Source organism: Streptomyces blattellae, assembly GCF_009709555.1.
Classification (GTDB): Bacteria; Actinomycetota; Actinomycetes; order Streptomycetales; family Streptomycetaceae; genus Streptomyces; species Streptomyces blattellae.
This window is the reverse complement of sequence record NZ_WJBG01000130.1, coordinates 56,918-112,900: the sequence shown is the minus strand read 5'-3', so window position 1 is coordinate 112,900 and position 55,983 is coordinate 56,918. Positions and strand designations below refer to the sequence as shown.

At 72.4% G+C, this 55,983-nt stretch carries 54 protein-coding genes and 3 pseudogenes (2 of these 57 only partly in view); 32 read left to right on the top strand and 25 right to left on the bottom strand.

Features of this window, described 5'->3' with window-relative positions:
* Window positions 1-247: the end of an NAD(P)(+) transhydrogenase (Re/Si-specific) subunit beta gene (locus GFH49_RS13285; protein ID WP_155056061.1), read on the top strand. Its footprint begins 1,169 nt before the window's first position; only the last 247 of its 1,416 coding nucleotides appear in the window; its start codon lies off the left edge, out of view; it ends in the stop codon at window positions 245-247.
* Between the two features lie 70 nt (window positions 248-317).
* Here the strand turns inward: GFH49_RS13285 and GFH49_RS13280 are convergent, their stop codons facing one another.
* Complete coding sequence (locus GFH49_RS13280; RefSeq protein ID WP_155056060.1) at window positions 318-998, bottom strand: ferritin-like domain-containing protein; 681 nt, start codon at window positions 996-998, stop codon at window positions 318-320.
* Window positions 999-1,173: 175 nt separating this feature from the next.
* On the opposite strand from GFH49_RS13280, the gene GFH49_RS13275 reads away from it, so the two are divergent.
* From GFH49_RS13275 to GFH49_RS13230, 10 genes and pseudogenes are all read left to right on the top strand, one after another.
* On the top strand, window positions 1,174-1,869 hold the full coding sequence (locus tag GFH49_RS13275; RefSeq protein ID WP_155056059.1) for a response regulator transcription factor: 696 nt from the start codon (window positions 1,174-1,176) through the stop codon (window positions 1,867-1,869).
* Window positions 1,870-2,017: 148 nt separating this feature from the next.
* Window positions 2,018-3,442 (top strand): sensor histidine kinase, encoded by a 1,425-nt coding sequence (locus tag GFH49_RS13270; RefSeq protein ID WP_230396270.1) that lies wholly within the window; start codon window positions 2,018-2,020, stop codon window positions 3,440-3,442.
* A 68-nt stretch (window positions 3,443-3,510) separates the two neighbouring features.
* Window positions 3,511-3,843, top strand: a complete 333-nt coding sequence (locus GFH49_RS13265; RefSeq protein WP_155056058.1) for a rhodanese-like domain-containing protein — start codon at window positions 3,511-3,513, stop codon at window positions 3,841-3,843.
* A gap of 53 nt (window positions 3,844-3,896) precedes the next feature.
* A complete protein-coding gene (locus tag GFH49_RS13260) occupies window positions 3,897-5,126 on the top strand; it encodes an NAD(P)/FAD-dependent oxidoreductase (protein WP_155056057.1) in 1,230 nt (409 codons plus the stop codon).
* Window positions 5,127-5,252: 126 nt separating this feature from the next.
* Window positions 5,253-6,638, top strand: a complete 1,386-nt coding sequence (locus tag GFH49_RS13255; protein WP_155056056.1) for an MBL fold metallo-hydrolase — start codon at window positions 5,253-5,255, stop codon at window positions 6,636-6,638.
* Between the two features lie 113 nt (window positions 6,639-6,751).
* Window positions 6,752-7,333, top strand: a complete 582-nt coding sequence (locus GFH49_RS13250; protein WP_155056055.1) for a rhodanese-like domain-containing protein — start codon at window positions 6,752-6,754, stop codon at window positions 7,331-7,333.
* Window positions 7,330-8,226 (top strand): annotated as a pseudogene (locus tag GFH49_RS13245) (sulfite exporter TauE/SafE family protein); the annotation flags it as partial. The gene GFH49_RS13250 and the pseudogene GFH49_RS13245, both read left to right, overlap by 4 nt.
* 235 nt (window positions 8,227-8,461) lie before the next feature.
* Window positions 8,462-8,593 carry a hypothetical protein gene (locus tag GFH49_RS40980; protein ID WP_268867495.1) on the top strand — a complete coding sequence of 44 codons (132 nt, stop codon included), beginning with the start codon at window positions 8,462-8,464 and terminating at the stop codon, window positions 8,591-8,593.
* A 121-nt stretch (window positions 8,594-8,714) separates the two neighbouring features.
* A complete protein-coding gene (locus tag GFH49_RS13235) occupies window positions 8,715-9,002 on the top strand; it encodes a metal-sensitive transcriptional regulator (RefSeq protein ID WP_155056054.1) in 288 nt (95 codons plus the stop codon).
* A 53-nt stretch (window positions 9,003-9,055) separates the two neighbouring features.
* Complete coding sequence (locus GFH49_RS13230) at window positions 9,056-9,451, top strand: DUF302 domain-containing protein (RefSeq protein WP_155056053.1); 396 nt, start codon at window positions 9,056-9,058, stop codon at window positions 9,449-9,451.
* Between the two features lie 9 nt (window positions 9,452-9,460).
* On the opposite strand, the gene GFH49_RS13225 is transcribed toward GFH49_RS13230, so the two are convergent.
* The 7 genes and pseudogenes from GFH49_RS13225 to GFH49_RS13195 all read right to left on the bottom strand — a co-directional run bounded on the left by GFH49_RS13225 (window position 9,461) and on the right by GFH49_RS13195 (window position 16,712).
* Window positions 9,461-11,086: an NAD(P)-binding protein gene (locus GFH49_RS13225; RefSeq protein ID WP_155056052.1), complete on the bottom strand. Its 1,626-nt coding sequence runs from the start codon at window positions 11,084-11,086 to the stop codon at window positions 9,461-9,463.
* A complete protein-coding gene (locus GFH49_RS13220) occupies window positions 11,083-12,090 on the bottom strand; it encodes a thiamine pyrophosphate-dependent enzyme (protein WP_155056051.1) in 1,008 nt (335 codons plus the stop codon). The genes GFH49_RS13225 and GFH49_RS13220 overlap by 4 nt, the downstream gene beginning before the upstream one ends.
* Window positions 12,087-13,328: a transketolase C-terminal domain-containing protein gene (locus GFH49_RS13215; protein WP_155056050.1), complete on the bottom strand. Its 1,242-nt coding sequence runs from the start codon at window positions 13,326-13,328 to the stop codon at window positions 12,087-12,089. The genes GFH49_RS13220 and GFH49_RS13215 overlap by 4 nt, the downstream gene beginning before the upstream one ends.
* Window positions 13,312-13,887: a 2-oxoacid:acceptor oxidoreductase family protein gene (locus GFH49_RS13210; protein ID WP_155056049.1), complete on the bottom strand. Its 576-nt coding sequence runs from the start codon at window positions 13,885-13,887 to the stop codon at window positions 13,312-13,314. The genes GFH49_RS13215 and GFH49_RS13210 overlap by 17 nt, the downstream gene beginning before the upstream one ends.
* A 155-nt stretch (window positions 13,888-14,042) precedes the next feature.
* Complete coding sequence (locus GFH49_RS13205) at window positions 14,043-14,936, bottom strand: universal stress protein (protein WP_155056048.1); 894 nt, start codon at window positions 14,934-14,936, stop codon at window positions 14,043-14,045.
* 336 nt (window positions 14,937-15,272) lie between these two features.
* Window positions 15,273-15,515 (bottom strand): annotated as a pseudogene (locus GFH49_RS13200) (ATP-binding cassette domain-containing protein); the annotation flags it as partial.
* A 78-nt stretch (window positions 15,516-15,593) separates the two neighbouring features.
* Window positions 15,594-16,712 carry an ABC transporter ATP-binding protein gene (locus GFH49_RS13195; protein WP_155056046.1) on the bottom strand — a complete coding sequence of 373 codons (1,119 nt, stop codon included), beginning with the start codon at window positions 16,710-16,712 and terminating at the stop codon, window positions 15,594-15,596.
* A 370-nt stretch (window positions 16,713-17,082) separates the two neighbouring features.
* Between GFH49_RS13195 and GFH49_RS13190 the strand changes: the two genes are divergently transcribed.
* Entirely contained in the window at window positions 17,083-18,087 is a 1,005-nt protein-coding gene (locus GFH49_RS13190) for a GerMN domain-containing protein (protein ID WP_196217964.1), read from the top strand.
* Between the two features lie 133 nt (window positions 18,088-18,220).
* Window positions 18,221-18,640: an Hsp20/alpha crystallin family protein gene (locus GFH49_RS13185; protein WP_155056045.1), complete on the top strand. Its 420-nt coding sequence runs from the start codon at window positions 18,221-18,223 to the stop codon at window positions 18,638-18,640.
* Window positions 18,641-18,876: 236 nt separating this feature from the next.
* On the opposite strand, the gene GFH49_RS13180 is transcribed toward GFH49_RS13185, so the two are convergent.
* Window positions 18,877-19,329 (bottom strand): OsmC family protein, encoded by a 453-nt coding sequence (locus tag GFH49_RS13180; protein ID WP_155056044.1) that lies wholly within the window; start codon window positions 19,327-19,329, stop codon window positions 18,877-18,879.
* A 983-nt stretch (window positions 19,330-20,312) separates the two neighbouring features.
* Here GFH49_RS13180 and GFH49_RS13175 point away from each other — a divergent pair.
* Window positions 20,313-20,531: a hypothetical protein gene (locus GFH49_RS13175; protein WP_155056043.1), complete on the top strand. Its 219-nt coding sequence runs from the start codon at window positions 20,313-20,315 to the stop codon at window positions 20,529-20,531.
* A gap of 28 nt (window positions 20,532-20,559) precedes the next feature.
* Here GFH49_RS13175 and GFH49_RS13170 read toward each other — a convergent pair whose 3' ends face one another.
* Window positions 20,560-21,216 carry a DUF4389 domain-containing protein gene (locus GFH49_RS13170; RefSeq protein WP_155056042.1) on the bottom strand — a complete coding sequence of 219 codons (657 nt, stop codon included), beginning with the start codon at window positions 21,214-21,216 and terminating at the stop codon, window positions 20,560-20,562.
* 28 nt (window positions 21,217-21,244) lie between these two features.
* On the bottom strand, window positions 21,245-21,424 hold the full coding sequence (locus GFH49_RS13165; RefSeq protein ID WP_230396268.1) for a hypothetical protein: 180 nt from the start codon (window positions 21,422-21,424) through the stop codon (window positions 21,245-21,247).
* 233 nt (window positions 21,425-21,657) lie between these two features.
* On the opposite strand from GFH49_RS13165, the gene GFH49_RS13160 reads away from it, so the two are divergent.
* From GFH49_RS13160 to GFH49_RS13135, 6 genes are all read left to right on the top strand, one after another.
* The gene (locus GFH49_RS13160; protein WP_155056041.1) at window positions 21,658-22,533 is read left to right on the top strand and encodes a universal stress protein; all 876 of its coding nucleotides are present in this window, start codon (window positions 21,658-21,660) and stop codon (window positions 22,531-22,533) included.
* 52 nt (window positions 22,534-22,585) lie between these two features.
* The gene (locus tag GFH49_RS13155; RefSeq protein WP_155056040.1) at window positions 22,586-23,344 is read left to right on the top strand and encodes an HAD family hydrolase; all 759 of its coding nucleotides are present in this window, start codon (window positions 22,586-22,588) and stop codon (window positions 23,342-23,344) included.
* Window positions 23,341-25,740, top strand: a complete 2,400-nt coding sequence (locus GFH49_RS13150; RefSeq protein ID WP_230396267.1) for a glycoside hydrolase family 65 protein — start codon at window positions 23,341-23,343, stop codon at window positions 25,738-25,740. Before GFH49_RS13155 ends, GFH49_RS13150 begins: the two co-directional genes overlap by 4 nt.
* 173 nt (window positions 25,741-25,913) lie before the next feature.
* Complete coding sequence (locus GFH49_RS13145; RefSeq protein ID WP_155056039.1) at window positions 25,914-26,810, top strand: universal stress protein; 897 nt, start codon at window positions 25,914-25,916, stop codon at window positions 26,808-26,810.
* An 18-nt stretch (window positions 26,811-26,828) separates the two neighbouring features.
* Window positions 26,829-27,095: an SHOCT domain-containing protein gene (locus GFH49_RS13140; protein ID WP_155056038.1), complete on the top strand. Its 267-nt coding sequence runs from the start codon at window positions 26,829-26,831 to the stop codon at window positions 27,093-27,095.
* Between the two features lie 42 nt (window positions 27,096-27,137).
* Window positions 27,138-28,127 carry an Acg family FMN-binding oxidoreductase gene (locus tag GFH49_RS13135; protein WP_155056037.1) on the top strand — a complete coding sequence of 330 codons (990 nt, stop codon included), beginning with the start codon at window positions 27,138-27,140 and terminating at the stop codon, window positions 28,125-28,127.
* Here GFH49_RS13135 and GFH49_RS13130 read toward each other — a convergent pair.
* A pseudogene (locus GFH49_RS13130) lies at window positions 28,085-28,963 on the bottom strand (P-type ATPase actuator domain-containing protein); the annotation flags it as partial. The gene GFH49_RS13135 and the pseudogene GFH49_RS13130 sit on opposite strands and share 43 nt — an antisense overlap.
* A gap of 30 nt (window positions 28,964-28,993) precedes the next feature.
* A complete protein-coding gene (locus GFH49_RS13125) occupies window positions 28,994-29,860 on the bottom strand; it encodes a universal stress protein (protein ID WP_155056036.1) in 867 nt (288 codons plus the stop codon).
* Window positions 29,861-30,147: 287 nt separating this feature from the next.
* On the opposite strand from GFH49_RS13125, the gene GFH49_RS13120 reads away from it, so the two are divergent.
* The 7 genes from GFH49_RS13120 to GFH49_RS13090 all read left to right on the top strand — a co-directional run bounded on the left by GFH49_RS13120 (window position 30,148) and on the right by GFH49_RS13090 (window position 39,845).
* Complete coding sequence (locus GFH49_RS13120) at window positions 30,148-31,029, top strand: universal stress protein (RefSeq protein ID WP_155056035.1); 882 nt, start codon at window positions 30,148-30,150, stop codon at window positions 31,027-31,029.
* Between the two features lie 2 nt (window positions 31,030-31,031).
* A complete protein-coding gene (locus GFH49_RS13115; RefSeq protein WP_155056034.1) occupies window positions 31,032-33,710 on the top strand; it encodes a cation-translocating P-type ATPase in 2,679 nt (892 codons plus the stop codon).
* Between the two features lie 556 nt (window positions 33,711-34,266).
* Entirely contained in the window at window positions 34,267-36,960 is a 2,694-nt protein-coding gene (locus tag GFH49_RS13110; RefSeq protein ID WP_155056033.1) for a bifunctional acetate--CoA ligase family protein/GNAT family N-acetyltransferase, read from the top strand.
* 12 nt (window positions 36,961-36,972) lie between these two features.
* The gene (locus tag GFH49_RS13105) at window positions 36,973-37,704 is read left to right on the top strand and encodes a CBS domain-containing protein (protein ID WP_155056032.1); all 732 of its coding nucleotides are present in this window, start codon (window positions 36,973-36,975) and stop codon (window positions 37,702-37,704) included.
* Window positions 37,705-37,725: 21 nt separating this feature from the next.
* Window positions 37,726-38,229 (top strand): flavodoxin domain-containing protein, encoded by a 504-nt coding sequence (locus tag GFH49_RS13100; RefSeq protein WP_155056031.1) that lies wholly within the window; start codon window positions 37,726-37,728, stop codon window positions 38,227-38,229.
* Between the two features lie 127 nt (window positions 38,230-38,356).
* Entirely contained in the window at window positions 38,357-39,370 is a 1,014-nt protein-coding gene (locus GFH49_RS13095) for an Acg family FMN-binding oxidoreductase (RefSeq protein WP_155056030.1), read from the top strand.
* Between the two features lie 70 nt (window positions 39,371-39,440).
* Complete coding sequence (locus tag GFH49_RS13090; protein ID WP_155056029.1) at window positions 39,441-39,845, top strand: hypothetical protein; 405 nt, start codon at window positions 39,441-39,443, stop codon at window positions 39,843-39,845.
* Between the two features lie 49 nt (window positions 39,846-39,894).
* Here GFH49_RS13090 and hypE read toward each other — a convergent pair whose 3' ends face one another.
* From hypE to GFH49_RS13030, 12 genes are all read right to left on the bottom strand, one after another.
* Entirely contained in the window at window positions 39,895-40,929 is a 1,035-nt protein-coding gene (gene hypE, locus GFH49_RS13085) for a hydrogenase expression/formation protein HypE (RefSeq protein WP_155056028.1), read from the bottom strand.
* Complete coding sequence (gene hypD, locus GFH49_RS13080; RefSeq protein WP_155056027.1) at window positions 40,926-42,029, bottom strand: hydrogenase formation protein HypD; 1,104 nt, start codon at window positions 42,027-42,029, stop codon at window positions 40,926-40,928. The genes hypE and hypD overlap by 4 nt, the downstream gene beginning before the upstream one ends.
* Window positions 42,030-42,045: 16 nt before the next feature.
* Window positions 42,046-42,672 carry a CBS domain-containing protein gene (locus GFH49_RS13075; protein WP_155056026.1) on the bottom strand — a complete coding sequence of 209 codons (627 nt, stop codon included), beginning with the start codon at window positions 42,670-42,672 and terminating at the stop codon, window positions 42,046-42,048.
* A 23-nt stretch (window positions 42,673-42,695) separates the two neighbouring features.
* Window positions 42,696-44,027 carry a Ni/Fe hydrogenase subunit alpha gene (locus GFH49_RS13070; protein WP_155056025.1) on the bottom strand — a complete coding sequence of 444 codons (1,332 nt, stop codon included), beginning with the start codon at window positions 44,025-44,027 and terminating at the stop codon, window positions 42,696-42,698.
* Entirely contained in the window at window positions 44,024-44,803 is a 780-nt protein-coding gene (locus GFH49_RS13065; RefSeq protein WP_155056024.1) for an NADH-quinone oxidoreductase subunit B family protein, read from the bottom strand. The genes GFH49_RS13070 and GFH49_RS13065 overlap by 4 nt, the downstream gene beginning before the upstream one ends.
* Before the next feature lies 1 nt (window position 44,804).
* On the bottom strand, window positions 44,805-45,611 hold the full coding sequence (locus tag GFH49_RS13060) for an FAD/NAD(P)-binding protein (RefSeq protein WP_155056023.1): 807 nt from the start codon (window positions 45,609-45,611) through the stop codon (window positions 44,805-44,807).
* Window positions 45,608-46,072: a Crp/Fnr family transcriptional regulator gene (locus GFH49_RS13055; RefSeq protein ID WP_155056022.1), complete on the bottom strand. Its 465-nt coding sequence runs from the start codon at window positions 46,070-46,072 to the stop codon at window positions 45,608-45,610. The genes GFH49_RS13060 and GFH49_RS13055 overlap by 4 nt, the downstream gene beginning before the upstream one ends.
* Entirely contained in the window at window positions 46,072-47,217 is a 1,146-nt protein-coding gene (locus GFH49_RS13050) for a 4Fe-4S dicluster domain-containing protein (protein ID WP_155056021.1), read from the bottom strand. Before GFH49_RS13050 ends, GFH49_RS13055 begins: the two co-directional genes overlap by 1 nt.
* 149 nt (window positions 47,218-47,366) lie before the next feature.
* Window positions 47,367-47,624, bottom strand: a complete 258-nt coding sequence (locus GFH49_RS13045) for a HypC/HybG/HupF family hydrogenase formation chaperone (protein WP_155056020.1) — start codon at window positions 47,622-47,624, stop codon at window positions 47,367-47,369.
* 6 nt (window positions 47,625-47,630) lie between these two features.
* Complete coding sequence (gene hypF, locus GFH49_RS13040) at window positions 47,631-49,922, bottom strand: carbamoyltransferase HypF (RefSeq protein WP_155056019.1); 2,292 nt, start codon at window positions 49,920-49,922, stop codon at window positions 47,631-47,633.
* Window positions 49,919-50,425 (bottom strand): hydrogenase maturation protease, encoded by a 507-nt coding sequence (locus GFH49_RS13035; protein WP_155056018.1) that lies wholly within the window; start codon window positions 50,423-50,425, stop codon window positions 49,919-49,921. Before GFH49_RS13035 ends, hypF begins: the two co-directional genes overlap by 4 nt.
* 73 nt (window positions 50,426-50,498) lie before the next feature.
* Window positions 50,499-51,320: a universal stress protein gene (locus tag GFH49_RS13030; protein ID WP_155056017.1), complete on the bottom strand. Its 822-nt coding sequence runs from the start codon at window positions 51,318-51,320 to the stop codon at window positions 50,499-50,501.
* 210 nt (window positions 51,321-51,530) lie between these two features.
* Here GFH49_RS13030 and GFH49_RS13025 point away from each other — a divergent pair, with 210 nt between their 5' ends.
* From GFH49_RS13025 to GFH49_RS13005, 5 genes are all read left to right on the top strand, one after another.
* Window positions 51,531-52,430 (top strand): universal stress protein, encoded by a 900-nt coding sequence (locus tag GFH49_RS13025; protein WP_155056016.1) that lies wholly within the window; start codon window positions 51,531-51,533, stop codon window positions 52,428-52,430.
* A gap of 227 nt (window positions 52,431-52,657) precedes the next feature.
* Complete coding sequence (locus tag GFH49_RS13020) at window positions 52,658-52,954, top strand: hypothetical protein (RefSeq protein WP_155056015.1); 297 nt, start codon at window positions 52,658-52,660, stop codon at window positions 52,952-52,954.
* Window positions 52,951-53,187: a hypothetical protein gene (locus GFH49_RS13015; RefSeq protein ID WP_155056014.1), complete on the top strand. Its 237-nt coding sequence runs from the start codon at window positions 52,951-52,953 to the stop codon at window positions 53,185-53,187. The genes GFH49_RS13020 and GFH49_RS13015 overlap by 4 nt, the downstream gene beginning before the upstream one ends.
* 441 nt (window positions 53,188-53,628) lie before the next feature.
* Window positions 53,629-55,677 carry an APC family permease gene (locus GFH49_RS13010; RefSeq protein WP_155056013.1) on the top strand — a complete coding sequence of 683 codons (2,049 nt, stop codon included), beginning with the start codon at window positions 53,629-53,631 and terminating at the stop codon, window positions 55,675-55,677.
* Window positions 55,678-55,768: 91 nt separating this feature from the next.
* Window positions 55,769-55,983, top strand: the 5' portion of a protein-coding gene (locus GFH49_RS13005) for a class I SAM-dependent RNA methyltransferase (RefSeq protein WP_155056012.1). 1,117 nt of this gene lie beyond the right edge of the window; 215 of the gene's 1,332 nt are visible here — the first part of the coding sequence; its start codon is at window positions 55,769-55,771; the stop codon falls past the right edge of the window.

Here is a 55,983-nt window from a genome sequence, read left to right as displayed (position 1 = left end):
GTTGGTGATCGGTGCGAACGATGTGACCAACCCGATCGCCCGACGCCCCGGCAACGCGGTCTCGGGCATGCCGATCCTCGACGTCGACAAGGCGAAGAGCGTCGTCGTCATCAAGCGCTCGATGGGCCACGGCTACGCAGGCATCGACAACGAGCTGTACACCGACCCGAAGACCGGGATGTTCTTCACCGATGCCAAGAAGGGGTTGAGCGAACTGAAGGCGGCGGTGGGGGAGTTCGTCGGCTGACAGCGGCACCGGGGAGCCGGGGGCCGGCACAGTGAGCCGGAGGGCGATCGGCCCTCCGGCTCGGTCGTGCTCACCCCGTGGCGATCCAGCGGTCGAAGGCCGCGAGGTGCCGCTCGGAGGCGGCGAGCAGGTTGTCGTAGACCTGTCGCACGTCCGGTGCGGTGAGGCCGGACAGTGCTTCGGTCAGCGCGTCGATGTCCTTCGACTCGACCGTGCGCCCTGCTTCGAGGGCCGCGTCCAGGCCGTCCTCGCCCTGCTTCAGCAGCCGGTCGTAGGTGGCCTGGACCGTGGGGTCGACGAAGTCGCCGGCCGGCCGGTCCGCGGTCGGGTCCGTGACGGCGTAGCGGTCCAGCAGGGTGCGGACGGCGGTCAGATGGTGGGTCTCCGCCGCCGCGATCCTGTCGAAGACCCGTGCGTCGTAGCGGTCCGCGAACACCGTGTACAGGTCGTGCGCCAGCTGCTCCTCCTCCGCCTGGTCCGCGAGCGCGGCCTTCTGGGAGGCGGTCAGGGTGCCCTGCGGGGCGAGGCGGTACGAGGTGCAGGATCCGTCGTGACGGCCGTCCGTCCCGTGGTCGCCCTGGCGGTGCCCGTGGTGCGGGGCGCCGCCCGTCGTCGGGCGTTCTGCCGTGGTGCGGTCCGGCCTCGGCGAGGGGTCGCCCGAGTCGGCGACAACCGGGCCCGCCGCCAGCACGCCGCCGATGGCGAGGGCGCCCGCGGTGAGTGCGGTGGCGAGCTTGACGTTGCGTTTCATGGCGAGCCTCCTTCAGTGGGCGGGGGACGGGCCTTGTCTCCCGCACCCGTACCGTCGCGCGGGGCGTCGCAGTCGGTGTGCGGTGGCTGTGGAGTCGGGATGGAGACGTTCGGACGCACGGGTGTGGCCTGTCCGGCCCTCCTCGGGGCCGGGGCCGCGCGCGTACGTGTGGGGTATGGCCACGACCGTGCTCGTCGTCGAGGACGAGAAGGAGATCCGAGATCTGCTGCGCCGCTACCTGGAGCGCGCCGGCTACGGGGTGGTGACGACCGGGTCGGGTGCGGAGGCCCTGCGACTGCTGGGCGAGCGGGCCGTCGACCTGACGCTGCTCGACCTCGGCCTGCCGGATGTGGACGGGGACGAGGTGCTGCGCGAGGCGCGGGAGCAGGGCGCCGTGCCGGTGGTGGTGCTGACCGCCCGCACGACCGTCGAGGACCGCATCCACGGGCTGCGGCTGGGCGCCGACGACTATGTCACCAAGCCGTTCAGCCCGACCGAGGTGGTGCTGCGGGTCGGTGCCGTCCTCCAGCGTGCCCGGGGCAGTGGGAAGGGCCCGGCGACGGCAGCCTCGTACGGTGGGGGACGGCTGCGTGTCGACGAGGCGCGGCACGAGGCCCTGCTGGACGGGACGCCGGTGGAGCTCACACCCACCGAGTGGGGGCTGCTGACCAAGCTGGCGTCGGTGCCCGGGCGGGTGTACTCGCGCTACGAGCTGGTCAACCGGGTGCGCGGCTACGAGTTCGCCGGGTACGAGCGGACCGTCGACTCGCACGTGAAGAACCTGCGGCACAAACTGGGCCCGGCCGGACCCGGCATCGTGGAGACGGTGCTGGGGGTGGGCTATCGACTGGGGTGGTCCCGTGACCCCTGAGCACTCCGCGCCGCACCCTGGCGGATCGGCGGCGTCTTCGCCGGACGCCGCGAAGTCGCTGGACACGCCTTCCGCGCAGGCCGTCGGACCGCCCCGGCCCCCGTCTCCGCTCAGTCGGCGGAGCCGGTCGGCAGATGGGCTGGGGCCGTTGGGGCGACGGCTGTTCGCCGCGTTCGCCGTCGTCGCGCTCGCGTCCGTGGCGCTGCTGACCGGTGCGGCGCTGCTCGGAACCGACCGTGGGCTGAGCAGCGCCCACGCGGCGGATCGGCAGCGCACCGCGACCCGCGTGGCGACCGCCGCCGCGGATGCCTATCGGGCGGCAGACGGCTGGACGGCGGCCGACCTCGGCGTGGCCCGTTCCGTGGCAGCCGGGGCCGGAGCCGTGCTGACCGTGCGGAACGCGCACAACGAGGTCGTCCTGTCCAGCACCGGTTCGACGGACGAGCACGGCAGGCAGGCCGGCCGGGAGCACGGCCCACGGGGGCGCGACGGAACCTCGGGGCCGTCGGCGAGCGCGAGCGTTCTGGTGGACGGTGACCAGGTCGGCTCCGTACAGCTGCGCTTCCCGGCCGGCTCCGGCGACGCCGGGCTGTCCGTCGCCTGGGGCTGGGTGACCGCCGCCGCCCTCGGCGCCCTCGCCCTGGCGCTGGCCGTGAGCTGGTTCGTCACCCGGCGTCTGACGGCCCCCGTGGTGCGGGTCGCGGCCACCGCCCGCGCCCTCGCCGCCGGTGACCGCACCGCCCGCGCCCGGATCGACGCCCCCGGGGAACTGGGCGACCTGGCCGGTGCCTTCGACGCCATGGCCGACGACGTCACCCGTGCCGAGCAGGCCCGGCACCGGCTCGCCGCCGATGTCGCGCATGAGCTGCGCACTCCGCTGGCGGCTCTGCAGGCAGGTCTTGAGGAGTTGCGCGACGGCTATGTCGCCCCGTCCCCGGACCGGCTGGCCGCACTGCACGATCAGACGCTGCGGCTGGGCCGCATCGTCGGCGACCTCGGTGAGCTGGCGGAGGCCGAGTCGGCCCGGTTCTCACTCCGCCTCGCCGAGGTGGATCTGATCGCCCTGGTCCGTGCCGCCCTAGCCGGACGCGAGGCCGAACTGCGCACGGCGGGGCTGTCGGTGCACACCCGCCTGGACGTCGGACCCCTGCCCGTCCGGGCCGACGCGGACCGCCTGCACCAGGCCCTCGGCAACCTCCTCAGCAACACCGCCCGGCACTGCCGCCCGGGCGGCACCGTGACCGTCACGGCCTTCGCCACACCCGCGCAAGCCCTGGTCGAGGTGGCCGACACCGGCCCCGGCATCCCCGCCGACGAACTGCCGCACGTCTTCGACCGCCTCTGGCAGGGAACCGGTGCCCGTGCCACCGGCGGCAGCGGGATCGGGCTGGCCGTCGTCAAGGAGCTGGTCACCGCCCATGGCGGCACCGTCGCAGCGGGGCCCGGACCGCACGGCGGAACCCGCATGACCATCAGCCTGCCCCGGGCGGCGTCACCGGGCTCGCCGCCTGCGGCCGGCTCTCGCCCGGAGCCGGACGTTGCCTCGCGGGCAAATACCCCACGGGGTATTTGACGGAGCTCCCGCGACCGCCGTACTCTCGCCGCATGGAAACCCCCGGGGGTATTTGAGGAGGCAATGAAGTGGCCCGTGAAGCAAGACAGGAGGCATTCGCCGCGGCCTGGGCCGAGGGCATCCTGTTGATCGACGTGCGAGAGCCCGACGAGTACGCGGCCGGACATGTGCCGGGCGCGCGGCTGATGCCCCTGCGCACCGTCCCGGCAGGCTGCGGCGAGCTGCCCACCGACCGTCCCGTGTACGTGATCTGCGCCAGCGGCAACCGCAGCAGGACCGCCGCCGACTGGATGGCCTCCCGGGGCATCGACGCCTGGTCCGTGGCCGGCGGCACCCTGGCCTGGGCCGGTGACGGCCGTCCGGTTGCCGTCGGGCACGACGAGCGCGCGGCCCGACCGTAATCCCGCAACCCCACCGACACCCGCACTCAGGTCAGCTGGAGAGGAGTTCCACCTTGGCCGCCACCCCCTCTTTCGCCGGTGAGCCGATATCCGGCCGCCATCGCGTCGCCGTCGTCGGCGGCGGCAGTGCCGGCATCAGCGTCGCAGCCCGTCTGCGCCGAGCCGGTGTCACCGACATCACCCTCGTCGAACCGTCCGACACGCACTGGTACCAGCCGCTGTGGACCCTGGTCGGCGGCGGTCAGGCACCTCTGAGCGACAGCCGCCGCCCCGAGGGGTCGGTCATCCCGGACGGCGTGCGGTGGATCCGCCGCCGGGCCCTGGCCGTCGACCCCGAAGCGCGGACGGTGGCCCTGTCCGGAGGCGACGAACTCACCTACGAGTACCTGGTGCTGGCACCGGGCCTCCAACTCGACTGGGGCGGCGTCTCCGGTCTCGGCGAGGCCGTGGGGCATGACCGGGTGAGCAGCAACTACGCGCCCGAGTACGCCCCGCGCACCTGGGAGCTGATCCGGCAGACGCGCTCGGGTACGGCCGTCTTCACCCACCCGGCGACCCCGCTGAAATGCGGCGGCGCCCCGCAGAAGATCGCCTACCTGGCCGCCGACCACTGGCGCAGGAGAAAGGTCCTGGACCGGATCCGCGTCATCCTGTTGATCCCCGATCCGGCCCTGTTCAAGGTGCCCGCTTGGTCGCGGGTGCTGGAGAAGGTGGCCTCCCGGTACGGCATCGAGGTGCGGCTGCGTTCCGAGATGACCGCCGTCGACGGCGATGCCCGCGAGGTCACCGTCACCGACCACGCGAACGGCTCGAAGGAGACCATCGGCTACGACCTCCTGCACGTCGTACCGCCGCAGAGCGCCCCCGACTGGGTCAAGGCGAGTCCGCTGGCCGCCCCGGCGAGTCCGCAGGGCTTCGTCGCGGCCGACAAGCACACTCTCCAGCACCCGTCCTACGACAACGTCTTCACGCTCGGCGACGTGGCGAACCTGCCCACGTCCAAGACCGGTGCCGCGGTGCGCAAGCAGGCCCCGGTCGTGGCCGGCAACCTGCTGGACGTCATGAACGGCCGTTCCCCGTCGCACCGTTACGACGGCTACACGTCCTGCCCGCTGGTGACGGCCCGCGACCGGATGCTGCTCGCCGAGTTCGACTACGACCTGAACCCGACACCCACGTTCCCGCTGATCGATCCGTTCAAGGAGCGGCGCACGATGTGGGCGTTCAAGCGGTACGGCCTGCCGCCGGTGTACTGGCGCGGCATGCTCACCGGCCGCCTCTGACCGGTCGGCCCGGGCATCCCCCGACCCGGGCCGACCACCACACCCGCCCTTCGGCAAGGGCGGATCAGACCCTTTTTCATACCCCCCGGGGTATTAATCCGATCCGAATTCGGAGGTCACCCGACCATGTTCTTCGCCCAGTACTACCTCGACTGCCTCTCCCAGGCCTCGTACATGATTGCCGACGAGACGACCGGCAAGGCCGTCGTCGTCGATCCGCGCCGCGACATCTCCGAGTACCTCACCGACGCCGAGGCGCACGGGTTCACCATCGAGGCCGTCGTCAACACCCACTTCCACGCCGACTTCCTCGCCGGCCACCTGGAGCTCGCCGACCGCACCGGAGCCTGGATCGGCTACGGGCAGCGCGCCGAGGCCGAGTACCCCATTCGCAAGCTGGCCGACGGCGAACGCATCGCCCTCGGTGACGTCCAGCTCCAGATCCTCGAAACCCCCGGCCACACCCCCGAGTCGATCAGTGTCCTCGTGTACGAGCACGCGGGCGACACCGTCCCCTACGGCGTCCTCACCGGTGACGCGCTGTTCATCGGCGACGTCGGCCGCCCCGACCTGCTCGCATCGATCGGGGTGACCGCCGACGAACTCGGCAGGATGCTCTACGACACGATCCAGCACAAGCTGATGGCCCTCCCCGACGCCGTCCGGGTCTTCCCCGCCCACGGCGCCGGCTCCGCCTGCGGCAAGAACCTCTCCACGCAGCGCCAGTCCACCATCGGCGAGCAGCGCGCCACCAACTACGCCTGCCGGCCGATGAGCGAGGAGAAGTTCGTGGAGCTGGTGACGGCCGGGCAGCCGTCCGCGCCCGCGTACTTCGTCTACGACGCCATCCTCAACCGCAAGGAACACGGCCTGTTCGACGCCTCCGCCACGCCCCGGCCGTTGTCGGTGGAGGAGTTCATGGAGCGGCGCGCGGCCGGGGCGGTCGTGGTCGACGCCCGTTCGCCGCAGGACTTCGGGCCCGGGTATCTGGGCGGCTCGGTCAACGTGCCCGCGGACGGCCGCTTCGCCGAACAGGCGGGCATGGTCGTCGCCCCCGACCAGGAGGTCGTGGTGGTCGCGCCGCAGGACCGGGAGGAGGAGGTCGTCACCCGGCTCGCCCGGATCGGGTTCGACAAGGTCGGCGGGTATCTGCGCGAGCCCGAGGGCGCCTTCCCGGCCCTGGCCGGCGAGATGGAGCGGGCCAGTCGCCTGACCGCCGGCGAACTGCGCCGGCTGCTCGACGGCGGCGAGGCTCCGCTGGTGCTGGACGTGCGCAACACCGCCGAGCGCGAGGAGGGCTTCATCAAGGGCTCGCTGCACATCCCGCTCGCCGAACTCGCCCGCCGGATCGACGAGATCCCGGCCGACCGTCCTCTGGTCGTGCACTGCGCGGGCGGCCACCGCTCCTCCGTCGCCGCCAGCCTGCTGCGCCACAAGGGCCGCACCGACGTCTCCGACCTGCTCGGCGGCTACGGCGCCTGGCTCGCCCTGCCCGCGCACGCCGACGCGTGAAGCCGGACGGGTGGCCGCCGGGAGAACCGGCGGCCACCCGATCCGCCGGCCATCCCCAGTCTCCCCGTATCCCTCGATGTCCTCAGCCGTCCCAGCGGCAGCAAGGAAACCTCATGACCCACCAGGCCAGCGCCCCTCGACTCGACCCCACCGTCCTGCGCGACCTCCACCTGGACGGCGACGGCCCCCGGCTGCTGGACGTGCGCACGCCAGGCGAGTTCCGCACCGCGCACATCCCCGGCTCCTACAACGTCCCCCTCGACACCCTGCGCGAACACCGCGCCGAACTTCTGCACCACCTCGACGACGAGGTCATACTCATCTGTCGTTCCGGCGCCCGCGCCGCCCAGGCCGAACAGGCCCTCGCCGAGGCCGGACTGCCCAACCTGCGCGTCCTCGACGGCGGCATCCTGGCCTGGGAGTCCGCGGGCGGTTTCCTCACCCGCGGCCCCGAGCGCTGGGACCTGGAGCGCCAGGTCCGGCTCGTCGCCGGAACCATCGTGCTGATCACCGGCGTCGCGGGCCTGTTCCTGCCCGGACTGCATCTCATCGGCACGGCGGTCGGGGCCGGGCTGACCGTCGCCGCGCTCACCAACACCTGCGCCCTGGGCATGCTGCTGTCGAAGCTGCCCTACAACCGTGGTCCCCGCACGGACATCGACACGGTCATCGCCGCCCTCAAAGGCACGTCATGATCGCCCTGATCGTCGCCGCGTCGCTGCTCATCGGCGTCAGCCTCGGCGTGCTGGGCGGCGGCGGGTCGATTCTGACCGTGCCCATCCTGGTCTACCTGGCCGGGATGGAGACCAAGGAGGCCATCGCCACCTCGCTGTTCGTCGTCGGCGTCACCAGCGCCGCCGGAGTCGTCTCACACGCCCGCGCCGGACGGGTCCGGTGGCGGACCGGGTCGCTGTTCGGGCTGGCGGGCATGGCCGGCGCCTACGTGGGCGGGCGGCTGGCCGCGTTCGTCCCCGGTACCGTTCTGCTCGTCGCGTTCGCCTTCATGATGATCGCCACCGCAGTCGCCATGATCCGCGGACGCAAAGAGGAGCGGAAGCGGATCCATCACGAACTCCCCGTGTTCCACGTTCTGCTGGACGGCATCGTCGTGGGCCTGGTCACCGGCCTGGTGGGTGCGGGTGGAGGCTTCCTGGTCGTCCCCGCGCTCGCACTGCTCGGCGGGCTGCCCATGGCCGTCGCCGTCGGCACCTCGCTGCTGGTCATCGCCATGAAGTCCTTCGCCGGGCTGGCCGGTTACCTCGCCAGTGTCCACATCGACTGGGGGCTTGCGGCCCTGGTCACGGCGACCGCTGTCGTCGGCGGACTGATCGGCGGCCGAGTCGCCGGGCGCATCCCGCAGGACGCGCTGCGCAAGTCCTTCGGCTGGTTCGTGGCTGTCATGGGCGTCTTCGTCCTCGGTCAGCAGACCGGCGCCGGCCTGGCCCGCACGCTGCTGGCCAGCCCCTGGATCTGGACTGCCGCGGCCACCGGCGCCGGGATCCTGCTCGGCCGGTACTTGCTGCGCCGCCGCGGGATCCGTACGGCGCCCGGTCCCATCGCACCGGGTGACGGGAACAATCCGAGCGCCGCGAGCGCTGTCGCTGATACCCCGCTGGGTATGCGTCATCGTACGGAGGCCCGGTGGGGAGGACGTCGAGGACCTGTCCCCCAGGGAGGGCGTGAGACCGATGACGACGACGGAAGAAGGCCGGTCGCCCACGGCCGGCGACGGGCCCCTGGTGACGGCTTGCGGTCGGCGGATCGCGGTGAGGTGCCTGAGGCTCGCGTCGACGGACCGGCCGATCAGCCGCGTCGCCCTTGATGTGGGCCGGGACCAGGGCGGTGAGCCGGGAGTCTGGGCGTCGCTGACCGCGGACGAGGCACGCGATCTCGCCCGCCGCCTCCTCGCCCACGCCGCGCTGGCGCAGCCCGGCCCCGGGGACGACGCCCGCTGACGGCCGGGGCCACTCAGGGCAGTCGGTCGCCGGCTCTCGCCGGTACGCCTGGGGTGAATTCTGGCCGGTGTCGATGTGAGGGCGTATAATACCCATAGGGGTATTCATCCGGGGAGTGAACGTGGAACTCGAACTCGAAGGCGCGGACCTCAAGGCCGTGCTGAACCGGCTGCGCCGGGCGCAAGGACAGATCTCCGGTGTGATCCGGATGATCGAGGAGGGCCGTGACTGCGAGGAGGTCGTCACCCAACTCGCCGCCGCCTCGCGTGCGCTGGACCGGGCCGGTTTCGCGATCATCGCCACCGGTCTGGAGCAGTGCGTGACCGATATCGAGTCCGGCCGGAAGAACGGCGAGGACGTCGGGCAGATGCGTGCCCGCCTGGAGAAGCTGTTCCTGTCACTGGCCTGACGACAGCGCGACACCCGACCCCGAGCGAACGAATCGACCAGAAAGACCCCGCCATGCGCTACGACCGCACCGTGCACGTCGACACCGACTTCGCCACCGCCGTCGACCGCGTCCGTGACGCCCTCGCCGCCCAGGGCTTCGGCATCCTGACCGAGATCGACGTCACCGCCACGCTCAAGGCCAAGCTCGACCACGACATGGAGGACTACGTCATCCTCGGTGCCTGCAACCCGCCGCTCGCCCACCGGGCCCTGGACACCGACCGCTCCATCGGCCTCCTGCTGCCCTGCAACGTGGTCGTCCGCCGCGACGGCGACCGCACCGCCGTACAGGTCCTGGACCCGAACACGATGGTCGCCCTCACCGAGCTGGACGCCCTGCGCCCGGTCGCCGAGGAGGCCACCCGCCGCCTGGACGCCGCCCTCGCCGCCCTCACGGCGGACGACTGAACCGGCTCGTCACTCCTCCGGCACCATGTCCATCGCCCCGCACGGGCACTCGGCCACGCACAGCCCGCACCCCTTGCAGTAGTCGAGGTCGATGGCGAACCCCTTGCCGGGCCCCAGCTTGGCGATGGCGTTGTCGGGGCAGACGCCGTAGCAGTTGTCGCATTCGAAGCAGTTGCCGCACGACATGCAGCGCCGCGCCTCGAACAGGGCGGTGGACTCGCCGAGCCCCTGCACGACCTCGTCGAACGTCGAGACACGGCGGGCCGGTTCGAGCCGCGGCTGTACGGATGCCGGGGCGTCCGAGTAGTACCAGGTGTTCAGCCGCTCGAAGCCGGCCGGGGCGTGCTTGTCACCCGGCTCGTACGAAGTCCCCCGCAGATACGCGTCGATGTGCCGCGCCGCCTTCTTGCCGTGCCCCACCGCCACGGTGACCGTGCGTTCGGCGGGCACCATGTCACCCCCGGCGAAGATCCCCTGATGCCCCGTCATCAGTCCGTCCGCCACCTGCACCGTCCCGTGGTCCACGGTCAGGTCGGGCACGCCGTCGAGGAGTGACAGGTCGGACTCCTGGCCGAGTGCGAGGACGACGGAGTCGGCGTCCAGCTCCTCGAACTCACCGGTGGGCTGCGGGAATCCGGTGTCGTCGAGCCGCATCCGCTCGATCGTGATGCGGCCGCCGTCGGCATGCTTGATGGTGGAGAGCCACTTGACCCGTACGCCCTCCTCCAGCGCCTCCTCGACCTCCTCGTCGTGCGCGGGCATCCGGTCCCGGGTGCGCCGGTAGACCACCACGGCGTCGGTCGCGCCCAGCCTGCGCGCGGTGCGGGCCGCGTCCAAGGCCGTGTTGCCGCCGCCGTAGACCGCGACCGTACGGCCCAGCAGCGGAGGACCCTCGCCCTCCATGCTGCCGAGCAGCGCCACGGCGTCGAGGATGCGCGCGCTGTCGCCCGCCGGGATGTACGTGCGTCGGCCGATGCCGGCGCCCACGGCGAGGAACACGGCGTCGAAGCCGCCGTCCCGCCGAGCGGCGGGCACGTCGTCGACGCGGGTGCCGCACTCCAGCGTGACGCCCAGCGCCAGAATGCGGTCGATCTCCGCGTCCAGGACCTCCCGGGGCAGGCGGTAGCGCGGGATGCCGTAGCGCATCATGCCGCCGGGCTGCGCTTGCGCCTCGCGGATCGTCACCTCGTGGCCGAGCAGGCGCAGATGGTAGGCCGCCGAGAGCCCGGCGGGGCCCGAGCCGACGACGAGGACGCGCTTTCCGGAGGACACCGAAGGAGCCTTGATCGTCCAGCCGCGCCTGATCGCCTCGTCGCCCAGGAAGCGCTCGACGGCGTTGATCCCGACGGCGTTGTCGACCTGGACACGGTTGCAGGCGGTCTCGCACGGGTGGTAGCAGACCCGGCCCATGACGGCGGGCAGCGGGTTGTCCCGCATCAACTGCCGCCAGGCGGACTCGTAGTCGCCGCTCTCCGCGTGGAACAGCCACTGCTGGATGTTCTCCCCGGCCGGGCACGCCTGGTTGCACGGCGGCAGCCGGTGGACGTACTCGGGACGCTCGGTGCGCCAGGCGCCGGTGCGGTTGGCCAGACTGGATCCCACGTCCAGGGTGATCGCGAACGGCTTCTCCTTCACGACGCCTCCTGATGTTCCAGCAGCCCGAAACGGGCGATGTTGCGGTCGGCGGCCCGCTGGATGCGGGCGACGGCCTTCGGATCCGGCTCCGGCGTGAACAAGTGCGCGTACCGCTTCTGCGGCCGCAGATACTCCTCCACCGGCACCCGCCGCCGGATCGGTGTCACATCGGTGACCTCGCCGTACTCGGCCTCGAACACCGGGAACAGACCACTCTGTTCGGCCAGCCGCGCCATGCGCACCGTGTCGCAGGACGCCGTGCCCCAGCCCAGCGGACAGGGCACCAGCACATGCAGATAGCGGGCGCCTCTCATCCCCATCGCCCGGTGCACCTTGGCCTCCAGATCGCGCAGCCCGGCGACGGTGGCCGTGGCGACGTACGGGATCTCGTGCGCCATCGCGATCAGCGGCAGGCTCTTGCCCTGCCCGAAGGGGGCGCCCGGCTCCTCGCCGACCGCCTGCGTGGTCGCCGTGCGCGCGGCCGGGGGAGTGGCGCCCGAGCGCTGCACGCCGGTGTTCATGTAGGCCTCGTTGTCGTAACAGACGTACAGGACGTCGTCGTTCCGCTCGAACATGCCGGACAGACAGCCGAGGCCGATGTCGACCGAGCCGCCGTCCCCGCCCTGTCCGACCACCCGGATGTCGGTGCGGCCCTTGGCACGCAGCGCGGCGGCGACCCCGGCGGCGACGGCGGGTGCGTTGCCGAACAGGGAGTGCAGCCAGGGGAGTTGCCAGGAGGTCTCCGGGTACGGCGTGGAGAACACCTCCAGGCAGCCCGTCGCGTTGACCGCGATCACCTTGCCGCCGGCCGCCCGCTGTGCCGCGTCCAGGACATAGCGGGCGCCGAGCGCCTCGCCGCAGCCCTGGCAGGCCCGGTGGCCGGAGGTGAGCGCGTTGGAACGGTCCGGGTCGGCCTGGTCGGACTGCGCCTGGGGCCCCAGCAGCCGGTTTCCGGCGGCATGGCTGCCGACCTGGTAGAACTTCACCTGCTGCGCGGCGCTCATCGGTTGCTCCCCACATCACGCAGGATGTTCTCGGCGGACGGCCCGGACCTCCGCGTCCGCTCCATCCGCGCCAACTCCCGTTCCACCAGCTCGGTGTTGAGGTCCAGGAAGGTCAGCTGCCCGAGCCGCCCGCCGATCGCGTCGTCGAACAGCCGGTGCAGCGACGCCTTGGTGATGGCCCGCCCGCCGAGCCCGGCGACCACGGTGTGACCGTCGAGCTGGATCCCGGACAGCGCGGTACGCACGTTCGCCGAGACGATCCCGCCGATCCCGACGGCGAACGCCCGCTCCAGCACGACGACTTGACGCGCCCGTCCCAGCGCGGCCCGCACGGCGTCCAGCGGGAACGGTCGGAAGGACGTGATCCCGAGCGCCCCGATCCGCACCCCGCGCTCCCGCAGTTCGTCGACGACATCGCAGACGGTGCCCAGCACCGAGCCAAGCGCCACGACGATCGTCTCGGCGTCCTCACAGGCGTACGGCTGGACCAGCCCGCCGGAGTCCCGCCCGAAGACGTCCTGGAACTCCTCCGCGATCCGCGGAATCGCCTCCAGCGCCTGCATCTGCTTGGCGTGCGCCAGATAACGCACCTCGGTGAAGGCCTCCGGGCCGACCATCGCGCCGATCGACACCGGCTCGTCCGGATCCATGACCTGGCGTGGCTCGTACGGCGGCAGGAACGCGTCGACCTGCGCCTGCTCGGGCACCTCGATCCGCTCCCAGGCGTGCGTCAGGACGAAGCCGTCCATGCACACCATCACCGGCAGCGACAACTCCTCGGCCAGCCGGAACGCCTGCGGGTGCAGATCGGCGGCCTCCTGGTTGTCGCGCGCGTAGAGCTGGATCCAGCCGGAGTCGCGCTGGGACATCGTGTCGCTGTGGTCGTTCCAGATGTTGATGGGGGCGCCGATCGCCCGGTTGGCGACCGTCATCACGATCGGCAGGCCGAGCCCGGAGGCGTTGTAGAGCGCCTCCACCATGTACAGCAGACCCTGGCTCGCGGTCGCCGTGTAGGCGCGGGCGCCCGCCGCCGAGGCCCCGATGCACATCGACATCGCCGCGAACTCCGACTCGACGTTGACGTACTCGCAACGGTCCAGCGCACCGGACTTCACCCGTCGGCTGAGCTCCTCGACGATGTGCGTCTGCGGGGAGATCGGGTAGGCGGCGATCACCTCGGGGCGGCAGTACGCGACCGTCTCGGCGACCGCGCGCGAGCCCTCAGTCTGCTTGAGCATGGGCGGGTTCCTCCCGCTGGACACGGATGTGGCGGTACGCCTCCCTGGCCGCGGCCGCGTTGGCCGTGCCCAGCTCGCCCGGGAAGCGCTCTTGTACGGCGGCGATGAGCGAGTCGATCGTCACGCAGCCGGTGACGGCGGCGAGGCCGCCGAGCAGAACGATGTTGGGAACCGGGCGGCGGACGTGGCGTAGGGCAATGGTGGTGGCCGGGACGGTGAAGACGGGCCCGGTGAGCGTCGTGAGGCCCAACTCATCCCGGCTGCTCGGCGAGTTGATCAGGACGGAGCCGTCGGCCCTGAGCCCTTCGAAGACGTCCACCTGGTGCAGCAGGGTCGCGTCCTGGATCACGAGTGCGTCGGGCCGGGTGACGGGTTCACGGACGCGGATCGGCCGGTCGTCGATCCGGCAGAACGCCATCACCGGCGCTCCCGTCCGTTCCGAGCCGAAGCTCGGGAACGCCTGTGCGTACCGGCCCTCCAGAAAGGCCGCCACCGACAGCAGCTCCGCCGCCGTGACAGCACCCTGACCTCCGCGGCCGTGGACGCGTACCTGGAACACGGCACCCTCCTCCCTTACGGGGCTCCTCCCGTCGTACCGCTGGGACGGGCCTGGGCCTCAGGGGCCGGACGTCCCCGATGGAGGGCCGATGGGCATGAGCTGATACCGGCCCCTCCCGGTCCGTCCCCCTGCGAGACGGGACCGGGAGGGACGACTCACTCGTGCGGGACGATCGCGACCGGGCACCGGACGTGGTGCATCACCGCGTGCGCGACCGGCCCGGTGTGCGTGCCGATCCTGGCCGGGCGGATCTTGCGGCCGACAGCCAGCAGGCCGGCGTCCTTCGTAGCGTCGAGCAGCTGCTGCGCCGCACGTCCCTCCTCGGCCAGCGGCGTGACCTCGACCGCGGGGTACTTCTCCCGCCACGGCGCGAGTACGGCTGCCAGCGCCTGCTCGGCGGCCGCCCGCACCTCGCCCCGGGCCTTGGCCTCCAGCGCACGGGGAACGTACGGCAGCTGCCACGCGTACACCACCCGCAGCGGAGCGGCCCGCAGCGTCGCGCTCTCGAAGGCGAACGCCAGCAGGTCCTCGCACGACTGCGCCGGGTCCACGCCGACGACGACATCGCGGTACGGGGTACGGGCCGACGGCCGGCCCTCCGGGTCCGGCACATGCTCGTCCTCGACGGTCTGGTCGGCCCGTACGAGCACGACGGGCCGTGCCACATGGGCGACCGTCATGAGCGCCACCGAGCCGGCCATGAACCCACCGAAGCCGCTGAACGCCCGGCTGCCCAGGACCAGCAGCTCGGACTCGTCGCCCGCCGCGACCAGGGCGTCGGAGGCGGGCCGGGAGATCTGCTCGGCGCTCAGATACACCTGCGGATAGCGCTCGTTGAGCCGGTCCAGCGCGCCGCGCAGGATCCGCCGTGCCCAGTAGCGTGGTGCCCCCAGCTCGGGCAGTTCCGACTCGTCGGGCGACATGCCGCCTTCCCAGGCGTGCACCAGGCGCAGCGGCAGGCCGCGCCTCAGGGCCTCCCGGGCCGCCCAGTCGGCGGCGGCGAGGCTCTCACGTGAACCATCCACTCCTACGACTACGGGGCGAAGCACGGCCAACACCTCCCCGGTTGGTGCCCCGGCCTCTGCTACGGGGCCTCCAGTACCAGGATCGCCGCGCAGGCACCCGCCCCGGCAGGGTCGACGGGGCCCACACCCGGGCCGAACGGCCCCTTTGCCGTCCGTCGCAGGCCGGGTGGGGCCGCTTCGGTTCGGCCATGCCGTGCAGGGGCGCGACCGGCCGCGATGTGTCACGGAGGACCGACGGCACATCGTGGCCCTGCGGGCCGCATCGACACGGCCGGCGGAGCGCTCAGCCGACGTCCCGCCGTCGGAACCCCGTCAGGCCCGCCACCGTCAGTGTGGCGGCGGGCGCCGCGAGCAGCAGCGGTGCGGTGACAGGCTGTCGTCACCCGGCCCGTAGGACGGTCGCCGGTGCGGGGTGACGGCATCGCGCCGGGGATCGCCGCCCAGCAGCCGCACCGCACCCGCGTCGGCGCGCGGCAGCCCGAGCAGGACACGGATGGTCGTGGTCCTGCCCGCACCGTCGGGCCCGAGGAAGCCGTGTGCCTCACCCGTGGCCGCGGGCGGGGTCCTCCCGTCCAGGGCGCGGGTCCGGCCGAACGCCTTCACCGCCCCCCGAGTCGGCGCCGAAGGCCCCTGGCGGCCGAGCGGTGGGTCCCGCTCCGAGCGATCGCGCGCGGCGCCGGTTCAGGCCGGTGCCTCCGCCGCAGGCAGGCGAAGACCGGTCGTCGCCGAGAACAGATGGACGCCCTCCGCACGCGGTGCGATGCGCAGGTGCTTGCCCTTGCCGTACGTCCCGCGCCCCGGGGCCCGGACAACGACCTGCGCGAGTTCCTGGCCCACTTTGGCGGTGGTGTGCAGATAGGTCACGGCACCGGTGTCCTCGACGGTGTCGATCACGACCTCCAGCCCCGGCGTCTGCAGGTCTCCGGTGGAGAGGACGCCGAACTGCTCGGGGCGGATACCGACGGTGACCTCCGCGGCGCCTTCGGCGTGGGCCGCCTGCAGGGCCGCTCGGGGCATGGGCAGGACCAGCCCGCCCAGTTCCGTGCCGTCGGCGGTGAGCGCGAGACGGAAGAGGTTCATCGCCGGGGAGCCGATGAACCCGCCGACGAAAGCGTTGGCGGGACGAGCGAACACCTCCTTCGGCGTCCCCACTTGCTGCAGCACACCGTCCTTCATCACGGCCACACGATCGCCCATGGTCAGCGCCTCGACCTGGTCATGGGTGACGTACACCGTGGTCGTGCCGAGACGCCGTTGGAGCGACGCGATCTGGGTACGGGTCTGCACCCGCAGCTTGGCGTCCAGATTCGACAGCGGCTCGTCCATCAGGAACACCTGGGGCTCCCGGACGATGGCGCGTCCCATCGCCACCCGCTGGCGCTGTCCGCCGGAGAGCGACTTGGGCTTGCGGTCGAGGTAGTCGTCCAGCCCGAGGATGCCGGCGGCCTCCGCCACGCGTCGGCGTGCCTCCTCCTTGCGCATCTTGGCGATCTTGAGTGCGAAGCCCATATTGTCCGCCGCCGTCATGTGCGGATAGAGGGCGTAGTTCTGGAACACCATCGCGATGTCGCGGTCCTTGGGCGGCAGATGGGTCACATCCCGGTCGCCGATCCGGATCGTCCCCGAGTCGACGTCCTCCAGACCGGCGAGCATCCGCAGACTGGTCGACTTTCCGCAGCCGGACGGGCCGACCAGGACCATGAACTCGCCGTCCGCGATCTCCAGATCGAGCTCGCAGACGGCCGGGTGGTCCATGTTCGCGAAGCACCGCGTTGCTTTGTCGAAGGTGACCGACGCCATGACTTTTCCCTCCCCGAATGCCCCTCGGGCGTGCGGCGGGCCTGCGGGAGCGCGGCGAAAGGCGGGCGTACCGCGGCCCGAACGTGGTGTTACGGCAGGGCAGTTGCTACGACTCCAGCGTCGAACGGTCCCGCGAAGGCGGGCAGGGACCGGACGTCCCTGCCGCCGGTCCGGTCGGCCCGGGGCGAGCTGCTTCCGGGGCGGCAAGGACGGGTCCGTCGGCACCGGCCGCGTCCAGCGCACCTGACGGAGCGTCATCCACCCTCCGAGCGACCCGAAACGGTGCCGTATGGCCCTCCCCGCAGGGCCGTAAGGCACTTTGGGCCGGCCTTGCCGGAGGTGTGGCCTGGGATCGTCGGAGGAGGCCGCCATGAGTACCGAGATCTCCACCAGTCGTACGTCCCACCGCCTGCGTCCACCGATCGTCCTGGCCACTGCCGTCCTGCTCGTGTCATCCGCGGCTACCGCGTGCGGCAGCGAGGCCGGCAACGGCACCGCCGCCCCGGGCAGCTCACCCGGAACCGCCCGGCCGGGCACGTCGAGCACCGACGGCACCAGCGGCGGCACGGCCGGGAGCCCCGCGGCACCCGGCCGGGACGGGATCACCACACCAGGCACCGCCGCCCCGTCGACGAAGTCGACCACTCCCAGTGGCGGACCACGTCAGGTGCGCGCGTCGGTGTACTTCCTGCACGGGGAGAAGATCTCGCCCGCCCCGCGCACGGTGACCGCGCCCACCACGGCCGCTGGTGCGCTGCGCGCCCTGCTGGCCGGGCCCAGCCGATACGAAGGCGGCCATGGCCGCACCACGGCCATTCCCTCAGGCACGACGCTGAATTCGGTCGTGGTGAACCGCCGCGTGGCCACGGTGGACCTCTCCGGCCGGTACGACGACGGCGGCGGGAGCCTGTCGATGCGGGCCCGGCTCGCCCAGGTGGTGTTCACCGCGACCCGCTTCCCCACCATCGAGAAGGTGCGGTTCGAACTGGACGGCAAGCCGGTGACGGCCTTCGGCGGTGAGGGCATCGTCCTCAACGAGCCCGTGGGCCGGGCCGACTTCGAGGACCTCGCCCCCCTCGTCCTCGTCGAGTCGCCGCTGATCGGCGACACGATCCGCACACCGGTGCGGGTGTGGGGGAGCGCCAACACCTTCGAGGCGACCCTCCGCCTGAAGATCACCGACGCCGCCGGGCGCACCGTGGCCAACCCGTACGTCACGGCGACGTCGGGTACCGGGACGCGCGGCACGTTCGACGTGACGATCCCCTACAAGGCGACCCGCTCGGGTCCCGGCACGCTGACGGCGTACTGGGAGTCTCCCGCGGACGGCCGTGCCGTGATCGAGGACACCGTGCCCCTGAACGTCAGGCGGTGACCCCGATTCACCTCGACGACGAGGCGGCCGGACGGCCAATAGGACGGTCGGGCCCGCCACGGGGCCGGTCGGCCCAGGCTCTCCCTGCCTCGCCGCGCGACGCTGGACGTGGAAGAACGAAGAGGAGGGTGACATGAGCGGCATGATCGAGCGGCTGCCCGGCCGGCCGACGTTCCCCGACCTGTTCGGGTGGGTGGAGGGCGGGTTCCCCGTGCCCCGCACCGCGCCGGGGATCTACGGCATCCGCATCGAGGAGCGTTTGACGGACGGGATGTACGTGCTGCGGGCCGAGCTTCCGGGCATCGACCCGGCCAAGGACGTCGAGGTCACCGTCACGGAGGGGCTGCTGACGCTGCGGGCCGAGCGCACCGAGGAGACCAAGGAGAAGCACCACACGGAGTTCCGCTACGGCACCTTCACCCGGTCCGTCCGGCTGCCGGCCGGGGCCAAGGGGGACGAGGCGGCCGCGGAATACAAGGACGGTGTCCTGACGATCACGGTTCCGGTGCCCGAGAAGGAGGCGGGCAGGACCATCCCCGTGCGGCACGTCTGAGCGCCCTTGCGCGCTGCGCCGCACCACGTGTGCGTGGCCGACCGGTCACCCGGCCACGCACACGCGTCTGTCCGTGTGCTCGTCCGGTCCTGGGGCCTGTGCTGCCCGCGCACTTGTTGATCACCGCGGTCCGTACGGCCTGTGCGAGATCCCCCTGGCCGGTTGAGGCGCCACCGCTGCCGACCAACTGTTGATCAACGCGACGCGGCCCATAGAGCTGCTTCTGGGACTGCGGGTTACGTCTCCAGCTCGATGTCCACCTCGGGTGGCCGGCGCAGAGTGTTGTGGATCGTGCAGTGCGAGGCGACCGCGAGCATCGCCGCGTGGCGCTGGGCGGACAGCGCGGGCGGCGGGGTGATCACGATCCGCACAGTGTCCACGCGTGCCGGGCGGTCAAAGGCCATCGTGAACTCCGTACGGACGCGCAGCCCGGTGCGCGGCAGCTTGTGGCGGTGAAGGTAGCGACCCGCGTAGAACGCGACGCAGGTGGCCAAGGACGCGGCGAACAGCTCGACAGGGGTCGGCGCGGTGTCCCTCCCACCCGCCTCCATGGGCTGGTCGACGAGGACCCGGTGGCCCCTGATATCCACCTCGTAGGCGTCACCGTTGACGTGGGCGACGTCCACCTGATGCACGCCGGCCTGCTGCTGCCGCCCTGCGGTGATCGTCTCTGTCGCTGCGTCCGTCATGGCCGACCTCCTTCGGCGGAGTCTCCTGCTCCCTCTTTCCAGTGGAACGCAGACGACGCGGCGCATCGAGGGCCGACTGGGTGCGAACGGGGCCGTTCGGCCCTCTCCGGCGAGCGGCGGACGGCATCGGGGCTTTGCTCCGGTCCCTGGCGGCCGACGTCGCCGGTGAGGACATCCAGCTCCTTCCGCGGGGCTTCGGCCCATGTCTCGGCGGTCCCAGGCCCCGCAGGGTGCAGGAGCAGGCGGCGGACGAGGAGGCCGTCCGGCGGGGATGCGGCATGAAAGGGCGGAAAGGGCCCTATCCACTTCTCGCGGATCCTGATTGCGCGGTGCGCGGCTCGATGCCGCTTCCCCGCGTCTGGCGTCGGGTCCCTTTCCGTCACCTCCAGCACACCACACGAACCGCGGAGCCACCAGGGCCGATCGGCCCCCACCTCGGGGAGGCCGGCTTCATGACCACGGTGATTGCGCTCCTCGACGCCGTACCAGCCTGTACGACGACCGACGTCGCCGCCCGACCCGGCTCACCCCGGAGAACGGCCGCACCCTGGCCGTCAGCGGCGACCTCGGCCGCCGGGTCATCCGCTGTCGCGCCCGCCGGAGCCGTTCTCCGGGGCGGACGTGCTGCTGATGGAGTCGGCCTACGGCAACCGGTGCGCACCGAGGTCGTTCTGCACGAGTTCGCCGAACTGCGCCGTTTCGGGACGGCTCCCCGCAGCGGTACCGGTGTACGTCGACAGCCCGATGGCGCCGGCCGCCCTCGACGTCCACCGGGACGCCGTCCTGGCTGGGCCGCCCGAACTGCGTCCCGAGGTCACCGTCGCCGGCACCGCCGAGCCGCGTACCTGGTGCGCTGGCGGACGGCGTCCGCGGCAAGGGACGCCCCGGCCCTGCTTTCGGGCCGCATGGCTCATGTGGCCCCGGCCGTAACGGAGTTGGCTGAAAGTGAGAGGGAACGACGCCGGTCCGAGGGGGCGAGGATCGTGGGTACCAGTCTCACACCGGAGTTCTGGGAGCGGTTCGTGCTGCTCCTGTTCGTGGCGATGGGGGTGACGTTCGCCTTGACCATGCTGTTCGACGCGCTCGCGCTGCGTTGGCTCAACCGCCGTGGGCACAGGCCGCCGACGCGGCCGACACCTGCTCCGGACCGTTTCGAGACCAAGGACCACCGGACGTCCGTCCATGGATCAGGCCGTGCATGAACAGCAACGGTGGAGACCGATGCGGTGATCACGGCAGTGACTCCGGCTCCGTGCCGCCCTGGTCGAGCCGGAACGGCGGATAGACATCGGTCAGGAGGGCGGCGTACGCGGCCACGCGCAGGGCCCAGCGGTTGAGCCCGATCACGAGGTCGAAGATGCCGCGCGGGTAGCGGCCGGTGAAGGCCAGCGCGATGCCCGCGAACAGCGTCAGCAGCCCGATCAGGCCGGTGGAGGCCCAGACCACCCGCCAGCCGCCCAGGATGAGGCCCAGCACCAGGTAGTGCGGGATGGCCAGCAGCCACCACTTCACCAGCACCAGCCCCCGGGACAGTTGCTCGGGGTAGGCCACGTCCCAGTGGGCCGGATAGCCGGGGACGTCGGCGAGGGTGAACGGCGGGTAGCGGTCGGTGCCCAGAGCGCCGTACGCGTAGTACGCCACACGCCAGTTCCAGCGCACTACACCGGTATTGAAGTCGAACAGCGCCCGCGGGTAGCGGCCGGTGAAGAGCACGGCGAAGAACGCCACCACGCTCACCAGGACGAACGCCACCCACAGGAAGGCGAGGACGATGTAGTGGGGGAGGGCGAGCAGCCACTTCACCAGCCACAGCCAGCGCGACAGCTGTGGGTCGAGGGTCGCGGTCAGCCGGGCGGGGTGGACCGGGCGGAATGCTTCCGTAGCCATGGATCGATACCTTCGAACCAGTGGGCGATCACGGACGGTGGTACCGGTGGTAGTCGTGATCGCGGATGTAGTGCCTCTCGTCGATGACGACCTCCCGCTCACCGGGCCGGCGGACCATGGCGGGTGTGGCCATGAAGGCGATGAGACCGAGAACGCCGGCGGCCATCAGAACGAAGCCGGCGACGAAGGAGCTGTAGCCGTACACCATGCCGGCGCACAGTACAGCCGCACCGATCAGGATGAGAGGAACGATGGGTTCCCTCCTCAATCATGCCCGGTCCTGCACACCGCCTCACCGCTGCCGTCCGGCGCGCGTCGGCCAACGCCGAACGTCCCACGGAAGGGCCGACCGACCCCTGCTTCCGCACCGCGTTCCGTGCGACGGTGGATGGGAGCCCGCGCTGCACGACGCTGCAGCCCGACGAAAGGCGGTGGGTGCCGATGGAGCTGCCTCTGGTCGTGGGTGTCGACGGATCGGAGCCGAGCCTCCGCGCGGTCGACTGGGCCGTGGACGAGGCGGCCCGCCACGGTCTGTCGCTACGCCTGGTGTACGCGTCCCTGTGGGAGCGCTACGAAGGCGCCGTGCCGTCCGACAGCCCGGGAAGCCCGTCCGAGCAGCAGATCGCGGAGCACGTCGTCACCACCGCGGCCGAGTGCGCCCGACGGCGCAACCCCGATGTGAAGGTCTCCGTCGACGTGCTTGACGAGGAGGCGGCGGACGCGCTCCTGAGCGAGGCCCACCACGCCTTCGCCGTGGTGACGGGATCACGGGGCCGTGGCGAACTCGCGGGCCTGCTTCTCGGCTCGGTCGGCTTGACCGTGGCGGCCCGCGCGCACGGACCGGTCATCGTGGTCCGCGGCGCGACGGCCGGCCTTGCGGGTACCCATGATCGGATCCTGCTCGGCGCGGCCGAACCCGCGATCGCGGGTTCGGCGGTGCGGTTCGCCTTCCGCGAGGCCGAGGCGCGCGGGTGCACGCTCGACGTCGTACGGGCTTGGCGAAGCCCCGCGCACGAGACCACCGCCGCCCCCGCGTCGGCTGACGAGCCGGCGCGCTATTACAAGGAGCGTGCGTCCGCCCTGCTCGACGCCGTGCTTCATGACGCGATGGCGGATCACCCAGCGGTCCGGGCACGCCCTGACGCGGTCGAGGGCCCGGCACACAAGGTGCTGCTGCGCCGCGCTGCCGCCGCCGATCTGGTGATGGTCGGGGCGCGGCGCAGGCAGGGCCACTGGGGGCTGCAGCTCGGCCGGGTGGGCCACACCCTGCTGCACCACGCGCCGTGCCCGGTGGCGATCATTCCGCAGCAGGTCTGATCGACCGCCGGCGGGTTTGATGGAGACCGACTCGCTCACGCAGGGGGAACCCATGTCCGTGCAGTCCCGCACAGCGCTCACACCCGTGCTGCGGGACGTGCGTGCCGTCGTCTTCGACACCGACGGAGTGATCACCGACTCGGCCCGGGTGCACGCCGCAGCCTGGAAAGCGGCCTTCGACGCCTTCCTGCGGGCCCACCCGCCCGCGGACCCCGATCAGCGGCGCCCCTTCGACGTGCGGGACGACTATCTGCGTCACGTGGACGGCAAGTCCCGCCTCGACGGAGCCGCGGCCTTCCTCGCCGCGCGCGGCATCGAGGCGTCGGCCGAGACGGTGCGGGCCGTCGCCGCCGAAAAGGAACGCCTGTTCACGCGGCGGCTGCGGGAGCACGGCGTCGACGCCTACCCGGGGACCGTACGGCTGGTCGAGGCGCTGCGTGCCGCGGGAGTGCCCCGCGCGGCGGCTTCCGCGTCCCGGCACGCCGGCGAGCTGCTCAGCCGGGCCGGGGTGCTCGACCTGTTCGACGTCCTGGTGGACGGGGGTGAGGCGGCACGGCTGGGCCTCGCGGGCAAGCCGGCACCCGACCTGTTCCTGGAGGCCGTGCGCCGGCTCGGGGTGCCCGCCGGCGGGGCCGCCGTCGTCGAGGACGCCCTGGCGGGCGTGGAGGCGGGCCGGCGCGGTGGATTCGCCCTGGTGGTGGGCGTCGACAGGGCCGCCGGAGCGGACACCGGGGCGCGGCTGCTGCGGCACGGCGCCGACATCGTCGTACGCGACCTCGGAGAACTCTGCGCGGGAGGAGCACCGCAGTGACGGAGGACCTGAGCCCGGAGGCCGAGGCGGCGGGCTGGAGCTGGGAGTACGAGGGTTACCGGCCCGCCGACGAGCGGCTCCGGGAGTCGCTGTGCACGCTCGGTAACGGTTACTTCGCCACCCGGGGCGCGCTCCCCGAGTGCACCGCCGACGCGATCCACTACCCGGGGACGTATGTGGCCGGCATCTACAACCGGCTCACCTCTGATATTGCGGGCCGCCGTGTGGAGAACGAGGACATGGTCAACGTTCCCAACTGGCTGCCGCTGCGCTTCCGCCTGCGGGAGGGGGACTGGATCGATCCCGACAGCGCGAAGGTGCTCGACCACCGTATGACCCTGCACCTGGCCTCCGCGATCCTGGAACGACGCACCCGGTACGACCTCGGCGACGACAGGCTGCTGACCGTGCGTCAGCAGCGGATCGTGCACATGGCCGACCAGCATCTGGCCGCGCTGCGCACCGAGTTCACGGCCGAGAACTTCTCCGGCGAACTCCAGGTGGAGGCGCTGCTCGACGGTGGGGTCACCAACGCCGGCGTCCCGCGCTACCGCGACCTGGACGGCCACCACCTCACTCATGTGCACGCGGGCACCGCCGCTGCCGACACGGTCTGGCTGCGCTGCCGCACCAGCACCTCCGACATCCGGATCGGTATGGCCGCCCGGCTGACCGCGGACGTGCCCGTCACGATCCGGAACAAGAGCACGCGCACCACCCAGCACGCCCGCTTCGACCTGGTGCCGGGCCGCACCGTCACCGTCGACAAGACCATCGCACTGCACACCTCCCGGGACCCGGCCATCAGCGACCCGCTCTACGCGGCGATCGACCGGGTCAGCAGTGCCCCCGGCTTCGACGACCTCCTGGAGTCGCACCTCACCGCTTGGGACCAGCTCTGGCGACGGGCTGAACTCGACGTCCCCGGCGAGGCGGGCCGCATTCTGCGGCTGCACCTCTTCCACGTCCTGCAGACGCTGTCGCCGCACACCGCCGGCCTCGACGTCGGTGTGCCCGCGCGAGGACTGCACGGCGAGGCCTACCGCGGCCACGTCTTCTGGGACGAGCTGTTCATCCTGCCCTACCTCAACCTGCACTTTCCCGAGGTCTCCCGCGCCCTGTTGGACTACCGCCACCGCCGCCTCGAACAGGCCTGCACCGCCGCCCGAAAAGCGGGCCGCCGGGGTGCGATGTACCCCTGGCAGAGCGGCAGCGACGGGCGCGAGGAGACCCAGCAGCTGCATCTCAACCCGCGCTCGGGACGCTGGCTGCCCGACCACTCCCGGCACCAGCACCACGTCGGCTCGGCGATCGCCTACAACGTGTGGCGGTACTGCGAGGCGAGCGGCGACATCGAGTTCCTGCACACCAAGGGCGCCGAGATGCTGTTGCAGATCGCCCGCTTCTGGGCTGACTCGGCCACATGGGACGAGGATCTGGGGCGCCACCGTATCCGGGGGGTGGTCGGCCCCGACGAGTACCACGAGGCCTACCCGGACGCGCCCGAGGCCGGCCTCGACGACAACGCGTACACCAATGTCACCGCGGCCTGGGTGCTCACCCGGACCCTGGAACTGCTGAGCGCCCTGCCCGAGCCCCGCCGGCGCGAACTCGTCGAGCGCACCGGCCTGGACGGGGGCGAGGTCGAGCAGTGGGAGGACGTCTCCCGCACCCTTCACGTCCCGTTCCACGACGACGTCATCAGCCAGTTCGCGGGCTACGGCGAGCTCGCCGAGCTGCCTTGGGAGGAGTACCGGCAGCGCTTCAGCGACATCCGCCGCCTGGACCGGATCCTGGAGGCGGAGGGTGACACCGTCAACCGCTACAAGGCCTCCAAACAGGCCGATGTCCTCATGCTCGGCTACCTCTTCTCACCCGCCGAACTCCAGGGCATGTTCGAGCGGTTGGGGCTGCGGATCGACGACGACACCTGGCGGCGCACCGTCGACTACTACCTGCAACGCACCAGCCACGGCTCCACCCTCAGCGGCCTGGTCCACGGCTGGGTGCTGGCCCGCGCCCGGCGGGCGGAGGCGTGGAAGTACTGCCAGGAGGCCCTCCAGGGCGACATCGCGGATGTGCAGGGCGGCACCACCGGCGAGGGTGTCCACCTGGGCGCGATGGCGGGCACCCTCGACCTCGTCCAGCGCGGCCTGACCGGCCTGGAGACCCGGGGCGGCGCGCTGTGGCTCGACCCCGTGCCCCTGCCCGAGTTGTCCTCTTACGGGTTCGCCTTGCGCTACCAGGGACACTGGGGTGTGCGGCTGCGTCTGGAGCGCGGGAGGCTGGAGATCGCGGTCCCGTCGTCGGACGCGTCGCCGATCGACGTACGGCTGCCGGACCGCGCGGTCAGTGTCCGTCCGGGGGAGACGGTGAGGCTGGAGCTCCCGGACTGACCGTCCCCGTGGCGACGGCGAGCGGACACCAGGACCTCCCGGTCCGGCCGACCGGGGGGCCGACCGGGGGGGCCGGATGGCCCCGGCCCATGCCCCAGAGACCCATACCCGGCCTTCGGCTGCGGCGCGAAGCTGGTCATCAGGAGGAGTCCGAGCACTGGAGGTGCTGCGTCATGCTCATGCCTGTGATCGCCGGGGTGGACGGATCGGACGAGAGTCTGGCAGCTGTGGAGTGGGCCGCGCGGGAGGCCGCACGCAGGGGCCGGCCGCTGCGGCTGGTGCATGCCTGGACCCACATCCCTGGCACCCACGACGGGAGCCAGGAGGGCATGAGCGCGGTGCAGCGGCATCTGGCGCGTCGGATGCTGCGCCAGGCCGAGGAGCGCCTTCGAGAGGTGCGGCCGGACATGCGTGTGGACGAGGAACAGGTCGAGGGTGCGGCGACACAGGTGCTGCTGGGAGCCGCTCAGCAGGCCGAGGTGCTGGTCCTGGGCTCCCGCGGGCTGACCGGGTTCACCGGGTTTCTCGTGGGGTCCGTGGCGCTGGGCGTGGTGGCCAAGGCCACGCGGCCCGTCGTTCTCGTGCGGGCAGGTGACGAGGAGGCGGACGAGCACCTTCCGGCCGCGGACGGAAGCGCTTCCACGGGGACCGGCCACCGGGACGTGGTCCTGGGCGTGAACGTGGACGATCCGTGCGACGAGGTGATCGGGTTCGCCTTCGAGGCGGCTCTGCTGCGGCGGGCACGGCTGCGGGTGGTGTACGCCTGGCCGGCGCCGTCCGCGCTCGGCCGGGGACTGGGCGAGGTCGCCCCGGAGCGTGTGGAGGACCGGCAGGACTTCCTGAGCGCCGTACTGCGGGTATGGCGGGAGAAGTACCCCGAGGTCGCGGTCGTGGAGACCGTCGCCGACGGCAGGGCCCAGTCCGTGCTCGTCCGGGCCGCGACCGGCGCCGGGCTGCTCGTCGTGGGCCATCACCTCGCCGAACGGCCGATAGGTCCACGCACCGGCCCCGTCACCCACGCCGTCATCCACCACGTCGGCTGCCCGGTCGCCGTGGTACCGCACGAGTGAGAGGGAGGGCGGACTGCGATGTACTGGAACCGACACGACATGACCGGATGGGACTGGTTCGCGATGTCGGTCGGCTCGGTCTTCCTGTGGGCCCTGCTGATCACCGTCGCCATGCTGCTCTACCGAGCCCTGAGCCGCGCGCCCGAGCCACCGCGCACCCCCGCCGCGGACTTGCCCGAGCAACTGCTTGCTGAACGGTTTGCCCGAGGGGAGATAGACGAGGAGGAGTACCGGCGCCGCCTGGCCGTGCTGCGCGCGGACGGTGCCGGCCTCACCAAAACCTGACCGCACCCGCCCCTGCCCCCGCTCCCCGAGGGGAGGTGCGCCATGTCGGCGCAACCACTCGACACGAGGACCCTCACGACCCTGGTGACCGCCGCCACGGCCGCGCCCTCACTGCACAACGCGCAACCGTGGCGGTTCCGCTGGCTCTCCGCCGACGGCACGTTCGAACTCCACCCCGACCTGAGCCGCGCCATGCCCCGCACGGACCCCGACAACCGGGCACTCCACCTCGGCTGCGGCGCGGCTCTGCTCAACCTCCGGGTGGCTGTCGCCCACGCCGGCTGGGGCACCGATACCGCGCTCCTGCCCGATCCGGAAGACCCTCACGTCCTCGCCACCGTGCGCCTGACCGATGCCGAGGGCCCTCACGACGAGCTGGCCCAGCTGTTCCCCGCGATCGACCGCCGGCACACGAGCCGCTATCCGTTCGAGGACATGCCGGTCCCGGCCGAGATCCAGAGCGTGCTGCGCGACGCCGCGCGCAGGGAGGGCGCTCAGTTGCTGTTTCCCGGTCCGTGGCATGTGAACATCCTGCTGGACGACGTCCTCGATGCCGAAGGGCGCGACACTCTGGCCCCCGAGCGTCTCAAGGACATCCGCCACTGGACCCGCCTGGGGACTGAGAGCGCCGACGTGGCCGTCGACGGGGTCACGGAGTCCGCCTTCGGCCCCCGCAAGCGGGGCGGCCGGGCTCCCGTACGGGACTTCGCCGGACGGCGCCAGGTCCCCGGCCGCACCTCGGCCGTCTTCGAGACCACCCCGAACCTGGCACTCCTGGGCACCACCGACGACCGCCCGGGAGACTGGCTGCGGGCGGGGCAGGCGATGGAGCGGGTGCTGCTCCTCGCCACCCTCAGCGGACTGGCCACGTCCCTCACCTCCCACGCCCTGGAGCACAAGGACCTGCGCGAACTCGCCCGGGATCCCAAGTCGGCGATGGGGTTCGTGCAGATGGTGCTGCGCCTCGGATACGGGCCCGCGGGACCGGGGACACCGCGCCGCCCGGTGTCCGACGTACTGGAGATCGTCTGAGCCCGCCGTGTCAGGACCACGGCCGGGTGGCGGTGGCGAGCCAGGCCACGGACCACCGCCGAGGCGGCCACGGCGAGCGGCGTGAACCAGGCCGCGTACCGGTCGGCCAGCCGCACCACGGGCGCCGACTCCGCCCCCGCCTGCCGGGCCAGCCGCACGATCCCGGCGTAGGTGCTGTCCCGCTCCGTCGCGGACGCGCGCAGCTCGAAGGCGCCGCCCGCGTTGACCGCACCACTGCGTACCGCCTCCCCCTGCGTGTGCCGTACGGCCGACGGCTCACCGGTGAGCACCGACTCGTCCAGCACCGCCGGGTCACCGGCGACGATCCCGTCGACGGGCACCACCTCGCCGGGCCCGACGACGAGCAGGTCGCCGACGGCGACCTCCGACAGCGCCACCACCTTCACGTCGGCGCCGGTGCGGCGCCGGGCGGTGCGGGGCGCGTGCTCCAGCAGGGCACGCAGATCACGCGAGGCCCGCCGTTGAGCGGCAGCCTCCAGGCTGCGGCCGGTGGCGAGCATCAGCGCGATCAGGGAACCGGCCAGGTACTCGCCCACGGCGAGCGTGCCCCCGAGCGCCAGGACCGCGATCAGGTCCACGCCCGCCTGACCGCGCCGCAGCGCGCCCAGCACCCAGCCCACCGCGGGCACGACGGCGACGACGGTACCCAGGGCCCAGCACAGGTCCGCGAGATCGTTGGCGCCCGCCAGCCGGAGGACACCGCCGACCGTCAGGGCGACGACGGTGCCGGCCAGCAGGAGCGATTCGAGTGGCGGTATGCGGGAGAGGGCCGTCAGCACCCGGTGCGGCGGCCTTTCCGGAGGGAAGCGGTCCATGACGGTCCTCGCTGCGGACGCTTGGGCGGCTCAGTCGTGCGGGACGACGGCGACAGGGCACGGCACGTGGTGCAGGGCCGCGTGGGCGACCGGCCCGAGCTTCCAGGTCAGGCGCGACGGGTATCGCCTGCGCCCCACGACGGTCAGGCAGCCGCGGACGGCGGCGGTCAGCAGCACCTGCGCGGCGGGCCCGGCCGCAACGTGCTCCACGACGGGGACGTCGGGGAACTTCTCCCGCCAGGGCGCCAGGCCGCCGGCGAGCCGTGCCCGCTCCTCGGCCTCGACGTCCTCGCCGGGCTGCGCGACGAGCGAGGACAGGGCAAACGCCCGTACCGCCCTCACCCGCCCTCCCCGCGCCGCGGCCGCGGTGAAGGCGAACTCCAGCAGCGGGTCGCCCGTCGGCGCGGGCTCCTGCAGACCGACCACGACCTCGCCGGGGTCCGCTGTGGCCGGGTGCCCGATGCCCGCCTCGACGGTGGGATCCCCGGACCGGACGGCGACGGCGGGGCACGGCGCGAGGCCCAGGACGGGCAGACTGATCGAGCCGAGCAGGAAGCTCGCGACCGAGCCGTGTCCGCGCGAGCCCAGCACGAGCATCGACGCGTTCGCGCCGCGTTCGAGGAGGGCCTGCGTGGCGGGGGCCGCCACCAGCTCCGTGGTGAGGGCCAGATCACCGTGGCGGTGCAGCAGTTCGGCCTCGGTCCGGCGCAGCACGTCCCGGCCGTAATGCTGCTTGGCGTGCGCCTCCTGGGGGATGGGCACGTCCAGCGGCTGTGTGGTCCAGGAGTGGAGCAGCACCAGGGGCAGGTGCTGGTACGCGGCTTCGCGCGCGGCCCAGCACGCGGCCGTCATGCTCGCCGGCGAACCGTCGAGTCCGACGACGACGGGTCCGGTCATGACGTACCTCCGATGTCGGGCGACAGCCGGCACCGCGCAGCCGCGCAGGTGCTCCCTCACGCTTCCAGCATCGAAGCGCCGTGAGGGCCGGGGGGAGGGCCGGATGGGGCGCTCCCAGGGGTCCGTACGGCCCTGTGCGGGATACGGCGGGCCGGGTGAGGCTGGGAGGACAAGGGCGAGGCGAGGGCGGTCAGGCCGGTGTCGCCGTGCCCGCGGCCCGGCCGTGCACGGGTGCCCTCGCCTCGTCGTGTGGAGTGCGGTGGGCCCTGCCCGGAGAGGGGAGCGCGATGAACGGCCCGGTTGTCGTGGGAGTGGACGGCTCGCCGTCGAGTCTGACCGCCGTGGAGGTCGCGGCGCGCGAGGCCGATGTGCGGGGAGTGGGACTCCGGCTGGTGCACGCCTTCAGCTGGCCTTCCGCGCATCTGCCACCGGGCGGCCGGCCGTGGGGACCGAGCGGGGCCGGGCTGCGCGAGCTGGTCGACGACACGCTGGCCAAGGCCGAGCGGCGTGCCCGCGAAGCGGCACCCCGGGTCGAGTGCAGGCGTGAAGTCGTCGTCGGCGAGCCGCTGATGGCGCTGGAGATCGAGTCCCGGACAGCGTCCCTGATGGTGGTCGGCAGCCGCGGGCTGAGCCGGTTCGGCAGCCTGCTGCTCGGTTCCACCTCCGGTCATCTGGCCGCCCACGCCGCCTGCCCCGTACTGGTGGTGCGCGGCAGGCCGGACCCCGCAGGACCCGTGCTGCTCGCCGTCGACGGATCACCCGCCGCCCGGGCAGCCGTCGAGTTCGCCTTCGAGCAGGCCTCGACGCACGGCCGGGACCTGGTCGCGCTGCACGTGTGGAACACCCACACCGAGCGGGCCTACGACGGTCCGGGCGACCCGCCCTTCGTGACGTACGACGAGGACCGGCTGCGCGACGAGGAGCAGCGGGTGCTGGCCGAGGCACTGGGCGGGCTGCACGACAAGTATCCCGACGTCGCCGTGGACCGCAGGCTGGTGCGCGGCCGGGTCCGCCACGCCCTCATCGAGGCCAGCGCCGACGCCGGGCTCCTCGTGGCCGGGGCGCGCGGCCGGGGTGGGTTCAGCGGGTTGCTGCTGGGCTCGGTCAGCCAGGCGGTGCTGCACCATGCGCACTGCCCGGTCGCCGTCGTCCGGTCGGGCGGGCAGTGACCATGGGCGGGACTACACAGGTCGCGCCCGAGCCGGTCGCGGGCGCGGACGTCCACCGACTGGCCCCCGCCCAGGTGGCCTCCCGCCTGGAAGTCGACGCGGCGGCGGGCCTGAGCACCCGCGAGGCCGACGAGCGCGCGACGGCCTTCGGACCCAACCGGCTGGCCGAACCGGCCCGGCGGCCCGAATGGCTGAAGTTCCTGGACCAGTTCCGCAACTGGCTCATCGGCATCCTGCTGATCGCCGCCGTCGTGGCCGGTGCCATCGGGGACGTCAGAGACGCCGTGGTGATCACCGTCGTCCTGCAGATCAACGCGGTCCTCGGCTACCTCCAGGAGCGACGCGCCGAGCGCAGCCTGGACGCGCTGCGCCGGATGCTCGTATCCACCGCCCGGGTCCGCCGCGACGGCGCGGAGCGGGTGGTCGAGGCCCACACCCTCGTACCCGGCGACGTGGTCCTGCTGGAGGCGGGCGACCGCGTCCCGGCCGACGGGCGGCTCACGGTCGCGGAGTCGGTGGAGGTCGCCGAGGCGGCCCTGACCGGCGAGTCCCAGCCCGTCGCCAAGGACATCGCGGCGACCGGTGCGGTGCCGCTCGCCGAGCGCACCAGCATGCTGTTCATGAACACCGCCGTGACCCGGGGCCGCGCCGAGATGATCGTCACGGCAACCGGCATGCGCACCGAACTCGGCGCGATAGCGGAGGCGTTGCGCACCGGCACGGAACCGCCCAGCCCGCTCCAGATCCAGCTCGACAGCCTCGGCCGCCGGCTCGCGCTGCTCAGCGGCGTCGCGGTGGTCGCCTACGCGCTCGTCGCGCTGATCCGCGGCGAGGGGCTCGCGGACATCGCCCTGCGGTCCGTGGCCCTGGCGGTTGCCGCGATCCCCGAGGGACTGCCCGCCGTCCTGGCCCTGACCCTCGCGCTCGGCGTGTACCGCATGGCCCGGCGTGGCGCCATCGTCAAACGGCTGGCCTCGGTGGAGTCGCTCGGCTCGGCGACGGTCGTGTGCAGCGACAAGACCGGCACACTGACCCTCAACGAGATGACCGTACGGGCCCTGTGGACCGCCGGGCGCCTCTACGACGTGACCGGCGAGGGCTACGGCACGCAGGGTGCCGTCTGCGGCGCCGAGGGACACGAGGACCGACTCCTGTCCGCGGTCCTGCCGTTCGCCCTCTGCAACGACGCGCGCCTTACGGACGACGGTTTCGTCGGCGACCCGACGGAGGCCGCGCTGGTCGTCCTGGCCGCCAAGGCCGGCATGAACGCCGACGGACTGCGGGCCGAGCTGCCACGCACCGGCGAGCTGCCCTTCGACGCGGCGACCAAGTACATGGCCACCTTCCACACCGAGCCCGACGGCCGCACCCGCGTCCACGTCAAGGGTGCGGTGGACGTCCTGCTGGACCTGTGCACCGACGTACGGACCGACGAGGGCGTGCGCAGCCTCGACGACGTCCGCCGCGGCGAGATCGAGACCGTCACCGCACGGCTCGGCGGCGCGGGACTGCGCGTCCTCGGCGCCGCCACCGCCGTGCTCGACAGACCGCCGGACCCGTCGACGCTCCCCGGGCTGACCCTCGTCTCGATCGCCGGGATCGCCGACCCGCCACGCCCCCAGGCACGCGACGCGATAGCGCTGTGCCGCTCGGCCGGCGTCGCCGTGAAGATGATCACCGGCGACCACGCCGACACGGCGACGGCGATCGCGCACGAGCTGGACATCGACGGGGACGTGGTGACCGGCTCCGAACTGGACCGGATGACGGACGGCCAACTCGCCGCGCGCATCGACGACATCGCGGTGTTCGCGCGGGTCGCCCCGGAGCACAAGGTCGTCATCGTGCGGGCCCTGTCGAGCCGCGGCCACATCGTCGCGATGACCGGCGACGGCGTGAACGACGCGGCGGCGCTGCGGGCCGCCCACATCGGTGTCGCCATGGGACGCACCGGCACGGACGTGGCCAAGGAGGCCGCCGACGTGGTCCTCACCGACGACGACTTCTCCACGATCGTGCGGGCCGTGCGCGAGGGACGCGCGATCTACGACAACATCGTCAAGTTCGTCCGCTTCCAGCTCGCCACCAATGTCGGCGCCATCCTGACCCTGTTGGGCGCCTCGCTGGCAGGCCTGCCCGCCCCGCTCACCGCCGCCCAGCTCCTCTGGATCAACATCATCATGGACGGCCCGCCCGCCATGGCCCTGGCCGTCGACCCCGCCCGCGACGACGTGATGAGCCACCCGCCGCGAGACCCGGAAGAGCGGATCCTGGACGCCCGCCGCCTGCTGGCCATCACCCGCGCCGACGCGGTCATGGCCCTCGGCACGGTGGCCCTGCTGGCCGCGGCCCGCTCGCGGACCGGCTCGGACACCGCGCTGACCATGGCGTTCACCACGTTCGTCCTGTTCCAGCTGTTCAACTCCCTGGGCGCCCGCGCCGACGACGGGCCCCTGCTCGGCCGCCACCAGCTCCGCAACCGGACGCTGTGGCTGTGCCTGGCCGGTGTACTCGCCGTGCAGATCGTCGCCGTCCACCTGCCGTGGGCGCGCACGGCGTTCGGCACGGTGCCGCTCGACGTGGGCCAGTGGGCCCTGTGCCTGGGCACGGCATCCACGGTGCTGCTGGTCGAGCTGGCGGTGCGCGGGGTGCGGCGGCTCGCTCGGCGGAGGAAGCGGTAGAACGGCAGGTGACGGGCGCGTGGACGCCCTGCTCCCTTGCGGCGAGGGCGAGCTGCCCTCAATGCCGGAGACGGGACAGGGGGTCGTGTCGCCCGTTCAGCGGGGCATCGGCACAGCGCTCTCGGCCAGGGCCTGCGACGCCGTACGGCGCGGTGACGGCCGGCCCTGCGGGCCGCAGCCCAGGCGGATCACCATCTGTGCGTGCGCCCGCCGGTCGCCGTGCGCATCGGACACCAGCCGGTCGCGCAGGGCGAGCCACCGCAGTGGGCATGGGGCCCTTGAAAGCCGGCCACCGTCAGCGGGTCCAGGTGGTTCATGCCCTCGTCGGACTCGTACGCCGCATACGGGATACGGGATACGGGAGCCGGCCACGACGTGCCGAGGCCGGCGGGCGTGCCGCAGCCCGAGGCCGGGGGGAACGGGCTGGAACGCCTGACACCCGGCCTTCCTTTCAGGGCCGACCGGCCCACCGGCCCCGCCCGAACAGCCCATGGGGCCGACCCCTCTCCCGCTGGATGCTCTAAGTGTCGAGAGGAATCTGTGGAGGAGATCCGCAATGACGGATGACACGCTCAGCCGGCCCACGGTCCACGCCCTGCTCGCGGACGGCACCACGGTGTGCATCCGTCCCGTCAGGCGCGACGATCACGACCAGGTGCAAGGGCTGTACGAGGAGATGTCACCGGAGAACCTGCGCCTCAGGTTCTTCGCCGCGAGCCGCCGCTCCGCCGCGATGGCCGCCGACCGGGCATGCGCCCAGCCGCGCCCCGGCTACCAGGCCCTGCTGGCCGAGACGGCGGGCCGGGTGATCGGACTCGCCGAGTACGACACCGGGGACGAGAAGCGGGTGGCCGAGATCTCCATCGCCGTCGCCGACGGACTGCATCACCGCGGGGTCGGCACCCTGCTGGTCGAGCACCTCGTCTCGGCCGCCCGAGCCGAAGGCATCACGTCGTTCACGGCGGACGCGCTCAGCGAGAACCACGAGGTCCTCCAGCTCTTCGCCGACCTCGGCCTGCGCACATCCCGTCGTTTCGAGGGCCCTGAGGTCCGCTGCACCATCGAACTCGACCAGAGCGACACCTATCTCACGGCCGTGGAGGAACGCGGCCGGGCCGCCGACGTCGCCAGTCTGGAACCACTGCTGCGGCCGAAGACGGTCGCCGTCGTCGGCGCCGGGCGCAAGCCGGGCTCGGTGGGCCGGGCGATCCTGCACCAGTTGCACGCGGGCGGCTATACCGGCCGTCTGTTCGCGGTGAACCCTGCCGCGAGGTCGATCCTGGGCGTACCGTGCCACTCCTCGGTCAGCGCCCTGCCCAGGACTCCCGACCTCGCGGTCCTCGCCGTGCCCGCCGCCGCGATCCCCGACGCCGCCGAGGAGTGCGGGAAGGCGGGCGTACGGGCGCTCCTCGTCGTCACCGCGGGCCTGGACGCCGAGCAGGTCCGGGCCCTGCTGGCGACCTGCCGTACGTACGGCATGCGGCTCGTCGGCCCCAACTGCCTCGGCATCTCCAACACCCAGCCGGAGCTGTGCCTGGACGCCACCTTCGCCGCCGGCCATCCGCGCCCCGGTACGGCGGGCGTCGCCGTGCAGTCCGGCGGGGTGGGCATCGCGCTGCTCGACGGGATGTCCCGGCTGGGCATCGGCGTCTCCTCCTTCGCCTCCCTCGGCGACAAGTACGACGTCAGCGGCAACGACTTGCTCCAGTGGTGGGAGAGCGACGGCCGCACCGACCTGGCCCTGCTGCACCTGGAGTCGTTCGGCAGCCCGCGCGCGTTCTCCCGTACCGCCCGCCGTGTGACCCGCCGTATGCCGGTGCTGACCGTCGATGCCGGCCGCACCGAGGCCGGCCGACGGGCCGCCGCCTCGCACACCGCTGCCGCCGCGACGCGCACGATGACCCGCGGCGCCCTGTTCACGCAGGCTGGTATCACCGCCGCGCGCTCGGTCGGCGAACTCCTGGAGACCGCCGCCCTGATGCACTCCCAGCCCCTGCCCGCGGGGCCGCGCGTCGCGATCGTCACCAACGCGGGCGGAGCCGGTGTCCTGGCCGCCGACGCGTGCGCCGAGGCCGGGCTGCAGCTCCCGGCGCCCACCCCGGAGCTGATCGACGACCTGCTGGCTGTGCTTCCCGAGGGCGCCGCCGTCGGCAACCCCGTCGATGCCACCGCCGCCGTCACGGAGGAGCAGCTGAGCGACTGCGTGGACCGGATCATGCGGCACGGCGGTGTCGATGCCGTCCTCGTGGCCCTGGTCCCCACGGCGGTCGCCGCGGCGACCGGCGACGACCTCGTCCGATCCCTCACCGGCGTTCCCGGACGACGTCCCAAGCCGGTCGCCGCGGTCAGACTCGAACAGGGCCTGTCCGTCGAGCTGTTGCCCGCCGCCGAGGACACCACCATCCCCTCCTACGCCGAACCCCAGGCGGCGGCACGGGCGCTGGCCCACGCGGCCCGCCGCGCCGCCTGGCTCGCCCGGCCCGCCGGAACGGTTCCCGACCTTGACGAGGTCGAGACGGACCGCGCCCACGCCGTCGTCGAGGCCTACCTCGACCGGTACCCCGACGGCGGCTGGCTCGACCCGCGCGAGTGCGCCGAACTCCTCGGTTGCTACGGCATTCCCCAACTGCCCTGGGCCTGGGCCGACACCGAGGACGACGCGGTCCTCGCCGCCGACCGGCTGCGCGGCGCCGACGGCCGGGTCGTGATGAAGGGGCACTGGCCGGGCCTCGTGCACAAGAGTGCCGAGCGTGCCGTCCACCTCGACCTGAGGGGCGACCACCAAGTCCGCGCGGCGTTCCGCGACTTGGAGACCCGGTTCGCCGGTCTCCTGGAGGGCGTGGTGATCCAGCCGCTCGCCGACCGCGGCACCGAGCTGTTCGCCGGCGTCGTACAGGACCAGGTCTTCGGCCCCCTCGTCCTGTTCGGACTCGGCGGCACCGCCACCGAGGTCCTCGCCGACCACGCCGCCCGGCTGGCCCCGCTCACCGACCACGACGTCCACGACCTGATCACGGCCCCGCGCCGCGCCCCGCTCCTGTTCGGCGCGAACGGGGCCGGGCCTGTCGACCTGGAAGGGCTCGAACAGCTCCTGCTGCGGCTCTCGCGCATGGCGAGCGATCTGCCGCAGCTGGCCGAGGCCGACTTCAACCCCGTTCTCGCGACACCGGGCGGAGTCACCGTGCTCGATGCACGCGTACGCCTGCTGCCCCGCAGGCCCCAGGATCCGTATCTGCGCCGACTCCGCTGAGGAGGGACAACCATGAAGCACAACAAGGTCGGCTCCGTGATGACCACGGAGGTCGTCCGAGCCGAGTACGGCACCCCGTTCAAGAAAGTGGCCCGGCTGCTCGGTGACCACCGCATCAGCGGACTGCCCGTGGTCGACGACGACGAGAAGGTCATCGGCGTCATCTCGGAGACGGACCTTCTGGTGCGCCAGGCCGACACGCCCGACCCGTACGAGCCGAAGAAACGCTTCCGCTTCGACCGGCTCACCCGGGCCGGCCGGAAGCGGGCCGTGAAGGCGCGGGCCCGCACCGCCGGTCAGCTGATGACCGAGCCGGCCATCACGGTGCACGCCGACAACACCATCGTCGAGGCCGCCCGCACCATGGCGCAGCACCACATCGAACGGCTGCCGGTCCTCGACGAGGAGCAGCGCCTCGTCGGCATCGTCACCCGCCGCGACCTGCTCCAGGTCTTCTTGCGGGCGGACGCGGAGATCCGCGAGGAAGTGATCCGGGAGGTGCTGGATCGCGCGCTGTGGCTGCCACCGCGCAGCGTCGACGTCCAGGTCACCGAGGGCGTGGTCACGCTCTTGGGCCATGTGGAGCGCAAGAGCGAGATGGAGATCGCCGTCTCCATGACCCGTCAGATCGACGGCGTGGTCGCCGTCGTCGACAAGCTCACCTACCGGCTGGACGACTCGCACATCCGGCCCGATGAGCAGGCCCTGCACGGCGTCGCCGACGACTGGCTGCGCAGGCTGTGACGTGAGAGGAGGCGGACCGCCATGCCCCCGAACGTGCTGGTCGCCTACGGAACGACGAACGGATCCACCGCGCAGATCGCCGAGGCCGTCGCCGGGGTCCTGCGCAAGGACGGGCTGAGCGTCGAGGCGCTGCCCGCCCAGTCCGTGGCGAGCGTGGCGTCGTACGACGCCGTGGTGGCCGGCGGCGGACTGTACGCCGGGCGCTGGCAGAAGCACGCCCGCCGATTCCTCCGCCGACACCGCCGCGAGCTGGCCGAACGTCCGCTGTGGCTGTTCAGCAGCGGCCCGCTCGATGCCTCGGCGTCCGAACGGGACATCCCACCCGTGCCCGGCGTGAAGAAGGCCATGGCCCGGCTCGACGCCAGGGGGCACGTCACCTTCGGCGGCTGCCTGGAGGAGGGCGCCAGGGGATGGGTCGCACGGATGATCCTCAAGAACGGCAAGGGCGGCGACTTCCGGGACTTCGCCCGCATCGAGGAGTGGGCGGCCGAGGTCGCCGAGGAGTTGGCGGGGGAGAAGCACTGACCGCCTCGGTGTCCGGTGTGTCCGTGGTCCCGCCGCCCTGGTGCCCGGCGGGACCACCGCGGGTCCGCGGCCCGGGACCACGGGCAGGCCGTGCGGTCCAGGAAGTTTCACGAAGGGTGGATGCATCATGTCCCTGTCGTACGAGAGTCCCGGCCGCGCGGTGCACCTCGCCCCCGGTCACGCGGCTCTCTACCTGGCCCGCGCCGCCTCTCTGGCGCCCTCACCGCACAACAGCCAGCCGTGGTTCTTCGCGGAGGAGGGCCACGACCACGGCTTCGAGGTGCACCTGGACGGCGGGCGGCGGATGATCCTCACCGACCCGGGCGGCCGGCAGGCGGTGATCGCCTGCGGAGCGGCTCTGCTCAACGTGCGGATGGCCGTACGGCACCTGGGCTTTCGGCCCGCCGTCGAGCTCTTGCCGGAACCCGGCGACTCAGCCTTCCTGGCCCACGTGGGCTACGCGGCCCACGCCCCGGCCACCCCCGACGAGACCCTGATGGCCCGCGCGATGCCTCACCGGCACACCCACCGCGGGCCCTTCGGCCCCGATCCTGTGCCGGACACTTTCCTCGACGACCTTCGCGAGCATGCCCGCGCCGAGGGAGCCGTCCTGCAGGTCATCGACGCACCGGAGAAACTCCGGCTGCTCGCGGACCTGGTGCGCACCGCGGAGGAACTGCACCACGCCGACCGCGCACACGATGCCGAACTCGCGCGCTGCGTCGGCCCGGACGGGGTGCCGCCCAGGGCGTGCCGCCACCACCCGGACCGCACGCTGCTCGCGGGCCGCGACTACCTGGGCTGCGTCCGGCGGTTCGGCGGCCCGTATCGGAGATGCCCTGGACGGACCGGCACCGTCGTCGTGCTATCCACCCCCCACGACCGGCGCGCGGACTGGCTGCGTTCGGGACAGGCGCTCCAGCGCGTGCTGCTGTACGCGGCGGCGCACCAGGTCATGGCCGCCTTCCACACCCAGCCCCTTGAGCTGCCCACGCTGCGGGCGGAGATCCAGACGCGCCTGACCGCCGGCCGGTTCCCCCAGGTGATCCTGCGCCTGGGCCGGACGACCCAGACGTGGTGCACGCCGCGCCGTCCGCCCGCCGAGGTGCTGGGCCGCGACGGCCTTCGGGCCCGCTGGTGAGTGACGATGACCGGGCCCCGCCGGCTGTGGTGGCGCTTCCGGCACGGCCCTCCCCCACTCTCGGCTTCGCTTGAGCGGGGGACTCCCATGGCGCCGTAGCCATCTCGTCGAGGCCTGGCTGCCGCTGTTGACCGGGACGCTTGCGGTGGCGGTGTCCGTGGTCCCGGGTGTGCTGACCGCGCACGCCGTCGAGCGGAACGTGAACGGCCTGCGGGCGGCGCGGCACAGTGTGGCGGCCGTGCTCACCGGGGACGCGGAGCGGACCGTGTCCTCGACCGACGGCGCGGGAGACGACCGGGCCCGGGCGAAGGCGCGCTGGACCGGTGCGGACGGTACACCCCGCACGGGTGTGACCCGCGTCGGGCCCGGCAGCGGGGCCGGGGACACGACCCGGGTGTTGGAGATCACGGTCTCGGAGGGTGCGCTGACCCCTGGGGGCCGGACTGGGAGGACCGGGTGCGCGGACTGTCCGTGAGCGGGCGCCGCGGTAGAGCCTCGCGCAGGTGATGACCGTAAGTGACTGCTCAGCAGATCCGCGGCAGCTGCTCCCCGAGCGGCATCTCCACGATCCGCCGGGCGCCCACCAGCGTGCGCAGCGCCACCCGTCCCGCCGGTCCGTCCGGCAGCACCTCGCCGATCCGCACGGCCTCCGCGCCCTCGCCCACCGAACGCATGGCGCTCAGCGCGTCCTCGGCCGCGTCGGCGGCGACGAAGGCCACCAGGCAGCCCTCGTTGGCGACGACCAGCGGGTCCAGGCCGAGCAGATCGCAGGCGGAGGCGACCGCCTCGGGCACCGGCACCGCGCTCTCCTCGATCTCGACGGCGACGGACGAGTCACGGGCGATCTCGTTGAGGGCGGCGGCGAGTCCGCCGCGTGTCGGGTCGCGCAGGACGTGGACGTCGGCACCGAGCGGGGCCAGAGTGCGCACCAGGCGGTGCAGTGGCCGGGTGTCGGAGGTGATGTCGCCCTCGAAGCCGAGGCCCTCACGGGTGCTGAGGACGGTCGTGCCGTGCAGCCCGATCGGTGCGGACAGCAGGACCGCGTCGCCGGGGCGGGCCAGTGCGGCGGACGGGTGCAGGGAGCCGTGCCGCTGCCCGATACCGGTGGTGTTGATGAACAGTCGGTCGGCGGCACCGCGCCCCACGACCTTGGTGTCCCCGGTGACGACGGGCACGCCTGCGTCCTGAGCCGCCTTGCCCAAGGAGGCCAGGACCGCCCGGAGTTCGTTCAGCGGCAGCCCCTCCTCGACGATGAGGGAGACGGACAGCGCGATCGGCCACGCGCCCCGCATGGCGAGGTCGTTGACGGTGCCGTGGACGGCGAGGGACCCGATGTCCCCGCCGGGGAAGAACAGCGGGCTGACGACGAAACTGTCGGTGCTGATCACCAGTTCCCGGTAGCCGGGCAGCAGCGCCGCGTCCTCCATGGGGCCCGGGTCGCCGTCCAGGGCGGGCAGGACCAGCGAGTCGAGGAGCTCCGCCGTGAGGCGCCCGCCGGCGCCGTGGCCGAGCAGGACGACCTCGTCGTCGTGGTGGGGAGTCGGGCACTGGATGGTCATGGCGTGCTCCTCGCAGGAGTGCGTCCGGCCGCGTGGAAGGCGGCACACGTGCCCTCGGACGACACCATCGGTGCGCCGAGGGGATGGTGGGGTGTGCAGCGCGTGCCGTACGCCGTGCAGTCGGTGGGCAGTCCGGCCCCGGTGAGGATGGCGCCGGCGATGCACTCGGCGTCCTCGACGGGACGCAGCCCGCCCACGTCGAAGCGCAGGGCGGCGTCGAACCGCCGGTACCTCTCGGCGAGTTCCAGCCCGCTGTCGGGCAGCGCCCCGATGCCCCGCCAGGCCCGGTCGGTGACCTGGAACACCTCACGGACCGCGTCCTGTGCCGCCGTGTTGCCGGAGCGGCGTACGGCCCGTACGTACTGGTTCTCCACCTCGTACCGCCCGGCCTCCAGCTGCCGTACGGCCATCAGGATGCCCTCCAGCAGGTCCAGCGGCTCGAACCCGGTGACGACGATCGGCACCCGGTACTCGGCGGCGATCGGCTCGTACTCCCGCCAGCCCATCACCGCGCACACATGCCCGGCCGCCAGGAAGGCCTGCACCTCGCAGTCGGGGTCGTCCAGCAGCGCGGTCATCGCGGGCGGGACGAGGACATGGCTGACCAGCATCGAGAAGTTGGCGAGTCCGAGGCGGGCCGCGTGCAGGACCGCCGTCGCGTTGGCCGGTGCGGTCGTCTCGAAGCCGACCGCGAGGAAGACGACCTCCTTCTCCGGGTGCCCGGCGGCCAGGCGAACGGCGTCCATCGGGGCGTAGACCACCCGCACGTCCGCGCCCCGCGCGCGCAGTGACAGCAGGTCGGTGTCGGTGCCGGGCACGCGCAGCATGTCACCGAAGCTGGTGAAGATCACGCCGGTCGTCGCGGCGACCGCCATGGCCCGGTCCAGGGTCTCCAGCGGGGTCACGCAGACCGGGCAGCCGGGGCCGTGGATCATCCGCATCCCGGCCGGCAGCAGTTCGTCGATGCCCTGGCGGACCAGGGTGTGGGTCTGACCGCCGCACACCTCCATGATCCGCCAGGGACGCGTGGCGGTCTGCCGCAGCTCGTCCAGCAGCCGCCGGGCGAGGACGGGATCGCGGTACTCGTCGAGGTACTTCATCGGTCGTGCCGGTCCTTCATCGGTGGGTCAGGTCCAGCTGGACGTCGACGACTCCCTCGACGGCCCGAACGGCCCGGGCCACCACGGGCATGAGCCCGCGTTCGGGCATCGAGCCGGTCAGCGTGACCACGCCCTCGGTGACCGAGACTCCCAGCGCGGTGGTGACCGGGAGATGGGTGAGCACGCTGCCGCGGATCTCGTCGGCGATCTCGGCGTCGCGCCGCAGGAACACCTTCAGCAGGTCGCTGCGGCTGACGACGCCCTGCAACAGGCCGACGCCGTCCACGACCGGCAGCCGCTTGACGTGCCGGCGGGCCATGATGCGCGCCGCCTCGGCCAGTGAGGCGTCCGCGTGCACGGTCACCGCCGGGGTGCTCATCAGCTCTCCCGCGGTCAGTGCCGCCGCCTTGAGCCGTACCTCGACGTCGCTCCCGGCCTCGTCGCCGTCGCGCAGTTCCTCCTTGGGCAGCAGGTCGGCCTCGGAGACGACCCCGACGACCCGCCCCTCACCGGCCAGCACCGGCAGGGCACTGACCTTCCACTGGTCGAGCAGTTCGACGATCTCCTTGAAGGGCGCCTCGCTGCCGACGGCGACGACGGTGTGCGTCATCACATCGCTCACGGTGTACGGGGATTCAGGCATCGGGACCTCCCGGATTTCGTTCTTCAGGTACGGACGACCGTCAGGTCGAGGAAGTGGGTCGAGCAGGAGATGCACGGGTCGTGATTGCGGATCGCCCGCTCGCACAGGGCCGTCAGCTCGCCGTCGTCCGGGTCGCCCGCGCCGATGGCCCGCTGGGTCAGCCGCCGCAGGTCGTCCTCGATCGCGCCCTGGTTCTGGGCGGTGGGCGGCACCAGCAGCGCGCTGGTGACGAGGCCGTCGGCGTCGAGTTCGTAGCGGTGGTAGAGCACCCCGCGGGGAGCCTCGGTGGCCCCGTGGCCGATGCCCGCGACCGGCGGCACCTCGGTGAACGGACGTGCGGGCGGCTCGTACGCCTCGATGACCCGCAGCGCCTCGCCGACGGCGTACACCGTCTCCACGGCCCGCACCAGGATCGACCGGAACGGATTGCGGCACACGGCCCCCTCGCGCGGATCGCCGAGCCCGGCCTCCACGGCCGCCTCCAGCGCCACCGGTGACAGCCGCGCCCCGCTGATCGCGAACCGGGCGAGGGAGCCGGTGAGATGCAGCCGCCCGTCGAGCCGGGAGTGCAGTGCGGTGGAGTGCGGCACGTGTGTCTCGGTGACGTGCTCGGTGAAGTCCCGCACGGGGAAGGCGCCGGTGGTCCCGTCGGCGCGCAGGAGGGCCGGCGTCCCGGCCTCGATGGCGTACGTGTCCGGTTCGGCCAGTGCCAGCAGGTCGGCCTCGATCCGGGCGTCCGGGAACTCGAAGCCGGCCACCCAGCGCACGGTGTCCCATGCGTCGTCGAGCGCCTGCTTCAACTCCTCGGCGATCGGCCGGAGTTCGTCTCTCGTCGGCGCTCGGTGGAAGCCGCCGAGGCGGACGTTCACGGGATGCACCGCCCGACCGCCGAGCAGCTCCATCAGCGAGTTGCCCGCCTTCTTCAGCCTCAGCCCCCGCTCGACCTCGGCCCGGTGCGTGCGGGCCAGTTCGATCGCGCTCGCGCGGCCCAGGAAGTCCGGGGCGTGCAGCAGATAGATGTGCAGCGCCTGGCTCTCGATCCACTCGCCGCAGTACAGCAGCCGGCGCAGCTCGCGGATCACCGGATCGACCCTCACTCCGCACGCGTCCTCGATCGCCGCGCACGCGCTCATCTGGTACGCCACCGGGCAGATCCCGCACACACGGGCCGTGATGTCCGGCGGCTCGGTGTAGGAGCGGCCGCGCAGGAACGCCTCGAAGAACCGCGGCGGTTCGTAGATGTTCAGCTGCGCCTCGGTGACCGTGCCGTCGTGGACGTGCAGGCGCAGCGCGCCCTCGCCCTCGACCCGGGAGAGCGAGCCGACGTGCAGCAGACGGGAGCCTCGGTGCGTCACGTCGCCAGCTCCTTCTCGACCTTCTCGACCTTCTCGACCTTCTCGAACGCGGCGGCGTTGAAGGTGTGCAGGAACCGCTCCACGTCGTCCTCATCGAGGCTGTCGCGGCGCAGCAGCGGGATCAGCGCGGGCAGGTTCACCGACCCGGACGGGCCGAAGCAGCCGAAGCAGCCGCGGTGGTACGCCGGGCAGAGCGCCCCGCACCCGGCGTGCGTGACCGGGCCGAGGCAGGGGGTGCCGTGGGCGACGGTGACGCAGACCGTGCCGCGCCGCTTGCACTCGAAGCACACGCTGTGGTCCGGGATGTCCGGCTTGCGGCCGACGAGGAACGCGGTGATCACCTCGATGAGCTGGCGCTTGTCGATCGGGCAGCCGCGCAGCTCGAAGTCGACGTCCACATGCGCCGACACGGGGGTGGAGGTGGCCAGTGTCTCGACGTACTCGGGGTGCGCGTACACGACCCGCCGGTACTCGTCGACGTCCGCGAAGTTCCGCAGCGCCTGGATGCCCCCGGCGGTCGCGCACGCCCCGATGGTCACCAGGTGACGCGAGGCCGCCCGGATCGCGCGGACCCGCTCGGCGTCGGCGGCCGTGGTGACCGAGCCCTCCACGAGGGACAGATCGTACGGACCGGGGGCCACCGCGCTGGACGCCTCCAGGAAGTGCGCGATCTCCACCTCGCCGGCCAGCGCCAGGAGTTCGTCCTCGCAGTCCAGCAGGGTGAGCTGGCAGCCGTCGCAGGAGGCCAGTTTGAACACGGCGAGTGTGGGGGCCATCTCACAACTCCCTTACCGACAGGAGAGGTTCGGCCTGCGCCCAGTTCGCGACGGGGCCCACCTGGCACAGCAGCAGCGGTCCGAGCTGGCAGTGGCCGCAGTGCCCGGTCGCACAGCGCATGTTCCGTTCCAGCGAGACACGGATGCGGTCGCGGGGGACACCGCGCTCGGCGAGTTCGCGGGCGGTGGCGCGGATCATCGGCTCGGGCCCGCAGACGAACGCCCAGGTGCCGTCCGGTTCGAAGGGCGCACGCCCCAGCAGCTGGGTGACCACGCCGACGTCGCGTCGCCAGTCGGCGCCGGGCTGGTCGACCGTCACTCCGGTGAACGCCGTGGGCCAGCCGTCGATCTCCTGCCGGCCGATCACGTCGCCCGGGGTACGTGCCCCGACCAGCACGCTGACGCGGCGGTAGGCCGCCGGCTCGGCCAGCGCGCTCAGGATCAGCGGCCGCAGCGGGGCGAGACCGATGCCGCCGGCGACGACCAGCACGTCACAGCCGTACGCCCGCTCCAGCTCCCAGGTGTTGCCGTACGGGCCGCGGAGCCCGACGACGTCGCCGACGCGCATCGCGCACAGCCCGTCGGAGACCGCGCCCACCGAGCGGATCGTGTGCGCGAGACCGCCCGTGGCCTGCACGGAGCTCACCGAGACGGGGATCTCGCCCCGGCCGAAGGAGTGCACCATCGCGAACTGTCCCGGCGCGAAGTCGGGCAGCGCCGCGCCGACCGGTTCGAGGTGCAGTGTGACCGTGTCCGCGGTCTCCGGACGGCGGGCCACCACGCGATGCGGGACCGGTACGGCGGTCATCGCGGTTCCTTCGTCTCATAGATCCCGTACAGATCGACCAGCCGGGCGCGGGCCGCGTTCAGCCGGTGCGCCAGCACCCTGCCGACCCAGTGCTCGACGGTACGCCCGAACTCGGGGTCCTTCAGGCACATCAGCCGGACGGCGACGGCGTCGAACTCGTGGGCCCTCAGCTGCCTCAGGGCCTCGGCGCCCAGCTGCCAGACGTACGGCTCGTACAGCCAGGACCAGCCGACGAGGTCGCCGACGCCGAGCGTCTCGATGACCGGCGGGCGACGACCCGGCACATGCATGTCGAGGGCGGCGGTGCCGTCCCGGATGATCCAGAAGCGGTTCGCGTGGCCGCCCTCGTCGAACATACGGGCGCCCGGCCGGAAGCTCACCTCGTGACCGACGCGCAGCAGCCGCTCGCGGTGCTCGACGGGCAGAGCGTGGTTCATGCGCAGCGCGAGTGAGGGAGGCATCAGTCCGTCTCCGTTCCGAGAGCGGCTCGCTCGGCATCCAGGGCGGCGACTTCCTCCGTGATGTCGATGCCGGCCGGGCACCAGGTGACGCAGCGCCCGCAGCCGACACATCCGGTCGTGCCGAACTGGTCGTGCCAGGTGGAGAGCTTGTGGGTGAGCCACTGCCGGTAACGGCTACGGGCCGAGGAACGGACGGGGCCACCGTGCAGATACGAGAAGTCCAGGTCGAAGCAGGAGTCCCAGCGCTGCCAGCGCTCGGTGTGATCCCCGGTGAGGTCGGTGATCTCCTCGGTGGTGGTGCAGAAGCAGGTCGGGCAGACCATTGTGCAGTTGCCGCAGGTCAGACAGCGGGCAGCGACGTCGTCCCAGCGCTCGGCGTCCAGGCTCGCACCCATCAGGGAGCGCAGGTCGACCGGGGGCAGGGCGCGGCCCATGCGGTCGCGGGCCGCGTCCACGGCCGCGCGAGCAGTCTGCTGCGTGACCGGGTCGGCGGTCCGGTGCGGTGTCCGTTCCAGCAGCTCGGCGCCTTCGTCGCTGCCGACGCGTACGAGGAAGCGGTGCCCCTCCTCGTCCACGATCTCGGTGAGCGCGAGATCGTATCCGGGGTCGGCGGAGGGGCCGCCACCGGTGGACACGCAGAAGCAGGTCGCGCCCGGCTCGGTGCACTCGGCGGCGATCAGCAGCGCCGTGCGCCGACGCTTCCCGTAGCCATCGTCCGCGTAGCGCCCGCCGGTCAGCACACGGTCCTGGATCGCGATGGCCCGCAGGTCACAGGGGCGGACACCGAGGAAGGCGTACGACGGTGCCTCCGGCTCGTGCGCGGTGTAGGCGATCTCCGCCTCGGACGTCCGGTCGGCACTCCACAGCCGCTCCCGCGACGGGTGCAGGTAGGACTTCCAGGACTGCGGGCCCGCACTGTGCGCGAAGGCCGCCCCATCCTCGCGACGGACCAGTCGGTAGCGCCCGGCGTCCAGTTCGACGCCCCAGCCGTAGGGGAGCTCGTCCGCCGAGGCCAGCTCGGCGAGCCCGACCGCACCGTCGCGGACGGTCGGCCCGATGACGGTCCGTCCCTGCGCCACCAGGGCCGCGACCAGCGCGTTCAGACCATCCCGGTCGAGCACGGCGGGGGCTGCGGTGGCGGTCATGACGGTCCTCCTCGTCCGGGCCGGTCCGTGCTCTTCCACTGTCAGCTTCCGACTCAGGACTGTGCCCGCGACAGGGGCCGACCGGCCCTCTTGACGGGCCGACCGGGGTCCCCCGGGTCCGATGGTTCGGGTCTGTCGCGGGAGCTCTGCTACGGGAGCGGCTCGCCCAGTTCCCCCTCCACCGCGCCCGCCATCGCCCGCAGCACCTCAAGCGTGCGGTGGGCCTCTGCCTCGTCGACCTGGGTGATCGCGAAGCCGACATGCACGATGACGTACGACCCGACCCCCGCCTCAGGCGTGCAGCTCAGACACACCGCACGCCGAATCCCACCGAAATCGACGGTCGCCATGCGGAGCCCCGCGTCGTCGTGGATCTCCACGACCCGGCCCGGGATGCCCAGGCACATACGTCTTCACCCCTCCCCGGCAAGCCGCGCGGCCGCGACCGCCGCCTGGCCGTAGCTGATGCCGCCGTCCCCGACCGGGACCTGACCGCCGACCAGCACACGCAACCCCTGCGCGTGCAGCCGGCGCTTCACCTCGGTCAGCAGCCGCCGATTGACGAAACAGCCGCCGCCCAGGCACACCGTGCGCGGCGCACCCTCGGCAACGGCCCGCGCGACGAGCTCGGCGGTGACGATCGCGAGCGTCAGATGGAAGGCCGCCGCCAGCCGGGTCGGTGACTCCCCGTCCAGCTGCCGCGCCAGCAGGTCGACGAGGGTTGGCACCGGGTCGTACACCCACAGTCCCTGTTCCCTGACGACGCGGTGGGCCAGCGGTACGGCGTGCTCGTCACCGGCCGCCGCCTGGAGCAGGACGGCCGCCTCACCTTCGTAACCCGCCCGGTGGCACAGTCCGAGCAGTGCGGCCACCGTGTCGAAGAGCCGTCCCGCGCTGGACGCCCGCGGGCAGTTGACGTCCCGCGCGATCATGACCCGTACGGCCGCGACCTCGGCCGGTTCGAGCCCGTCCGTGAAAGGCCGGGTGAGCCAGGGATACGGGCGCGCGGAGCCCAGCGCCTCGGCGCCGAGCAGGTGGCCGAGGGCGGTGCGGGAGGGGTGGCGTACCGCCGCGTCGCCGCCGGGCAGGGGCGCGGTCGCGAACCGGCCCACGCGGCGGTAGCCGCTCAGGGTGGCGACGAGGATCTCGCCGCCCCACAGTGTGCCGTCGTCGCCCAGGCCCAGCCCGTCGTAGGCGACCCCGAGGAACGGTCCCCGTACGCCGTGCTCGGCCGCGCAGGCGGCCACGTGCGCATGGTGGTGCTGCACCGGGATCCGGCGCAGCTGCTGAGTCTCCGCCCACTGGGTGGACAGGTAGCCCGGGTGCAGATCGTGGGCGAGGGCGATCGGCTCGATGCCGGTGAGCTGCCTGAGGTGGTCGTACGACGCCGTGAACGCCTCGTACGTCGGCAGATCGGCCAGATCCCCGGTGTGCGGCCCGATGTGGGCCCGGCCGTCGGCGGCCAGGGTGAACGTGTGCTTCAGCTGCGCGCCCGCCCCGGCGACCGGCTGCCGTACGTCCAGGGGCAGCGGGGCGGGGGCCAGCCCGCGCGCCCGGCGGATCGTGATCCGGGTTCGTCCGGTGAACTGGACGACGGAGTCGTCGTACCGGGAGCGGATCGGCCGGTCGTGGGTGAGGAAGCCGTCCGCGACCGAGGCAAGGGTGCGCGTGGCCTCGGCGTCGTCGACGGCGATCGGCTCGTCGCTGAGGTTGCCGCTGGTGACCACGAGAGGCCGGGCCAGTTCGTCGAGCAGGAGGTGGTGCAGGCCGGTGGTGGGCAGGAACAGGCCGACGCGGGTCAGCCCGGGGTGCACCTCGGGGGCGAGCGGAGGCGTCGTCCCGCGCCACCGATGGCGGGCGAGCAGCACCACGGGGCGCTCCGGCGACGTCAGCGCCCGCTGTTCCGTGGCGCCGATCTGCGCCAGCCGGGCCGCGGTCCTGACGTCGGGGACCATCACGGCGAACGGCTTCGCCGGACGCCCCTTGCGGCGCCGCAGCTCCGCCACGGCCGCCGGATCGCCCGCAGCGCACACCAACTGGTAGCCGCCCAGCCCCTTCAACGCGACGATCCCGCCCGTGTCAACGGTCTTCACCGCCGCCCGCAGCGCGTCCTCGCCGCGCAGCTCCTCCCAGGCCAGCCGCGGCCCGCAGGCGGGGCAGGCAACGGGTTCGGCGTGGAAGCGCCGGTCGCCGGGGTCGGCGTACTCGGCGGCGCAGGCGGGGCACAGCGGGAAGCGGCGCATGGTCGTGCGGATCCGGTCGTACGGCAGGTCTTCGATGATCGTGGCGCGTGGGCCGCAGTCGGTGCAGTTGATGAACGGGTAGCGGTAGCGCCGGTCGCGTGGGTCGCGCAGTTCGCCGAGGCACGCATCGCAGATCGCCGCGTCGGGCGGGATCTCGCGGGATGCGGTGCCCGCGTGCCCCGGGGCGCTGTGCCGCACCCGAAAGCCGCGGTCGTACGTCGACTGCCGGGCGCCGTCGCTGAGGTGGACGCCGCGCACCCGGGCGAGGGCCGGGGCGGTGGAGCGGAGGCGCGTCGCGAACTCCTCGATCGCGCGGGCCGGCCCGGCGACCTCGCCCTCCACATGCCCGTTGATGTTGGCCACCCAGCCGTCGAGGCCGAGCTCGGCCGCGGTGCGGTAGACGAACGGCCGGAAGCCGACCCCCTGGACGATGCCTTCCACATGGAAGCGGCGCACGGTCATGCGGGCCTCCCGGGTGCCGTGTCCCGGTGGCGCGCGATCTCGTCCTCGACGGCCTCCACCAGGGGCTCGACGGTGGCCGCGACGGCGGGGGAGAGGCCGGCGCCGAGCGAACTCTCGGCGCCCTCCACGGCGTACACCACCAGGTGGTCCGGCAACAGGCCCAGCGTCCGGGCGAGTTCGACGGCCTCGCCGAGACCGAGCCCGTGCGAGCTGGTGGTCGGCGGCTGGTCGGGAAGCCCGGCGTCGAGTTCGAGGCGGTGCACGCGGCCCGGGGTGCCCGGGTGAGCGTGGGCCGCGTCGACGACCACGGCCAGGCGGGCGCCTTCCCACAGGCCGATCAGGCGTCCGGGGTCGCCGTCGCAGGTCGCGAGTTCGGTGCCCGGCGGAAGCGGCCGTTCCGCGGCCTGCTCGCGCAGCCTGGCGATGACGGCCCAGCCCACGCCGTCGTCGCGCCGGAACTCGTTCCCCACGCCGATGACGGCGATCCGACCGCGGCTCCTCATGCCTCCCACGGTGACGCGTGGCCGCCTCGCTCCACAGGGGCCGAAGGGCCCAAGCCGAGTGGGCCGACCGGGGTCAGGCCGGTACGACGGCGACCGGGCACCGGGCGTGCCGCAGCAGTGCGAGCGCCGTGCCGCCTGTGTGGCGGCCGGCCACGGCCAGCCCGGAGTTGCCGGCGGCATGGGTGAGCGCCGCGACGGCGGGAAGCAGCACGACGTCTTCCAAGACCTCGACCTCCGGGTACTCGCTCCGCCAGGGACGCAGCGCGTCGGACAACAGCCGCACCTCGCTGTCCCAGGCCGCCCGCTCCTCCTCCAGGGAGGGGAAGGGTGACATGGCCGCGCCCGCCGGCGGGGACCAGGCGTGCACGGCGTGCAGGCGGGCGCCGCGCAGCCGGGCGGTCTCGAAGGCCAGGCCGAGCACGCCGCCCGCCGGGTTTCGGGCGTCGATCCCCACGGTCACGCCGTCGGCGCGGCCCTGGGGTCCCTCACCGGTGAGCGTGCCGGGCACCAGCACCACCGGGCGGGCGCACTCCATGGCCAGGGCGGAGGCGGTCGAGCCGAGGACGACCCCGGCGTGACCGCCCTCGCCGCGCAGGCCGAGTACGAGCAGCTCCGCCTCCTCGGCCACCGCGCGCAGGACCGACACCGCAGCGCCGGTGACGTTCATGCTCCGGGCCGTCAACGAAGGGTGCCGGCCGACCAGTTCGGCGACCACACGGTCGGCCACGGTCTCCGGCCGGTACGGCCACCGCTCCGCGGGGTCCGGGCCGTCCGACGGAGCCACATGGACCACTTGCAGGGGCATCCCGCGCAACAGGGCCTCGCGCGCGGCCCAGTCTGCCGCCGCCCGGCTGCGTGCCGACCGGTCGACCCCGGCGATGATCGCTCGTGCCATGCTGTGCCGCCTTCCGGCCCGGGGGACCCGATACCCGGGCGAGTTCCAGCCTGCTCGCGCGGTCGGGCGCCCCGCAGGGGGCCGAACGACCCGGATCGGAGCCCTGGCGGCCCATACCCGCCGGTAGGCCGCGGGGCGACGCTGACACCGAGGAACAGAGCACCGAAGAACAGACCACGGATGAGCAGACCGAGCCAGGAGGTGAGCGCCATGCCTGCGCCCGTCATCGCCGGGGTCGACGGATCCGCCGAAAGCCTGGCAGCCGCCGAGTGGGCCGCCCGTGAGGCAGCGCGCCGCGACCGGCCGCTGCGGCTGGTGCACGCCTGGAACTGGCACCCTCGGCAGGACGGCGAACCGGCCACGGCCGCTCAACGCCACTTCGCACGGCGCGTCCTGCGTGAGGCCGGGGAGCGCGTCCACCGCGCCTGCCCCGGCATACGCCTCGACGACGAACAGGTCGAGGGCCCGGCCACCGCCGCCCTGGTCCTTGCCGCCGAGCAGGCCGACATGCTCGTGGTGGGCTCGCGCGGCCTGAGCGGCTTCACCGGTCTCCTCGTCGGGTCGGTCGCCCTGGGCGTCGTGGCGCGGGCCACCCGGCCCGTCGTCTTCGTCAGGGCGGGCGAGGAGGCCACGGACGAGCACTTCCCGGCGGATGACGGGAGCGGCTCCACCCGCACCGGCTACCGCGACGTGGTCCTGGGCCTCGACCTCGGAGACCCGTGCGACGAGGTGATCGAGTTCGCCTTCGAAGCCGCTCGGCTGCGGGGGGCGCGGCTGCGGGTCGTCCACGCCTGGCAGCCGCCGTCTCTCATCGTCCTCGGCCCTGGGGAGATCGGCCTGGTGGACGGGGTCCAGCGGGCGGAGGAATGGCTCGGTTTCATGACCGCCGTCCTGCAGGTGTGGCGCGAGAAATACCCCGGCGTCGAGGTCGTCGAGACCGTGACCGAGGGCCGCGCCCAGTCCACGCTGATCCGGGCCGCGTCCGGCGCGAGCCTCCTCGTCGTCGGGCGCCGCACCCTGCGCCCCCCGCTCAGGGCACGCATCGGGCCCGTCACGCACGCGGTGCTGCACCATGCCATGGCGCCGGTCGCGGTCGTTCCGCACGACTGACGGGCGATCCACGGGCCGGGCGTCCCTGCGCCTCCGAGCGGCCCCCGCTTCAACCGCGCGGGGCGTCGATCGGGGGCGTTGCGGTGCCGAGGGACCGCGCCCCGCCGTGAAGAGGACGGTCGGCCCGTTCCGTGCCCCAAGCGGCCCCAGTGCCGGACGGCCGTCGGGTCGCAGGCTGAAAGCGACCGCTCACACCGGGTGGAGCCGCTTCTCACGAGGCCAGTGCCATGGTTACCGCAGCCGTATTGCTCCAACTGCTCATCATCATCGGCGCGCTGTACGACACGGCTCGGCTGCTGACGGCGACCGCCGGCAGCCGACCGCGCGGCTCCCGGCACCGGCGGCGGCGTGCGGAACTTGAGGCGGCCGAACGCCGGCTGGTGGCCCAGCGATTGGGCGGTGAGATCGGCGCGGCCCCGTACCGGGCGGGGATGCGCTCTTTCGCTGACGGACACCGCCACCGCGCACCGTCCCCACCGTCCCGTCATGTCCCCCCCACCGATTCACCCCAGGAGTTGCCATGACCGGCATGACCGGCATGACCGGCACGACCGGCACCCTGTGCCCGCACTGTGGCTGGCCGGACCGCGCCGAGCCCTTCCAAGTGGTGTCCCGGCACACCACCGCGGCAGGCAGCACGGTGTGGACGCGGTGCGGCTGTGGTTCGTTGCAGGTCCGGGTCGTCGACGCCGGCGGCCTGCGCGTCGTTTCGCGCAGCCGCCCCGCCGAGGCTCAGCCCAGTCCATCCAGCCGCTGAACCGCCGCGGCGCGAACTTGTTCCATAACGTCTCACGCCGCTGCGGAGCGGGCCGGAACGGACCGAGTCGATCGCCACTGACCTGGGCGTCCGTGCCCGATTCGAGGGTGTCCGGGCTCTAGCGGCGGCTGATGCTGCGGACGCTGACCAGGGTCAGGATGCCGAGGCCGACGAGGGCGGCCGCGGCGCCGATCAGCTGGGCGGTGCTGTGCATGGATCCTCCGGAGGTCGGCAACAGCCGGGAGACGGACGGGAATCAGGCGGGAATCAGGCGGGAATCAGACGGGAGCCAGGCGGGAAGAGGGCGGATTTTGTCATATAGACATAGGTGCGGGACGACCTGTGCAAACCGTCGCCGCACCGCTCCTGGTTTTCACCCGGAGAGCAGATGTGGGGTGGCAGGTGGGCGGTCCCACGTTCGAACGCCTACGATGCTCTGTTGTGTCCAAACTGACCGACGTGCCCAAGCGGATTCTGATCGGGCGCGCACTGCGCAGTGATCGGCTGGGGGAAACACTCCTGCCGAAACGCATCGCCCTTCCCGTCTTCGCCTCCGACCCACTGTCCTCCGTGGCGTACGCGCCCGGAGAGGTGCTGCTGGTCCTCTCGATCGCGGGCGTGTCGGCATACCACTTCAGCCCCTGGATCGCGGGTGCGGTCGTCGTGCTGATGTTCACGGTGGTCGCCTCCTACCGGCAGAACGTGCACGCCTACCCGAGCGGCGGCGGCGACTACGAGGTGGCCACCACCAACCTCGGCAACAAGGCGGGCCTGACCGTCGCGAGCGCGCTGCTCGTCGACTACGTCCTCACCGTCGCCGTGTCGATCTCGTCCGGCATCGAGAACCTCGGCTCCGCGATCCCCTTCGTCGTCGAGAACAAGGTGCTCTGCGCGATCGCCGTGATCCTGCTGCTGACGCTGATGAACCTGCGCGGGGTGAAGGAGTCCGGCAACCTCTTCGCGATCCCGACGTACGTGTTCGTCACGGGCGTCTTCATCATGATCGTGTGGGGCGCGTTCCGCGGGCTGGTGCTGGACGACTCCATGCGGGCGCCGACGGCGTCGTACGAGATCAAGGCGGAGCACGAGGGCCTGGCGGGTTTCGCGCTGGTGTTTCTGCTGCTGCGCGCCTTCTCCTCCGGCTGCGCCGCGCTGACCGGTGTCGAGGCGATCTCCAACGGTGTCCCGGCCTTTCGCAAGCCCAAGTCGAAGAACGCGGCGACCACGCTGGCGATGATGGGCCTGCTCGCCGTCACCATGTTCTGCGGGATCATCGCGCTGGCCATGGCGACCAAGGTGCGCATGGCCGAGAACCCGGCCGTCGACCTGCTGAGCAACGGTGTCGCGCTCGGCTCCGACTACGTCCAGAACCCGGTGATCACCCAGGTCGCCGAGGCCGTCTTCGGCAAGGGCAGCTTCCTGTTCGTGGTGCTCGCCGCGGCCACGGCGCTGGTGCTGTTCCTCGCGGCCAACACCGCGTACAACGGCTTCCCCGTGCTCGGCTCGATCCTCGCCCAGGACCGCTATCTGCCCCGCCAGCTGCACACCCGCGGCGACCGGCTCGCCTTCTCCAACGGCATCGTGCTGCTGGCCGGCGCGGCCATGCTGCTGGTGTGGATCTACGGCGCCGACTCGACCCGGCTGATCCAGCTCTACATCGTCGGCGTGTTCGTCTCCTTCACGCTCAGCCAGACCGGCATGGTCCGCCACTGGAACCGCCACCTGGCCACCGAGAAGGACCCCGCCAAGCGCCGCCACATGATCCGCTCCCGCGCGATCAACACCTTCGGCGCCTTCTTCACCGGCCTGGTGCTGGTCGTCGTCCTGGTCACCAAGTTCACCCACGGCGCCTGGGTCGCCCTGCTCGGCATGGTGATCTTCTACGTGACGATGACGGCCATCCGCCGCCACTACGACCACGTCTCCGAGGAACTCGCCGCCCCCGAGGGCCCGAGCGACGACAGCGTACGGCCGTCCCGCGTGCACTCCGTCGTCCTGATCTCCAAGATCCACCGCCCCACCCTGCGCGCCCTGGCCTACGCCAAGCTGCTGCGCTCGGACACCCTTGAGGCGCTCAGCGTCAACGTCGACCCGGCCGAGACGAAGGCGCTGCGCGAGGAGTGGGAGCGGCGCGGGATCGACGTACCGCTGAAGGTGCTGGACTCGCCGTACCGGGAGATCACCCGGCCGATCATCGAGTACGTCAAGAGCGTGCGCCGGGAGTCGCCGCGCGACGCCGTGTCGGTGATCATCCCCGAGTACGTCGTCGGGCACTGGTACGAGCACCTGCTCCACAACCAGAGCGCGCTCCGGCTCAAGGGCCGCCTGCTGTTCACGCCCGGCATCATGGTGACCTCGGTGCCCTACCAGCTGGAGTCCTCCGAACTCGCCAGGAAGCGGGCCCGCAAGCGGCAGGAGTGGAACGCGCCGGGTTCGGTACGGCGTGGTCCGGCGGAGCAGCGGGCGAAGGAGCCGAGCGGGAAGGAGTGACGTGCCGCTGAGCACGTAGACTGATGGGCTGTTGTCCCTCCTGTTCCCTTTGATCGCCCGTTTTCCTTTGACGTTGTGGAGTCACCCCGCCATGCAGGCAGAACCGAAGAAGTCGCTGGTCGGGGAGGAGTACGAGGTCGAGGTCGGGCCCGTCGCGCACGGCGGGCACTGCATCGCCCGTACCGAGTCGGGCCAGGTGCTGTTCGTCCGGCACGCGCTGCCCGGTGAGCGGGTCGTGGCGCGGGTGACGGAGGGCGAGGAAGGCTCCCGTTTCCTGCGCGCGGACGCGGTGGAAGTGCGGTCGGC

Bases quoted from the DNA above. Each gene is read 5' to 3' on its own strand.
- GFH49_RS13280 (WP_155056060.1), bottom strand. From the start codon at position 998: ATGAAACGCAACGTCAAGCTCGCCACCGCACTCACCGCGGGCGCCCTC.
- GFH49_RS13275 (WP_155056059.1), top strand. From the start codon at position 1,174: ATGGCCACGACCGTGCTCGTCGTCGAGGACGAGAAGGAGATCCGAGAT.
- GFH49_RS13255 (WP_155056056.1), top strand. From the start codon at position 5,253: ATGTTCTTCGCCCAGTACTACCTCGACTGCCTCTCCCAGGCCTCGTAC.
- GFH49_RS13250 (WP_155056055.1), top strand. From the start codon at position 6,752: ATGACCCACCAGGCCAGCGCCCCTCGACTCGACCCCACCGTCCTGCGC.
- GFH49_RS13230 (WP_155056053.1), top strand. From the start codon at position 9,056: ATGCGCTACGACCGCACCGTGCACGTCGACACCGACTTCGCCACCGCC.
- GFH49_RS13220 (WP_155056051.1), bottom strand. From the start codon at position 12,090: ATGAGCGCCGCGCAGCAGGTGAAGTTCTACCAGGTCGGCAGCCATGCC.
- GFH49_RS13215 (WP_155056050.1), bottom strand. From the start codon at position 13,328: ATGCTCAAGCAGACTGAGGGCTCGCGCGCGGTCGCCGAGACGGTCGCG.
- GFH49_RS13195 (WP_155056046.1), bottom strand. From the start codon at position 16,712: ATGGCGTCGGTCACCTTCGACAAAGCAACGCGGTGCTTCGCGAACATG.
- GFH49_RS13190 (WP_196217964.1), top strand. From the start codon at position 17,083: ATGAGTACCGAGATCTCCACCAGTCGTACGTCCCACCGCCTGCGTCCA.
- GFH49_RS13185 (WP_155056045.1), top strand. From the start codon at position 18,221: ATGAGCGGCATGATCGAGCGGCTGCCCGGCCGGCCGACGTTCCCCGAC.
- GFH49_RS13180 (WP_155056044.1), bottom strand. From the start codon at position 19,329: ATGACGGACGCAGCGACAGAGACGATCACCGCAGGGCGGCAGCAGCAG.
- GFH49_RS13170 (WP_155056042.1), bottom strand. From the start codon at position 21,216: ATGGCTACGGAAGCATTCCGCCCGGTCCACCCCGCCCGGCTGACCGCG.
- GFH49_RS13165 (WP_230396268.1), bottom strand. From the start codon at position 21,424: ATGGTGTACGGCTACAGCTCCTTCGTCGCCGGCTTCGTTCTGATGGCC.
- GFH49_RS13160 (WP_155056041.1), top strand. From the start codon at position 21,658: ATGGAGCTGCCTCTGGTCGTGGGTGTCGACGGATCGGAGCCGAGCCTC.
- GFH49_RS13155 (WP_155056040.1), top strand. From the start codon at position 22,586: ATGTCCGTGCAGTCCCGCACAGCGCTCACACCCGTGCTGCGGGACGTG.
- GFH49_RS13145 (WP_155056039.1), top strand. From the start codon at position 25,914: ATGCTCATGCCTGTGATCGCCGGGGTGGACGGATCGGACGAGAGTCTG.
- GFH49_RS13140 (WP_155056038.1), top strand. From the start codon at position 26,829: ATGTACTGGAACCGACACGACATGACCGGATGGGACTGGTTCGCGATG.
- GFH49_RS13135 (WP_155056037.1), top strand. From the start codon at position 27,138: ATGTCGGCGCAACCACTCGACACGAGGACCCTCACGACCCTGGTGACC.
- GFH49_RS13125 (WP_155056036.1), bottom strand. From the start codon at position 29,860: ATGACCGGACCCGTCGTCGTCGGACTCGACGGTTCGCCGGCGAGCATG.
- GFH49_RS13120 (WP_155056035.1), top strand. From the start codon at position 30,148: ATGAACGGCCCGGTTGTCGTGGGAGTGGACGGCTCGCCGTCGAGTCTG.
- GFH49_RS13115 (WP_155056034.1), top strand. From the start codon at position 31,032: ATGGGCGGGACTACACAGGTCGCGCCCGAGCCGGTCGCGGGCGCGGAC.
- GFH49_RS13110 (WP_155056033.1), top strand. From the start codon at position 34,267: ATGACGGATGACACGCTCAGCCGGCCCACGGTCCACGCCCTGCTCGCG.
- GFH49_RS13105 (WP_155056032.1), top strand. From the start codon at position 36,973: ATGAAGCACAACAAGGTCGGCTCCGTGATGACCACGGAGGTCGTCCGA.
- GFH49_RS13100 (WP_155056031.1), top strand. From the start codon at position 37,726: ATGCCCCCGAACGTGCTGGTCGCCTACGGAACGACGAACGGATCCACC.
- GFH49_RS13095 (WP_155056030.1), top strand. From the start codon at position 38,357: ATGTCCCTGTCGTACGAGAGTCCCGGCCGCGCGGTGCACCTCGCCCCC.
- hypE (WP_155056028.1), bottom strand. From the start codon at position 40,929: ATGACCATCCAGTGCCCGACTCCCCACCACGACGACGAGGTCGTCCTG.
- hypD (WP_155056027.1), bottom strand. From the start codon at position 42,029: ATGAAGTACCTCGACGAGTACCGCGATCCCGTCCTCGCCCGGCGGCTG.
- GFH49_RS13075 (WP_155056026.1), bottom strand. From the start codon at position 42,672: ATGCCTGAATCCCCGTACACCGTGAGCGATGTGATGACGCACACCGTC.
- GFH49_RS13065 (WP_155056024.1), bottom strand. From the start codon at position 44,803: ATGGCCCCCACACTCGCCGTGTTCAAACTGGCCTCCTGCGACGGCTGC.
- GFH49_RS13060 (WP_155056023.1), bottom strand. From the start codon at position 45,611: ATGACCGCCGTACCGGTCCCGCATCGCGTGGTGGCCCGCCGTCCGGAG.
- GFH49_RS13055 (WP_155056022.1), bottom strand. From the start codon at position 46,072: ATGCCTCCCTCACTCGCGCTGCGCATGAACCACGCTCTGCCCGTCGAG.
- GFH49_RS13050 (WP_155056021.1), bottom strand. From the start codon at position 47,217: ATGACCGCCACCGCAGCCCCCGCCGTGCTCGACCGGGATGGTCTGAAC.
- GFH49_RS13045 (WP_155056020.1), bottom strand. From the start codon at position 47,624: ATGTGCCTGGGCATCCCGGGCCGGGTCGTGGAGATCCACGACGACGCG.
- hypF (WP_155056019.1), bottom strand. From the start codon at position 49,922: ATGACCGTGCGCCGCTTCCATGTGGAAGGCATCGTCCAGGGGGTCGGC.
- GFH49_RS13035 (WP_155056018.1), bottom strand. From the start codon at position 50,425: ATGAGGAGCCGCGGTCGGATCGCCGTCATCGGCGTGGGGAACGAGTTC.
- GFH49_RS13030 (WP_155056017.1), bottom strand. From the start codon at position 51,320: ATGGCACGAGCGATCATCGCCGGGGTCGACCGGTCGGCACGCAGCCGG.
- GFH49_RS13025 (WP_155056016.1), top strand. From the start codon at position 51,531: ATGCCTGCGCCCGTCATCGCCGGGGTCGACGGATCCGCCGAAAGCCTG.
- GFH49_RS13020 (WP_155056015.1), top strand. From the start codon at position 52,658: ATGGTTACCGCAGCCGTATTGCTCCAACTGCTCATCATCATCGGCGCG.
- GFH49_RS13015 (WP_155056014.1), top strand. From the start codon at position 52,951: ATGACCGGCATGACCGGCATGACCGGCACGACCGGCACCCTGTGCCCG.